The sequence below is a fragment of the Pseudarthrobacter sp. AB1 genome (genome assembly GCF_014926485.1).
In the GTDB taxonomy this organism is placed as follows: Bacteria; Actinomycetota; Actinomycetes; order Actinomycetales; family Micrococcaceae; genus Arthrobacter.
The window spans coordinates 1-57,671 of sequence record NZ_PZKO01000066.1; the positions used below are offsets into that span (position 1 = coordinate 1).

Here is a 57,671-nt window from a genome sequence, read left to right on the forward strand (position 1 = left end):
CACCACATCGATAAGTGGAACTTCACGGTACCGTTCGTCTGTGGCGCTACCAACCTCGGTGAGGCGCTGCGCCGCATCAACGAGGGCGCGGCCATGATCCGCTCCAAGGGTGAGGCCGGTACCGGCGATGTTTCCAACGCGACCGGGCACATGCGCCAGATCCGCGCCGAGATCGCCAAGCTCGCCGCGCTGCCCGAGGACGAGCTCTACGTCGCGGCCAAGGAACTGCAGGCCCCGTATGAACTGGTCAAGGAGGTTGCCGCCGCCGGCAAGCTCCCCGTGGTGCTGTTCACCGCCGGCGGCATTGCCACCCCGGCCGACGCTGCGATGATGATGCAGCTCGGCGCTGACGGTGTGTTTGTCGGTTCCGGTATCTTCAAGTCCGGCAACCCGGCCCAGCGTGCCGCTGCCGTGGTCAAGGCCACCACGTTCTTCGATGACCCCGACGTCATCGCCAAGGCCTCCCGCGGCCTCGGCGAGGCCATGGTGGGCATCAACGTCGCTGACATCCCGCAGCCACACCGCCTCGCCGAGCGCGGCTGGTAACAGCTCTAAAGCAGTACGACGGCGGCGGGTCACCTTATGCAGGTGGCCCGCCGCCGTCGTCGGTGGTTAGCCCAGGCCGCGGCGTTTCAGCAGGGGTTCGAGTTCGGCGTTGCGGCCGCGGAGTGCGTGGAAGGATTCCAGCGGGTCCCTGCTGTTGCCGCGGGAGAGCAACTCCTGGCGGAAGCGTTCGCCGTTGGCGCGCGTTATGCCGCCGTTCCCGGTGAACCAGTCCACGGTTTCGGCGTCCAGCACCTCACTCCAGATGTACGAGTAGTAACCGGCCGCATAGCCGTCTCCCGCGAAGATGTGCTGGAAATAGCCGGTTCGGTAACGCGGCGGGATCAGGGCATGCGCCACGCCCGCGGCCGCGAGGGACTTCGCCTCAAACGCGGGCACATCATCGGGGATTCCGGTTTCGTCCAGCACATGCCAGGCCAGATCCAGCAAGGCAGCGCCGAGGTATTCCGTCGTCCCGAAGCCTTCGCCCCAGAGCCGAGCGTCGTTCAGCTTGTCCACAACCTGCTGCGGAAGAGGTTCGCCGGTGGCGTGGTGCCGGGCATAATGTGCAAGCACCTCCGGCCACAGGATCCACATCTCGTTGACCTGCGACGGGTACTCCACAAAGTCGCGGGGTACAGCAGTCCCGGCGAACCGGGGATACGCCACGTCCGATAACAGGCCGTGGAGCGCGTGTCCGAACTCGTGGAAAGTGGTGCGCAGCTCGTCCAGCGTCAGTAGGGTGGGCTCGCCTGCCGGCGGCTTGGAGATATTGAGGTTGTTGATCACCACGGGCCGGGTGCCGAGCAGGCCCGACTGTTCCACCAGCGAGTTCATCCAGGCGCCGCCCCGTTTGGATTCGCGGGTGTAGTAGTCGCCCAGGAACAACCCCAGCCCGCTGCCGTCCTGGTCCCGCACTTCCCAGACGCGGACGTCCGGGTGGTAACCTGCGAGGTCCTTCCGTTCGTGGAAGGTGATGCCGTACAGGGATGTGGCGGCGAAGAAGACGCCGTCCCGGAGAACGCGGTCCAGCTCGAAGTAGGGGCGGAGCGCCTGCTCGTCCACTGCGTACTTATCCCGCCGCACCTTGGCTGAGTAAAACGCCCAGTCCCAGGCCTCCAGCGGATGCCCTGCCGCCTCGGCCAGCGCCGCAGCCTCGGCGTCGGCATTAAGTACGGCGGCGGGGGCCAGCCTGTTCAGCATGGACCGGACCGCCTCAAAGTCGCGGGCCGTCTGGCGGTCCACCACGAGTTCGGCATAGTTGGCGAAACCCAAAAGGGCTGCCTTTTCAGCGCGCAGGCGGGCCGTCGACCTGACCAGTTCCAGGACGTCGAGGCCACCGCCGTCACTGCCCCGGCCGGTGGAGGCCTCAAACAGCCGACGGCGGACGTCCCGGTTTTCCAGGGCAGCCAGGGCGGGCTGGTTGCTGGGCTGGATCAGCGTCAGCAGGAATTTTCCGTCGTGGCCAACGGCGCGGGCCGCCTCGGCGGCGCTGGCGACATCGTCGGCCGGCAAGCCGGCCAACTCTTCTGCCGTGTCCAGCAGCAGTGCGGCCGATTTCATGGCCGCCTTGACCCGTTGGCCATACTCCGTGCCCAGTGTGGACAGCTCCGCGTTGATTTCCTTCAGCCGTTCCTGGCCCGGCTTGTCGAGCCGGATCCCGGACTGGCGGAACTCCTTCACATACTCCTCCACGAGCCGGACGGACTCAGGGTCAAGCCCGGAGGTGTCAATCGCCGCGAACCTGTCGAACAGTGCCCGCTGGAGGTAGATCTCGTCCTGATGGGCCGAAATGCGGGGTGAGAGTTCGGTCTCCAGGTCACGGATCTCGTCTGTCGCGTCGGCTGAGGCGAGGGTGAAGAAGGAGGCCGTGGCCCGCTCGAGCAGTTGGCCGGCCTTTTCCATGGCCACAGCCGTATTCTCGAAGTTCGCCGGCGCCGGGTTCTCCACGACCGTCTGGATTTCCATCAGATGTTCCGCCAGGCCAGCGTCGATGGCCTCGGCGTAATCGGATGCTCTGATGTGGGCAAAAGGCGGCAACCCATAAGGCAGGGTGCTGGCACTAAGGAAGGGATTCGTCATCTCGCTAACCTTTCATACTGCCGTATCCTTCTCAACGCGCGCCTTTGCGGCATTTGTCCGACGGCCAGACCTACAATGACGCATGGGGAAAACGTTGGGCGCTGCTTCGGTGCGCGCTGTTGCTGTTCGTTCCACTGCTGCGGTTTCCGCCGGCATCCTGGCCGCTGCCCTGCTGGCTGGATGCGGCCTGGTCGCCGAACAGACCGCTCCGTCCTCCGGTGCAGCCGCGACTACCGGCGCCGGGACAAGGCAGCCAAGCCCGACGGCGACCCCCACCCCGAGGCCCACTCCCACCTCCGGCGCGGGGCCGGTCTGCCCCACCCTGCGCTGCACGTCCGTGCTGGTGACCGGCGACATGCTGATCCATACCCAGCTCTGGCAGCAGGCCCGCGACGACGCTGCCGCGGCAGGGAAAACAGGCCTGGACTTCACCCCACTCCTCGAAGGCCAGCGCAAGTACATCCACGCCAGCGACCTCGCCATCTGCCATCAGGAAACCCCTGTGGCCGGGCCCGACGGACCGTTCTCGGCGTATCCGTCGTTCAACGTCCCGCCGCAAATCATTACAGCGTCCAAAGCGGTGGGGTACGCGGCGTGCACCACCGCGAGTAACCACACGATCGACCGGAGCACGGATGGAGTGCTGCGCACCCTGGATGCACTGGATGCCGCGGGGCTGAAGCACACCGGTTCCTACCGCACGCAGACCGAATCGCAGGGAATCCTGATCCTGCAGACCAACGCCGCCAAGATCGCCATCATTCAGGGGACTTACGGGCTCAACGGCCAATACCCTGAATATGACTGGCAGGTGGACATGCTGGATGCTCCCACCATGATCGCCAAGGCCGTCAAGGCACGGGCTCTCGGTGCGGACATTGTGCTCGGGGCCATGCATGCCGGTGAGGAGTATGCCAGCGAAGCCAACGCCCAACAGCAGGAAGTGGCGCATGCCCTGGTGGACAGCGGCCAGTTCACCATGATCTACGGCCACCACACCCATTCGGTGCTGCCCATCGAAAACTACAAGGGAACCTGGATCGTTTACGGGCTGGGCAACGGCGTCACTGAACTGTCGCCCTGGTATGTGGTGAACAACGAGGGCCTGCTGGTGCGGGCGCAGTTCAGCCAGGACGCGGCCGGGAAGTGGACGGCATCGGACCTCGCCTGGGCCCCTTCAGTGATTGTCCGCGACCCGTACCGCTGGTGTTCGGTGGCAACCGACGCGCCGCAGGGCGTCTGCGCGACTCCCGAGGCCGACGCCGCTACCCGGCTGAGGACCGCCACCGTGGTGGACTCGATGGGCGCGGCTGCTGCGGGAGCGCACGAACTGCTGATCACCAAGGACCCCTGAGGCCTTTCGCCGGGGAAACCGTCAGCGTGGTGCTACCCGTCGCAATGCCACTCAGCGCGGACGGCGCGTCGCATGCTCCCGGGCCAGCACTGCGTAGCGGTCGTCCGGGGCGCCGGCCGTGAAGGTGCCGTATTTACGCTCGGCGGCGGTACTGATGAGGAAGTCGGCGATGGCAGGGTTCTTGGGCAGCAGGGAACCGTGCAGGTAGCTGGCCACCACATTTTTGTAGCGGGCACCCTCGTGGCCGTCGCTGCTGTTGTTGCCGGTGCCCTTGGCCACGGTGCCGAGCGGCCGGACGCCGGCACCCAGGGTGGTCTGCCCGCTGTGGTTCTCGTAGCCCAGGACCTCGCCGAACTCCGGTGTGGCCACCTTGACGTTGCCGATCAGGCGTTCGTCGGTGCCGTGTGTTTCCACGTCCAGGATGCCGATCCCAGGGATGACCGTACCCAAGCGGGTCTTGAAGAAGCGTCCGAACAGCTGATACAGGCCGCAGATCACCAGCATGGGCGCGCCGTCCTCCGCCAGCCCGGTCAGGACGCCGGCGCGTGAGTGCAGGTCATCCTGAATGACCAGCTGGCCGCTGTCTTGCCCGCCGCCGCCCACGATGAGGTCCACATCGGCCGGAAATTCGTCGCCGACGTTGTACTCCAGCAGCTCCGGGGTATAGCCGTGCCAGCCGATCCGCTGCTTGATCACCAGGGCGTTGCCCCAGTCGCCGTAGATGTTCATGTCCCGCGGGTAGAGCTGCAGGACGCGGATGGTGCCCTTGGAATTCTGATCGACGCCGTCCGGCCCGATGCCGGTTGATTCAGCGGTCATGAGACCACCTCCACTGTGGTGATTTTGGACAGCTCGCGGCGGATGGCCAGCATGGCTGTGTAGGTGCAGAAGATCCGCTTCGGTTTGCCCTTGGCCTCACGGATGAACTCGGCCAGTGCGGGCGCGATCTCCGGCTGGACCCCGCCGATCCGGACGTCGTCATACTGCAGCCGCAGCGCCATGTCGTAGGCACGGGAACCGGTCAGCTGGTCCACGCCGCCGTCGCGGAGCGAATCGAATTCCACGTCCCACAGCCAGGACATGTCCCGGCCGTCGGCGTAGTTGTCATTGATGGCGATCATGGTGGCGTAGCCGGCCGCGGGGAAGGACTTCAGTCCGAGCCGGAAACCGCTGGGGTTCTTGACGAGCACGAGGTCCAGTGGCTGGCCGTCCACCGTGAGGCTTTCGCCGCGGCCAAACGCCGGTTCCACCTGGGACAGTGCGGTGAGCAGGGTGGCGTGGTCGGCTGTGGCGGCACCCCCGCCACAGATACTGCGGGCCAGGGTCAGCGCCGCGGCCGCATTAAAGATGTTGTAGACGCCGCGGAGCTTCATCGCGGTGGTGACCGTGACGCCGTCGTACTCAAAATCGGCAGTGTCCGGCCCCACTTTGCGGAGTACGACGTCGGCGGGCGGCTTGTGGGGGAGCACCGTGGGGGCGGAACTGCCGGGCGCTGCCCGCATGTCGTCGTCGTTGGGAAAGGTGCTGAGGAGGGAATCGTCCAGGCCGAAGTACTGGACGTCCTGGCCCGTGAGGGTGTCCGCGATGCGGGCCACCCGGGGATCTTCCCGGTTGAGGACCACTGTTCCGGAGGTTTTGTCGGCGATGTGCTGCAGCAGCTGGGCCGTCTTGTCGATCTCGCCGAACCGGTCCAGCTGGTCACGCAGGACGTTGAGCAGGAGGCTGTACCGGGGTGGAACACGGTTCACAAAATGCACGGCGTGGGCTTCGTCGAGTTCCAGGACGGCGACGTCGGCGGTGAGCCTGCCGCGCCAGTCCACTTCGCCCAGCAGGGCAGCCGCCACACCACGGGTGAAATTGCTGCCGGTGCGGTTGGTGAAGACCTTCAGGCCCTGGCTCTCCAGCAGTTCCACCACCATTTTTGTGGTGGTGGTCTTGCCGTTGGTTCCGCTCACCACGGCAACGCCGTGGGGAAGCGTGGCGAGCGTCCGCTGCATAAAGCCGGGATCGATTTTCTCGACCACCAGCCCGGGCAGGGCGGACCCGCCGCCCCTGAGCCGGGAGACCCGGCGGACGAGCTTGCCGAGCGGAACACTGATGTAAAGCATGCTCTGTAATATATCCCAGCCACGGCATGGAACCCTTCCCGGGAAGCGCTTCCGGCGATGCCCAGGGAGCCGCGCACATTATGCTGATTGGATGACAAACCCCCTTTCGGCTGCTTCTGCACGCGTGGGCTCGGGCCTGCGGATCGGCGTCCTGGCGCTCCAAGGCGACTTCCGCGAGCACCTCCGGGCCGTGGAAGCTGCCGGTGCCGCCGGCGTCGGAATCCGCAGGCCTTCGGAACTGGATGGCCTGGACGGCCTCATCATTCCCGGCGGCGAATCAACAGCCATCGACAAGCTGGCCCGCGCCTTTGAGCTGGCCGGACCGTTGAAGGACCGGATCCGCGACGGACTGCCGGTCTACGGTTCCTGCGCCGGCATGATCCTCCTCGCCGATCGGATCGCCGATCCGGCCACGGACCTGGCCGGCAACCCGCAGCAGACCTTCGGCGGCCTGGACATCACGGTGCGGCGCAACGCCTTCGGCCGCCAGCGCGAGTCGTTCGAAACGGACCTGGACTTCAAGGGCCTGGACTTCAGCGCCACGGAATCCGGCGTTGCCCCAGTGCATGCTGTGTTCATCCGCGGCCCTTGGGTGGAACGCGTCGGAGCCGGCGTGCAGATCCTGGCGCAGGTTGAGCCTGCTGACCCGGAGCACGCCTCCCATGTGGCCAGCCTGCCGGGGACAGCTAGAATTGTCGCAGTGCGTTCCGGCCACCTGTTGGCCACCTCCTTCCACCCGGAAGTGACTGGGGAGAAACGCGTACATGAACTTTTTATCCGCATGATCAGAGGAGACGCGTAAGCATGTCAGGACACTCCAAATGGGCAACGACCAAGCACAAGAAGGCCATCCTCGATAGCCGCCGCGCAAAATCGTTCGCCAAACTGATCAAGAACATTGAAGTCGCGGCACGTATGGGCGGACCGGACCTCGCCGGCAACCCGGGCCTGGAACTCGCCGTCACCAAGGCCAAGAAGACGTCGGTGCCCGCCGACAACATCGACCGCGCCATCAAGCGAGGCGCCGGCCTCACCGGTGAAGTGGTTGACTACACGGAGATCATGTACGAATGCCGCGGCCCGCAGGGTTCGGCGCTGCTGATCGAGTGCCTGACGGACAACAAGAACCGCGCAGCTTCCGAGGTCCGCCTGGCCATTTCCCGCAACGGCGGCACCATCGCCGACCCGGGTTCGGTGAGCTACCTCTTCAGCCGCAAAGGCGTCGTTTCGATGCCGAAGAACGGCCTGAGTGAGGACGACGTCCTGATGGCCGTCCTCGACGCCGGAGCCGAAGAAGTCAAGGACAACGGCGACAGCTTCGAGATCCACTCCGAGCCGACCGACCTCCAGGCCATCCGGGATGCCCTCAAGGAGGCCGGCATGGAGTACGAGACCGACGAAGCCGAGTTTGTGCCGTCCATGCAGGTTCCGCTGGACCTCGACGCCGCCAAGAAGTTCATGAAGCTGGTTGACGCCCTGGAAGAACTCGACGACGTCCAGAACGTCTACAGCAACGCCGACCTCAGCGACGAAGTCCAGGCCGCCCTGGAAGCTGAGTGACCTTCCGCTTTGTGGCCTAGGGCGGATGTCCCAGGGTGACCCTGCGCGTATTGGGCGTTGACCCGGGCCTCACCCGCTGCGGCATCGGCGTTGTCGACGTCGAACGGAACCGGCGGGCCACGATGGTGGCCGTAGGGGTGGTGGGTACCTCTCCCGAGGAGACCCTGGACCAGCGCCTGCTGGTGATTGCGTTGGCCATCGACGAGTGGCTGGACCGCTACGAACCCCACGTGCTCGCCGTCGAACGCGTTTTTTCCCAGCTCAACGTCAGCACGGTGATGGGCGTCGCGCAGGCCTCCGGTGTGGTGATTGCCGCCGCGGCCCGGCGCGGGATCCCGGTGGCTCTGCACACGCCGTCGGAAGTGAAAGCAGCCGTGACCGGCAGCGGCACCTCCAACAAGGAAGCCGTGACCAAACTTGTCACGAAAATCCTCCGGCTGGACGCGCCGCCGCGGCCGGCGGACGCCGCAGATGCCCTGGCACTTGCCATCACCCACGCCTGGCGGGCCGGCAGCGGCGCCGCCGTGGCCACCACCGGCCCCGGCAGCCTGGCGCTGACGCCGGCCCAGCGCGCCTGGGCCGACGCCGAGGCGAAAGCGCGCCGTGGGCGCTGAATGTCTGCGGCGCTTGCTAGGGTATTCGTAGATATGTTCGGATAGCCGGTCCTGCTCCCAGGGGTCCGGCAGTACACCAGGAGCCCGGCTTTGATCAGTTTCCTTCGCGGGACAGTAGCGCACGTTGGCCTTTCCTCTGCCGTAATCGACCTGAACGGTGCCGGTATGAGTGTCAACGCCACACCGCAGACCCTCAGCCGCCTCCGCACCGGCGAGGAAGGCAAGCTCTTCACCTCGCTGATCGTGCGCGAGGATTCGCTTACCCTGTTCGGTTTTGCCTCCGACGACGAACGCGAAGTCTTTGACGTCCTGCTGAGTGTGAGCGGCGTGGGCCCGCGGCTCGCACTGGCGGTGCTCGCCGTGCACGAGCCTGAAGCGATCCGGGTTGCTGCCCACACGGGGGACAGCAAAACGTTCACGAAGGTGCCAGGCATCGGTCCCAAGGTGGCCGGGCGGATCGTGCTGGAACTGGCCGGCAAGCTGGTGCCGCACGGTACGGCTGGTGTCGCCGGTGTGTCCACTCCGGCCGAAGCGGCCTGGAAGCCCCAGGTGGTGGCGGCCATGACCAGCCTCGGCTGGTCGGAAAAAGATGCCGCAGCCAGCATCGAGAAGGCCCTTGCGGACGATCCCGAGGTTGAATTCCGTGGCAATGTGGCCGAAATCCTTCGGACCACACTGCGCTGGCTGGGCCAGGACGGCGCGCGGGCCGGCAACCGCGTAGGCAGCCGTGGCTGAGCCTTCGGTGGTGGCGGCCGGGGAGGAACCCGAGGAACGGGTGATCGAAGCTGCCCTCCGGCCGAAGAACCTGGATGACTTCGTGGGCCAGCACCGGGTCCGCAGGCAACTCTCCCTGGTCCTGCAGGCCTCCCGGATGCGGGGACGCAGCGCGGACCACGTACTGTTTTCCGGCCCTCCCGGCCTGGGCAAAACCACACTGGCCATGATCGTGGCTGCTGAAATGAACGCGCCTCTGCGGATCAGCAGCGGTCCGGCCATCCAGCACGCCGGGGACCTCGCCGCCATCCTTTCCTCGCTTTCCGAAGGGGAGGTCCTCTTCCTGGACGAGATCCACCGGATGTCACGGCCGGCAGAGGAAATGCTCTACATGGCCATGGAGGATTTCCGTGTGGACATCGTGGTGGGCAAGGGCGCCGGGGCCACCGCTATCCCGTTGGAGCTTCCGCCTTTCACTCTGGTAGGTGCCACCACACGCGCCGGTCTGCTGCCCGGCCCGCTCAGGGACAGGTTCGGGTTCACCGGGCACCTGGAGTTTTACAGCGTGGCCGAGCTGGAACTGGTGCTCAGGCGCTCCGCCGGCCTGCTGGACCTCAAGGTCAACTCCGCGGGTTTCAGCGAGATAGCCGGCCGGTCCCGCGGTACCCCGCGTATTGCCAACCGCCTGCTCCGCCGCGTCCGGGACTGGGCTCTTGTGCATGGGATTGAGCAGATTGACGCCCGCGCTGCTTCTGCGGCCCTGGACATGTACGAAGTGGACAAGCGGGGCCTGGACCGGCTGGACCGGGCCGTCCTGGAAGCACTCATTACGAAGTTCGGCGGCGGACCCGTGGGACTTTCCACCCTGGCCATTGCGGTGGGGGAGGAGACCGAGACCGTTGAAACGGTGGCGGAACCGTTCCTTGTGCGCGAAGGCTTGCTGGGTCGGACGCCCCGGGGCCGCATTGCCATGGCTCCGGCCTGGACCCACTTGGGCTTTGCCATACCGGCCGGTGTTTTCGGGCAGGAGCCGCTGGATTTGTTCGAACCGGACCCGGACAGCGCCGAGTCCGCGGCCGATTGGGCGCCGAACGGTCAATAGCACTGTCCTCCCAGCTTTTCCCTTTAGACTGGTATGACACCCGGCACGTTCGGGTCTGTGTTCCCGCGGCGGCTCCGAGGAGCCGTTGCCTGCCAGGCGCGATTTTCTGCAATGGGGAACGACGCGGACGCTGCCAAACACCCGATACGCCAGTACAGAACGGAATCTTCCCTGTGGATCCAATGAACATCGTCTTGTTCGCAATGCTCGGAATCTTTATCTTCATGATGTTCCGCCGCAACAAGAAGACCAAGGAACAGCAGGCAACGCTGCAGTCCCGGTTCGAGCCCGGTGTCGAGGTCATGACGAGCTTCGGACTCTTCGGCCGGATTGTCTCCATGGACGACGCCGAGAACAAGGTTGTCCTGGAACTCTCGCCCGGGAACCTGGCCACCGTGCACCGCCAGGCCGTGACCAAGATTGTGGAACCGGCTGTCGAAGCAGATGCTCCGGCCGTCCCGGATGACGCTTCGTCGCTGACCAGCGAATCATCCCTGACCAGCGAAGAAGCCGGTACCCCGGCTGTGTCCGCCGAAACTCCGGATGAGACCCTGAAGCGCCTTAACGACGAGGGCAAGAAGGACATCTAGTCCTCGCCGCACGGCAGCCCGCGTTACAACACCTCTACGGCTGGGGACAACCGCCGGTGGGACTGATAGCTCCCGCCGGTGGTTCCTCCGTAAATAAGAGAAAGATTCACAATGGCACGAACTGGCCCCAACAACTCAGGCCTGAGGGTACTGGTGTGGCTCGGTGTAGTCCTCGCCGTGCTGACCGCCGTCCTGGCCGGCGGCACCCTTGCCGGACAGGCGAGCTGGGCACCCAAGCTGGCACTGGACCTCGAGGGTGGCACCCAGATGATCCTGGCGCCCAAGGTTGAGGGCGGTTCGGACATCAATGAAGAGCAGCTCAACCAGGCCGTAGCCATCATCCGCCAGCGCGTGGATGGTTCAGGTGTTGCCGAAGCGGAAATCAGCACGCAGTCCGGCCGCAACGTCGTGGTGAGCCTTCCGGGCACACCTACGAAGGAAACCCGCGACCTGATCCAGGCCTCCGCGGACATGAACTTCCGCCCCGTACTGCTCAACGGAGACGGCGCGCCCGTTCCCACGGAATCCCTGACCCCCGAAGACCAGCTTCCGAAGCCCACGGCGGAACCCGCCAACGGCAGCGACATCAACTGGATCACCGCGGACATCTACCGCCAGTTTGAAACCATGGACTGCAACAATCCTGCGCCGGAGAGCCCCGAAGCCTCCGATCCCGCGAGGCCCCTCGTCACCTGTGAACCGGCAACGGACACCAGACCTGCCATTAAATACATCCTGGGGCCGGTGGAGGTCAAGGGCGGCAATATTGTCACGTCTTCCTTCCAGCTGCAACAGGGTGCCCAGGGCGCTGTGACGAACGACTGGGCCGTCAATATCCAGTTCGACAACGAAGGCACCGCCAAGTTCAAGACGGTCACCGAACGGCTGAACCAGTTCTACGTCGCAGCAGGCGGCGAGACCGGCAGCGACCCCAAGTCGCAGTTCGCCATCGTTCTGGACGACCAGGTCATTTCGGCCCCGCGTTCGCAGGCCGTCATCACTGACGGTCGTCCGCAGATCACCGGCGGGTTCACTGAAAAGTCAGCCAAGGCGCTCTCGGACCAGCTCCGCTTCGGCGCGCTTCCGATCAGCTTCGAAATCCAGAGCGACCAGCAGATCTCCGCAACTCTGGGTGCCGAACAGCTACGCATGGGCCTCCTCGCGGGCATCATCGGGTTGCTCCTCGTGGTGGTCTACTCACTCTTCCAGTACCGGGCCCTGGGCCTGGTGACCATTGCATCGCTGGTGGTGGCCGGCGCCCTCACCTATCTGGCCATTGCCATCTTGGGATGGACTGAAAACTACCGGCTTTCCCTCGCCGGTGTGGCCGGCCTCATCGTCGCCATCGGCCAGACGGCAGACTCGTTCATCGTTTACTTTGAACGTATCCGCGATGAACTCCGCGAAGGCCGTGGACTTGTCTCCGCGGTGGAGAACGGCTGGAAGCGGGCCAAGCGCACTGTCCTGGCATCCAAGGCCGTGAACCTGCTGGCCGCGCTGGTGCTTTACTTCGTGGCTGTCGGCAACGTCCGCGGGTTCGCATTCACGCTGGGTCTGACGGCCATTGCCGACCTCATCGTGGTCTTTATGTTCACGCACCCCACCCTGCAGCTCCTGGCGCGCACCAAGTTCTTCGGGGAGGGCCACCGGCTCTCCGGCCTTGACCCCAAGCGACTCGGTGTTTTGCCGCTCTACCGTGGCGCCGGCCGCCTGCGCACGCCTGAGGCCAAGCCTTCTGTAGTCCGGGCCAAGAACACCGGAGCGGCCGCCGAGGCTGAACGACGCATGACCATCGCAGAACGCCGCCTTGCGGAAAAGCAGGAGCAGCTCACCAGCTCCTCCAAGAGCGCAGCCAAGGAGAACAAGTAATGTCCAGCAGCTTCGCCAATTTCGGCAACGAGCTCTACAGCGGGAAGCGCTCCTACAACTTCGTCAGTGCCAAGAAACTGTGGTTCATCATCGCGGCGGTGGCGGTTGCACTGTCAATCCTCATTCCGGTTGCCAAGGGCGGGTTTAACCTTGGCATCGAATTCCGCGGCGGATCAGAGTTCACTGTCTCCAACGTGCAGAGCACCGACTCGGCCCTTGGCGAACAGGTTGTGGAAGACGTTGTGGCCGGCAGCGTTCCGCGTGTGGCCAATGTGGCCGGTACCACCATGCGGATCCAGACGGACAAGCTCACGGACGACGAGACGCTCAGGATCAAGGAAGGCCTCACTTCGGCCTACGGCGTCACTGACAACGAGGTGACCTCAACCTTTATCGGACCCACCTGGGGTGCGGATGTCACCAAGCAGGCGCTGATCGGCCTGATCGTCTTTGTGGCGCTGGCCGCGGTGCTGATGGCGCTCTACTTCCGGACCTGGAAGATGTCGCTGTCCGCGATGGCTGGAATGCTGGTGACGATGTTCGTCACCGCAGGCGTGTATGCCCTCAGCGACTTCGAGGTAACGCCGTCTGCCATCATCGGGTTCCTGACGGTGCTCAGCTACTCGCTGTATGACACGGTGGTGGTCTTCGACAAGATCCGTGAAAACACCGCTGATATTGATGCGTCCACCCGCCGCACTTTTGGTGAGGAAGTCAACCTCGCCGTCAACCAGACCCTGGTGCGTTCCATCAACACCATGATGGTGGCCATCCTGCCAGTCGGCGCCATCCTGTTCATCGGTGCCGGCCTTTTGGGGGCAGGCACGTTGCGGGACCTGTCGCTGGCACTGTTCGTCGGAATCCTGATCGGTACGGCTGCGACCATATTTATCGCTGCCCCGATGTATGCCTGGCTGCGCCAGAACGAACCTGACCTGGTGAAGCAGGCGAAACGCGTGGAACAACGCAGGTCCGCTAACAACGCCAAGACCGAAGGATCGGCTGCGCCCGCAGGGGCCTGACCCATCGCACCACAACGGGCCGGGCGGCGTCGGAATACCGACGGCGCCCGGCCCGTTTCGCATTTCAGCGCCGGTTACATAAGTGAACTGGCAGGGGAATAGACTGAGGTAATTAAACAGTCGTGAGGGGTGCTTCATTGGAAGAACGTTCGGCGTCGGCGCCAACGGCAGACGGGGATAACAGCCCGGGCCACGGAATTCAGACCGGGCTGACCGCTTCCGCACGCCCGGCGCCGGGTGTTCCTGTAGACAATTCGGGCGCACGCCCTACATTTCCCGGCCGACGTGAGCGGACGCGCTCCCGGCTGGCCCGGCTGACCGGGCGCGGCACGGCACCCTATTCGCCCATTCTTGAGCCGCTGCTGCGTACCGTCCGCGCGAACAACCCCAAAGAAGACTTTGATCTTATCCAGCGCGCTTTTGAGGTGGCCGAGCAGAGCCACCGCGGGCAGAAGCGCAAGAGCGGTGACCCGTACATCACCCACCCCGTCGCCGTAGCCACCATCCTCGCTGAGCTGGGCCTTAGCGGAACCACGTTGGCCGCGGCCCTGCTGCACGACACGGTGGAGGACACTCCTTACACGCTGGCTGACCTCAAGAAGGACTTCGGTCCTGAGGTTGCCATGCTGGTGGACGGCGTCACCAAGCTGGACAAAGTCAGCTTTGGTGAGGCCGCGCAGTCCGAGACCGTCCGCAAGATGGTTGTGGCCATGGCCAAGGACATCCGGGTCCTTATGATCAAGCTCGCGGACAGGCTCCACAACGCCCGGACCTGGCGGTTTGTTTCCGCGGAGTCATCGGCACGAAAAGCCCGCGAAACCCTGGAAATATTCGCGCCACTGGCCCACCGGCTGGGCATGAACACCATCAAGTGGGAGTTGGAGGATCTGTCCTTCGCGGCCCTCTACCCCAAGGTCTATGAAGAAATCGTCCGGATGGTCGGCGACCGCACCCCGGAACGGGAGAAGAGCCTGGGCGTCATCCGGGATCAGATCACCGACGACCTCCGTACCGCCCGGATCAAGGCCACCATTACGGGCAGGCCGAAACACTATTACTCGATTTACCAGAAGATGATCGTTCGGGACAAGGATTTCGACGACATCAACGACCTCATGGGCGTCCGGGTGCTCGTTGATTCGGTCCGGGACTGCTACGCCGCCCTGGGCACCATGCATTCGCGCTGGAACCCGTTGCCGGGGCGTTTCAAAGACTATATCGCCATGCCCAAGTTCAACATGTACCAGTCACTGCACACCACGGTGATCGGCCCCGGCGGCAAGCCCGTGGAGATCCAAATCAGGACCCACGAAATGCACCGCCGGGCCGAGTACGGTGTGGCAGCCCATTGGAAGTACAAGGATCAGCCCAACCGTACCGCAGTGGGGCCGGGCAGCCCCCGCGACGGGGACATGGGCTGGCTGCGGTCCCTGGTTGACTGGCAGCAGGAGACCTCCGATCCGGGGGAGTTCCTGGACTCGCTGCGGTTTGAGATCAACGCCAGGGAAGTCTTTGTCTTTACCCCCAAGGGCGAGGTCATGGCCCTGCCTGCCGGATCGACGCCGGTGGATTTTGCCTACTCGGTCCACACCGAAGTCGGTCACCGCACCATCGGCGCGCGGGTCAACGGCAAGCTCGTTCCCTTGAACAGCGAGCTGAACCACGGCGACTGGGTTGAGATCTTCACCTCGAAGGCCGAAGGCGCCGGGCCGAGCCAGGATTGGCAGCACTTCGTCAAGAGCGCCCGTGCCCGGAACAAGATCCGTCAGTGGTTCAGCAAGGAACGGCGCGAAGAAGCAATCGACCGCGGCAAGGAACTGCTGACACGGGCCATGCGGAAGCAGAACCTGCCCCTGCAGCGACTGATGACGCACGAGGCTTTGGCGGCGGTGGCCGCAGAGTTCAAGTACGTTGACATCTCCGGCCTCTACGCCGGCGTAGGCGACGGCCATACGTCAGCGCAGTCGGTCATGGAGAAACTCGTTGAAAGCCTGGGCGGCAACGAGAGCACCGACGACGACATCACTGAAGTCAGCATCCCTACGCAGGTGGCCAAAACCAAGTTCTCCGATTCGGGCGTGGTGGTGCGCGGCGTCGGCGATGTCTGGGTGAAGCTCGCGCGCTGTTGCACGCCCGTTCCGCCGGACCCGATTCTCGGCTTTGTCACCCGCGGTTCCGGTGTTTCGGTGCACCGTACGGACTGCACCAACATTTCGGATCTCCGGGACCAGCCCGACAGGATCGTCGAAGTGGACTGGGCACCCACCCAGTCAAGTGTTTTCCTGGTGGAGATCCAGGTTGAGGCGCTGGACCGGAAGTCCCTGCTCTCGGACGTCACCCGCATCCTGTCCGAGAACCACGTCAACATTCTGGCGGCCAGCGTGAACACCTCCACCGACAGGGTGGCCATCTCCAGGTTCGCCTTCGAGATGGGCGACCCCAAGTACCTCAGCCACGTCCTCAGTGCCGTGCGGCGCATCGATGGCGTGTTCGACGTCTACCGGACCACCGGCAACAAGCGCCGGAGCTAGCAGGGCCAGCTTTTCCAATGCAGCCCGTTTATGCGGGACCCGGGGGCTGGCTTCGATGGCCAGGATCAGCAAGCGCAACCGCACGTCCTGCTCCGGGCGGGCCAGCAACCCCGCCAGCGCGGGCAAGGCCCGGTGGGCGTCGACGTGCAGCGCAATATCCACGGCGGTACGCAGCGGACTGGATACCATCAGCCCGCCCATGCTTACAACGTCGAACGGGCCCAGCCGGACTTCATGGAGCGTGCACCCCCGGGTGTTGCGGAGGCTCGAAATCCGCCGCTTCGCATCCACAAGTAACGCGAGGCGGTCCGGTTCAGCAGCACAGCCATAGATCCACGCCGCCGTCATCCGCCCGGCCACCACGCGTTGCCTGACCGCCGCCGGCACCGCGCCGGCCACCGTTCTGGCCCGAATCTGGGGAGACGCGGCAGCGTCCGGCAACGTGAATCCGTGCTGGTGGAACTGCGCCAGGACGCCGTCCGCTGCCAGCGACTGGAGTTCGGGCCACGCGAAGGGCTTCCCCGGCGAATACAGGTCAGGGTATTGGGGCGGTGAGGAAGTGGCCATCCCTCCATCTTGCCGCGTCGTCCTTAACCCGCACAGGCCCGGTCCCGGTTATGTGGATAACCGGGGCCGGGCCTGTGGGTCCTGCGAGAGCCGCCTAACGAAAGGCGTCCTACAAACTACTGACTAGGAGAGTTCGCTGGCCGAGCGCTGGATCTGGTCCAACCAGGCCTGCCTCGCCTCGAGGGCCTCGCGGGCCCCCTTGATCTTGCGCTGGTCGCCGGCTTTTTCGGCCCTGGCGAGATCGTCCTGCAGACCGGAAATGGCTGCTTCCAGCTGGGACAGGGCGCTGTTGGTGCGGGCCTTCGTCTCGGGGTTGGAACGCTGCCAGTTTTCCTCTTCGGCGTGGCGGACAGCGTCCTCCACTTTGCGGAGGCCGGCTTCGATGCGTCCCATGTCGGCGCGGGGGACCTTGCCGGCTTCTTCCCAGCGGTCGCGGACAGACTGAAGCGCCTTTTTGGCAGCGGCCAGGTCCTTGACCGGCAGGATGGTGTTCGCTTCGATGAGGAGCGCTTCCTTCACCGTGAGGTTGGCGGCGTATTCCTGGTCGATCTCCTCGTTGGCAGCCTGCCTGTGTGTGAAGAACACGTCCTGGGCGGCACGGAAACGTGCCCAGAGGGCGTCGTCGTCCTTGCGGCTGGCGCGAGGTGAGGCTTTCCACTCATCCATGAGCCGGCGGTATTCGCCCGCGGCGAAGCCCCAGTCGGTGGACGAAGACAAGGCCTCGGCTTCGGTGATGAGCTTTTCCTTGGCCGATTTGGCGGCCGAGTTGGTGCTGTCCAGCTGGGAGAAGTAGGCGCGGCGGTGACGGTCGAAGATGGTACGGGCGGCACGGAACCGCTTCCACAAGGCGTCCTCGTTGCTGCGGCCGAGCCGGATACCGCCCTTCTGGGCTGTTTTCCAGCTTTCAAAAAGATCGTTCATCCGGGCGCTGGAGGTCTTCCACTGGATCTGTGCAGGATCCTGGCCCGAGATCTCTTCGGCTTCCGCCACGATGGCCTCACGGGCCGCGAGCTCGGCGGAGCGAACGGCGTCGTGTTCCGCCTTCTCTGCCTTTTCGAGTTCGGCGATCTGCACGGAGACAGCATCCAGCCGTGCTTCGGTGGAACGAATGTCTCCCACCATGTTCCGCTCCGCGAGCTGCTCGCGCAGGTGTGTGACGGTCTTCTGCATATCCGTGCTGGGCGCCTTGGAGCTGATGCGCTGCTCCAGGAGCAGGACCTGCGCAACAATGTCGTCATGCTTCCGTGCGAAGTAGGCAAGGGCTTCGTCGTTGCTGACTCCGGGGTACTGGCCCACCGGGTGCTCATCGCCGTCGATCGTCAGGAATACGTGGCCGTCACCCTCGACACGGCCCCACTTTGCGGCTTCCGCCAGGGAGGTCGCGGAGGCACCGGGTGCCGGTGCTGCCACAGGTGCGGCTGCTGCCGGCTTGGGCCGGGCGGCGAAGGCTGCCGGTGACGGAGCGGGTCGAGCTGCCGGAGCAGGCGCCGGTGCCGGTGCCGGGGCTTCCTCAGCGGGAGCCTGAACAGCCGCGCTGTCGTCGACGGCCGCAGGCTCTTCAGCGGGGGCCGTGCCGGCCTCGTCACCTTCAAACGGGGCGGCCACGCCGTCTTGATCCACGTCCGCTGGAGCCTCGGTTTCAACCGTGGCCTGCTCGGCGGTTGCCTGGACAGCGCCTGCCTGGTCAGCCGCGGGGGCTGCTACCTCGGTCAGGTCTGCTGTTGTTTCGTCGGATTTCTGACTGTCTGTCACCGCTAAAAGTCTTTCGCTTGGAGGGAAATACTCACGTACTGCACCGCGGCCATAAGGCCTGGCTTCCTACTTCAGAGAAACCGAGTCTATCGTGACTGGTTGCACAGGTGCTCCGTCTGATGCGCTGGAGCCGGGGGTGATTCCGGCGGCGGCAATGGCGTTCACTGCTTCCATTCCGGAGGTCACCTTGCCCACCACCGTATAGCCCCCGGCCGAGTCGGCGGGAATCACTGTGTCTTTGTAAACCACAAAGAACTGTTTGCCGTTGCCGTAGGCGTTGTCGCCGGAGCGGGCTATTGCAATCGTGCCGGCAGGGTAGGCGTTGTCTGCCGGAGTGTTTTCGAGAGGTCCCCAGGTGTACCCGGGGTCGGCGGCAGCGGTGGCCCCACCGCACTGCAGGAGTCCGAAGGTTTCACCCGTAGTCAGCCGGTGGCACGCGCTGCCGTTGTAGAAGCCCTCGTCCGTCAGTGCTTTGAAGACCGCGGCAGCCTGGGGTGCCTTGGTGCCGTCGATTTCGACGCCGAGCACGTTTCCGTTCAGTGCCATTTCTCCAGTGAACACCTTGCCGGCGGCGGTGTCCGCGGCCGGGATGTTGGCGCCGTTCGTGGCGGGCGCGGAAGGCTCGGGGGAGTCCGTTGGGTTGGTCAGGCCGGCCACAATGGCGGCGTATTCGTCCTCCGTGGGGTTGCCGGCAAAGGCAGTCAGCTGGAGCACGACGGCGAGCAGGACGGCGGCGGTGCCGGCGCCGGCGGCGATGAGGTTGTCGCGCTTGCGCCGTTTTTCCTGGTCCCGCCGCAGCTCGCGCTTTGCCTCCATCTGCTGGATGCGCCGTTTGGCTTCGCGGGCGCTGCGTGAACTGGCCGCCACTGGTCCTCCTGTATGTCGGGCCGTGTCCGGTCAATACTGAATCCGAACGCGGGTGTCTGCCGGCCGCCCTCTGCGCTGCCGGCCGCCGTATTAGAGATGCCGGCGGATGACGCATAAACTGACTGCCGCACATAGTTTATGCATGAGTTGCCGGACTGCCGCCGTTCCCCGCCCGTTTCGGGTGGAATGCCGGGCAAAGTCCCAGGCACCCTTCATCAAGAGGAGAACATCCACCATGGCACGCACCGCCTCCCTGTCCGGATTCCCCGAGTGGCTTCCCGAGGAGCGGCTGGTGGAGCTGCACGTGTTGGACACCCTTCGCAGGGTTTTTGAGCTGCACGGCTTCGCGTCCATCGAGACGCGTGCCGTGGAAACCGTCGGCCAGCTCTTGCGAAAGGGTGAGATTGATAAGGAGGTCTACGGCCTCAGCCGCCTTCAGGACGACGACGCCGATACCTCCGACGCGGGGAAGGCCGGCAAATCGGACCCCAACGCCCTCGCGCTCCACTTCGACCTCACGGTGCCTTTTGCGCGGTACGTCGTCGAGAACGCAGGATACCTCGCGTTCCCGTTCCGGCGCTACCAGATCCAGAAAGTCTGGCGCGGGGAACGCCCGCAGGAAGGCCGGGCCCGCGAATTCACCCAGGCAGACATCGATGTTGTGGGCGACGGGGAGCTGCCGTTTCGCTATGACGTGGAGATTGCCCTGGTCATCGCGGAAGCCTTGAGCGCCCTGCCGATTCCGGACTTCCGCCTGCGGATCAACAACCGCAAGCTTGCCGAGGGCTTCTACCGGGGCATTGGCCTTGACGACACCGCCGGTGTGCTCCGCAGCATCGACAAGCTGGAAAAGGTTGGCGCAACCAAGGTCGCAGAGCTGCTCAGGACCGAACTGGGTGCCTCCGATGAGCAGGCGCAGGCGGCGCTGAAGCTGGCAGGAATCCGCACCGAGGACACCTCGTTTGTGGCCCGGGTCCGGGCGCTCGGCGTGTCGAATGACCTCCTCGAGGAGGGCCTCAATGAACTGGAACAGGTGATCGCGGCCGCCGTTCAGCGCGCGCCTGGCAAGGTCATTGCCGACCTCAGCATCGCCCGCGGCCTGGACTACTACACCGGCACGGTGGTGGAGACGGTCCTGGTGGGCCACGAACAGCTCGGTTCCATCTGCTCCGGTGGCCGCTACGACGCGTTGGCGAGCAAGGGCAACCGCAAGTTCCCAGGCGTCGGCCTCTCCATCGGTGTGACGCGGCTGGTGTCGCGCATCCTGAGCCAGGACCTGGCCAAGGCCTCACGGTCGGTCCCCACCGCCGTGCTGGTGGCGCTCAGCACTGACGACAGCTGGGATGCGGCGCAGGATGTTGCTGCCCAGCTCCGCAGCCGGGGCATTGCCACGGAAGTGGCTGCCAAGGCGGAGAAGTTCGGCAAGCAGATCAAATTCGCGGACCGCCGCGGCATCCCGTTCGTCTGGTTCACCGACGACGACGGCAAGCACCAGGTCAAGGACATCCGGTCCGGCCAGCAGGCCGACGCCGATCCCGCAACCTGGGCGCCGCCGTCGGAAGACCTCAAGGTCCAGGTCAGAACAGCACTCGAGGCAGCAGCCGGCCAGCCGGCCTGACCGGCGCAGTTTGGCGCCGGCTAGCGGCGCAGTCGAAGCACCCCGAAGCGGCCAGCCGCTCCTGCGGCCAGGACAGCGGCCATCCCCAGCACTGAGGCGGGCGGCAATGTGAAGGCCAGCAGCAGGCAGCTGATGAAGCCAGCCACATTGAGCCACCGTGGGCCGTGGGCCGGATGCTCCTCCAGGGTGTACGCCGCGGCGTTGGTCACCGCGTAGTAGACGAGCACGCCAAAGCTGGAGAACCCCACCACCGTCATCACGTCAGTGGTCAGGATCAGGAAAATCACGACGGCGGCCACCGCCAGTTCTGCCACGAACGGCACCGTATGCCTGCCGCCCACACGTGCCAGGGGCGCCGGCAGATCGCGTTCCCGCGCCATGGCCAGGGTGGTGCGGCCCACCCCGGTGATGAGGGCCAGCAACGCGCCCAGGCAGGCCGCTGCCGCGCCGGCCTGCACGACCGGTGCGCCGGCGGCCAGCTGCGAATTAGCCACTGCGTCCAGCAGCGGGGCCGAAGCGGCGGCCAACCGGCCTTCGGTTAAGTGGTTCTGGAGCAGTAGCGCCATCGCCAGGTAGATAACGAAGGCTCCGGCGAGGGCCGCCAGGATCGCGCGCGGAATGGTCCTGGCCGGGTCCTTGACTTCCTCGCCCAAGGTGGCGATGCGCGCATAGCCGGCGAAGGCGAAGAACATCAGGCCGGCGGCCGGCAGGACGCCGCTGAAGCCAGCGGCAGCTCCGCCGTCGGCCGTCCCGCCTGTCGAAAAGCCGGACGGATGCGGCCCCACGATCGCGGCAACGGCAACAAACACCAGCGTGGCCAGGACAACGCACAACAGGATCCTGGTCAGCAGCGCTGTGCGGGTAATCCCAAACAGGTTCACAGCGGTCAGCGCCACGACCGCAGCGATGGCCACCGGCACTGCGTAGCCCGGGGAGACATAGTGGCCGAAGGTGAGGGCCATGGCGGCGCAGGAGGCCGTCTTCCCGCTGACAAATCCCCAGCCGGCCAGGAAACCAGGCCATTCCCCCAAACGTTTGCGTCCGTATACGTACGTTCCGCCGCTCGCCGGATACCGTGCGGCCAACTCCGCGGAAGCCACCGCGTTGCAGTAGGCCACGGCACCCGCGATCAGGACGGAGAGGACCAGGAAATGTCCGGCCAGTCCCGCGGCCGGGGCGAAGACCACAAAAACGCCGGCCCCGAGCATGGAGCCGAGGCCGATGGACGTGGCGTCAAACACGCCAAGGCTCCGTTGCAGCTGCTGGTGTTCGGACATGGGGTAGGCGGGCCTTTCCAGCGGGTAAACTCAGACGGGATTGTTCCCGGAACGATCCTATGCAGTTTTTATCTTTTGTTTTCCTGCTGTCGTCTTCAGAAAGGCGTGCTGTGCTGCGCACACATGACCTCGGATCCCTTCGCTCCGAGCACATTGGACAAACCGTAACCCTGGCCGGCTGGGTGGGCCGTCGTCGTGATCACGGTGGTGTTGCATTCGTGGATCTGCGCGATGCGTCCGGCGTGGCCCAGGTTGTGGTCCGTGAGGAAGAGGTCTTCCACGGCCTGCGCAACGAGTACGTCCTGCAGATCACCGGCACTGTCTCCAAGCGCCCCGAGGGCAACGAAAACCCCAACCTTGCCAGCGGCGCCATCGAGGTTATCGCGGACAAGGTGGTTATCCTCAACACCTCCGATCCGCTTCCGTTCCAGATCGATGAGCACGTGGAAGTCGGTGAGGAAGCACGGCTGAAGCACCGCTACCTCGACCTGCGCCGCCCCGGCCCCGCCCGCAACCTCCGGCTGCGCTCCGAAGCCAACCGGATCGCGCGCGAACTGCTCCACCAGGACGGTTTTGTCGAGATCGAAACCCCCACGCTGACACGTTCGACGCCGGAAGGCGCCCGCGACTTTGTGGTGCCCGCCCGCCTGGCGCCGGGTTCCTGGTACGCGCTGCCGCAGTCCCCACAGCTTTTCAAGCAACTCCTGCAGGTGGGTGGCTTCGAGAAGTACTACCAGATCGCGCGCTGCTACCGCGACGAGGACTTCCGCGCCGACCGCCAGCCCGAATTCACCCAGCTGGACATCGAAGCAAGCTTCGTCGACCAGGACGACATCATTGCGCTGGGCGAAAACATAGTCAAGGCGCTGTGGAAGCTGATCGACGTCGAGATCCCCACCCCCATCCATCGCATCACCTACGCAGATGCGATGGCGCGCTATGGCTCGGACAAACCCGATCTCCGTTTCGGCGTGGAACTGACTGAGCTCACCGAATTCTTCAAGGACACCGGCTTCGGCGTCTTCAAGGCCCCGTATGTCGGCGCCGTGGTGATGCCCGGCGGCGCTTCCCAGCCGCGACGCACCCTGGACGGCTGGCAGGAATTCGCCAAGCAGCGCGGCCACAAGGGCCTGGCATACGTCCTCTTCAAGGAAGACGGCGAACTGGCTGGCCCGGTTGCCAAGAACCTGAACGAAACCGAGCGTGCAGGCCTCGCCGACGCCGTGGGCGCCAATCCGGGCGACTGCATCTTCTTCGCCGCCGGTGAGAAGTCAGCGGCCCGCGCCCTCCTGGGTGCTGCCCGCGTGGAGATCGGCCACCGCACCGGCCTGATCGATGCTGGCGCCTGGGCCTTCTGCTGGGTTGTTGACGCCCCCATGTTCGAACCGGCCGCCGCAGCGGTGGCGTCCGGCGATGTGGCTGTTGGTGCCGGAAAGTGGACGGCCGTCCACCACGCCTTCACCTCGCCCAAGCCCGAGTTCATGGACACGTTCGACAAGGATCCGGAATCGGCCCTGTCCTACGCGTACGACATTGTCTGCAACGGCAACGAAATCGGTGGCGGCTCCATCCGTATCCACGAGCGTGATGTCCAGGAGCGGGTCTTCGAACTGATGGGGCTGGACAAGGCAGATGCCCAGACTAAGTTCGGCTTCCTGCTCGAAGGCTTCAAGTTCGGCGCTCCTCCGCACGGCGGCATCGCGTTCGGCTGGGACCGTGTGGTGGCACTGCTGGCAGGGGTGGAGTCCATCCGCGACGTCATCGCCTTCCCGAAGACCGGCAACGGCTACGACCCGCTGACGCAGGCACCCGCGCCAATCACGGCGCAGCAGCGCAAGGAAGCGGGCGTGGACTTCAAGCCCCAAACGAGGCCGGAAGAGCCCAAAAAGGCCGAGTAATCTGAACACCGCAGTCGAGAGGCTCCCCGGGAAACCGGGGGGTCTTTCGCATTCTGAAGGGTGGTATGCCATGACAATTTCAGTCCCAGCACCGTCCATGCCGGGGCTTGAGGCGATGATGGATGCGGCCTGGCCGGCCCCGGAGCGCGAGGAGTCCGACGGCTGGGTGCTTCGCGCGGCCTCCGGCGTGACCCAACGCGCGAATTCGGTCTGGCCGCGCGAGCCGGAAGGCGAGACCCACGAGCAGCACGAGGCTCTGCGTGCGGCGCGGCTGTGGTACCGCAGCCGGCGCCTGCCCCTGATTTTGCAGGTCTTTGATGATCCCCGCTCCACCGGACTGAATACCGTCCTCGACGGGGAAGGCTTCACCCGGCAAGCCGAAACACTGGTGATGTGCCGGAGCAGCGGCGCCAACTGGGCGGACCAACCTGCGGCTCGACCAGCGGTGACCTACCCCGCGGTGGCCGATCCCGGCGTCGAAATCTCCCCGGACGCCAGCGATGAGTGGCTTGCGCTGTGGTGGAGCGTCGATGGCCGCGGCGGCCCGGGCCAGCGGGAGACAGCACGCCGCATCCTGGCAGGCTGCCCGTCGGTGTATGCCCTGGTGAGGTCCGACGACGGCGCCCCCGCCGCCGTCGGACGGCTGGCTGTTCCTGACGCGGAGGCGACAGGGGATTGGGGCGGGCTTTACTGCATGGCCACCCGCCCGGACGCCCGGCGGCGCGGCCATGCCCTGCGGATTATGCGGGCACTCCTGCACGAAGGCGCCGCCCGGAACTTAGCCGGCTACTGGCTGCTGGTCACTGTAGCGAATTCCGGCGCCCAGCAGCTCTACGCCAAGGCGGGATTCCGGGAAACCGGCCGCTACCTCTACCGGCAGGAACGGCCCAAGCGCCATCTGACCGGCTGCTAAGCGGCCGGGAAATTCGGGTTGTTTGCCGGGTTGGTCGCCGGCGCGTCGGCGACCTGGATCCTGACCGCGCAGACATCCGCGGCGGCCTTCCGCAGCACCGAGCCGTTGGGATCGGGCACATCCAGGAAGTCCAGCCGGGGGAGTGAGGCATAGGGCCTCAGGGCAGGGTGGCCCATGACCAGCCCAGCAAGGGTCCGGTCCCCGCCGGGAGCAAGATACTCCAAAGGCTGGCCGCCGAAGGCTGCTGCTGCATATGCTGCCACTTTCTCCACCAGCTCATCCGCCTGGTTGGCCCGGCGGCGTGCGAACCGCTGCTGGGACTGGCCACCGGCCGCAGTGCGGGACTGTACGTAGCGGGTGCCCGTTTTGGACGCGAGCAGGATGCCTTCCCTGGCCACGGCCGCCGCGTAGCCGCCGCGCCGCACCAGGACCAGTCCGGCCGTCCGGGGCTGGGCGGCGACGGAGGCCAGGCGCGCCAGCGGATCGGCTCCCCGTCCAGGGCGTCCGTCCGGTGGCCAAGGCGCCTGGAGCAGTGCTGTGGTGCCGTCGGCCGCCAGAAGCCGCACGCCGGCGTCGTCATCGCTGATCCGGAAGCCGCCGTGCGCGGCCCCGAAACGCTCCGCCCATCCGGGCAGGCGTTCGCCGGACACAAACGCGGTCCTGACGGACCCCGGACGGCCGGCGCCGGTGGTGCTGCGTGCGCTCATGGCGGGATCCCTTAGGTGGCGGGCGGAAAATGGAGGGCGGAAGTGGGGCGGTGAACTAATGAGTAGCCTATCTATGTGGATGATCTCTTCGCCCAAGGGCATGGCAATGACGACGACGACAGTGACGAACCGCCGTCGTCCGGCCGTACCGCCGCGCCGCGCAGCCCCTTGGCCGTCCGGATGCGGCCACGCACGCTCGATGATGTGGTGGGCCAGCAGCACCTGCTGGGGCAAGGATCGCCATTGCGGCAGCTGGCGGCCGGCACCGACGCCCTGGGTCCGGCGGGCCCCAGCTCCCTGATCCTCTGGGGACCGCCCGGGACCGGAAAAACCACGCTCGCCCACGTGATCGCCAAGGGCAAGGGGCGGAAGTTCGTGGAGCTGTCGGCCATCACCGCGGGCGTCAAGGACGTTCGTCGGGTCATGGACGAAGCCCTCACAGCGCGGGATCTCTACAAAACCACCACGGTGCTTTTCCTCGACGAGATCCACCGCTTCAACAAGGCACAGCAGGATGCCCTGCTGCCCGGCGTGGAGAACCGCTGGGTGGTGCTTGTGGCGGCAACCACCGAAAACCCGTCCTTTTCGGTGGTCTCGCCGCTGCTGTCCCGTTCCCTCCTGCTCACCCTGAAACCACTGACGGAGGCGGACATCGAAGGGCTCCTGCAGCGCGCCGTGTCCGACGATCGCGGCCTGAACGGGAAAGTGGAGCTCAGCCCTGAGGCCTTGGCCCACCTCGTCAGGCTCGCCGGCGGCGATGCGCGCCGTGCATTGACAGCCCTCGAAGCGGCGGCGGGAGTGGCATTCGGGGATGCGGACGACGCCGATGCCGACTCGCTGGTCACCGTCGAGCTCAAGCACACCGAACGTGCCCTGGATGTGGCCGCCGTGCGGTACGACCGCGCCGGGGACCAGCACTACGACGTCGCCAGCGCCTTCATCAAATCCGTCCGCGGGTCCGACGTGGACGCCGCACTGCACTACCTCGCCAGGATGCTGGAGGCTGGGGAGGACCCGAGGTTCATCGCCCGGCGCATCGTGATTTCGGCGGCGGAGGACGTGGGAATGGCGGACCCCACGGCGCTGCAGACGGCCGTTGCCGCCGCCCAGGCGGTGCAGCTGATCGGCATGCCCGAAGGGCGGATCGTCCTGGCCGAGGCTGTGGTGCACCTGGCCACCGCGCCGAAATCCAATGCCGCATACATGGGTATCAACAAGGCCATCGCGGATGTCCGTGCCGGCCTGGGCAACGGGATCCCGGCGCACCTGCGTGATGCGCACTACCCGGGCTCCAAACAGCTGGGCCACGGGCTCGGCTACAAGTACGCCCACGATGCGCCCCATTCCGTGGCAAGCCAGCAGTACCCGCCGGATGACCTGGTGGGCCGGGACTACTACGAGCCCACCGGCAACGGTGCGGAACGGGACATTGCCGTGCGCCTCGAACGGCTGCGGAAGATCATCCGCGGCACCTGACCGGCGTGCGTGGTGGAGTGACCCCGGCGGTGCTGCCACCGGAGTGACGCGGGGGAGAGGCGGCCGGAGTGTGGGATTGCAGGCGAATCCTGCTAAGATTGTTCGTTGTCTGGCAAGGCGCGGACGCAATCTCCCCATCCTTCAGTATTTTCTGCTGGTTCGTTGGGGTAGCCCTGTGCCCAGTAGCAAAAGGCAGCGGTTGGCCGATGCTCTCCATTATGGAGGCCAGTAACACTGACACACCGCAGATATTGGAAGGACACAAGTGGCTAACAACACTCGTGCTCGCCGTACAGCACGCCTCTCGCGTGCACTCGGCATTGCTCTGACCCCCAAGGCCGCCAAGTACATGGAGCGCCGCCCGTACGGCCCCGGTGAGCATGGCCGTGCCCGCAAGAAGCAGGACTCCGACTACGCCGTACGTCTGCGCGAAAAGCAGCGTCTGCGCGCCCAGTACGGCATCCGCGAAGCCCAGATGACCCGCGCCTTCGAAGAAGCCCGCCGGACCAAGGGCCTGACCGGTGAAAACCTGATCGAACTGCTCGAAATGCGTCTTGACGCCCTCGTGCTGCGTGCCGGCTTCGCCCGCACCATCGCCCAGGCCCGCCAGCTCGTTGTGCACCGCCACATCATGGTTGACGGCATCCGTGTTGACCGCCCGTCCTTCCGCGTCAGCGAAGGCCAGCTTGTCCACGTCCACACCCGCAGCGAAACCATGGTTCCGCTCCAGGTTGCAGCAGCCGGCGCACACCGCGACGTCCTGCCCCAGGTTCCGGCCTACCTGGACGTCAAGCTTGACGCCCTGCAGGCCCGCCTGGTCCGTCGCCCGAAGCGCTCCGAGGTTCCCGTAACCTGCGAAGAGCAGCTCGTCGTCGAATTCTACGCACGCTAAATCCCAGCAGCGTATCCAAAGAAGCCCGTGGCAAGCGCCACGGGCTTCTTTGTATGTAAGGTACTTGGGGGACATCTGCGGAACGCATCAAGGCAGCGTACGCGGAGATAAAAGATCCACGTCAGTTTCAAGGAGTTGAACGTCTATGTCTGGTGGCGATATTGCCGGCCTGATCGCGGCCGGAGTGTTCGCACTCCTGGTGCTGCTGCTCGCCGTGCCCATCCTGAAGCTCGGCAGTGTGCTGGAAGAAATTCGGACGTCCATCCGGTCCCTCAGCGATGGCGCCACGCCCCTGATGGACGAAGTCACGGCGACCGTCTCCACCACGAACCAGCAGCTCAAGAAAGTGGATGGCATCGCCTCCAACGTTTCGGATGCGTCGGCAAACCTTTCGGCGCTGTCATCACTCGTTGCAGCGACCGTGGGTTCACCGCTGATCAAGGTGGCGGCCTTCAGCTACGGCGTGCGCTCGGCCCTCGCCAACCGCAAGAAGCCCGCCCCCGGCCGTCGTAGCCGCTAAGCCACCGGAGAACTGAAATGAAGCGATTTGTCTGGATGGGAATCGGCGTGGCCATTGGTGTCATCGCTTTCCGCAAGATCAGCGAAGCCCAGTCCAACCTGGGGCCCGAGGGCCTGAACCGCGCCGTGGGCCGGCTGGCCGACGGCGTGTACGACTTTGCCGATGCCGTGCGTGCCGGAATGCATGAGCGCGAGACGGACCTCCGGGCCGCCCTCGGGATCGATTCCCCGGCCGTCCCATCGCGGGATCCAGCCCACCGCTGAACGCACGGGAAAATCGCGCGGGAATTAAACCAGCAGCCGCCGCTTGCCGGCGCTGCCGTCTGAATCAATAAGTCATGCGTGGCACAACGCGTGAACCGAGAAGGGTATGTAATCAGCTCATGAAGTCGCAGGAGATCACAAAGCGCTGGGTGGACTTTTTTGTCAGCAAAGGGCACACCGCGGTTCCCTCCGCCTCGCTGGTCTCCAGCGACCCCTCCCTCCTGTTCACCGTGGCCGGAATGGTCCCGTTCATCCCTTACCTGACTGCCCGTGAAGAGGCACCATTCGACCGGGCCACCAGCGTTCAAAAGTGCATCCGAACGGGTGACATCGAAGAGGTGGGCAAAACCGCCCGCCACGGCACGTTCTTCCAGATGTGCGGCAACTTCTCCTTCGGCGATTACTTCAAGGAAGACGCCATCAAGTACGCCTGGGAGCTGCTCACCAAGAGCGTGGACGACGGCGGCTACGGCCTTCCGCCGGAACTGCTGTGGGTGACGGTTTACGAAGAGGACGACGAAGCCAAGGAGCTGTGGCTGACAAACACCGGCGTTCCGTCCGAGCGTATCCAGCGTATGGGTAAGGCCGACAACTACTGGCACACCGGCCAGCCGGGCCCAGCAGGCCCCTGCTCGGAGATCTACTACGACCGGGGTCCCGCCTACGGCGTCGAGGGCGGACCCATTGCGGACGAAAACCGCTACGTTGAAATCTGGAACCTGGTGTTCATGCAGTACCAGATCGATAACGTGCGCTCCAAAGACGACTTCGACGTCGTCGGGGAGCTGCCCAAAAAGAACATCGACACCGGCCTCGGCATGGAGCGCCTCGCGATGATCCTGCAGGGCGTCGAGAACATGTACGAGACCGACCAGGTCCGGCCTGTGATCGACAAGGCAGCCGAACTGTCGGGCCGGGAATACACGTCGGCCGAAACACCCGAGGATCCGCACCACACGGACGACGTCCGCATGCGGGTGGTGGGCGACCACATCCGTTCGGCCCTCATGCTGATCGCCGACGGCGTGACCCCGTCCAACGAGGGCCGCGGCTACGTCCTGCGCCGCCTGATCCGCCGCGCCGTGCGTTCCATGCGCCTGCTCGGCGTCGAAAAGGCCTGCCTGCCGGACCTGCTCCCCGCCTCACGTGATGCCATGAAGGGCGTCTACCCCATCGTGGCAACCGACTTTGACCGCATCAGCCGGATCGCCTATGCCGAAGAGCGGGCCTTCCTTCGCACCATCGCTTCAGGTACCGCCCGCCTCGAAGACGCCGTGACGGAGTCCAAAGCCGCCGGCACGGCGCTGTCCGGCGCCGATGCCTTCGCCCTGCACGACACCTACGGATTCCCGATCGACCTCACGCTGGAGATGGCTGAGGAAGCCGGCCTCAAGGTCGATGAGCCGGAATTCCGCCGCCTGATGCTCGAACAGCGCCACCGTGCGCAGGCCGACGCGAAGGGCAAGAAGGGCGGCCACGCCGATCTCAGCGCCTTCCAGGAGCTGCTGGCGCAGGGCGAGACTGTCTTCACCGGGTACACCGAGCTGGATGGTGAGTCCCGGGTCCGGGGCATCCTGAGCCGCGGACAGAACGTGGGGCACGCCGCCACAGGCGACGAAATTGAACTCGTCCTGGCGGAGACCCCGTTCTACGCTGAGGCAGGCGGCCAATCGGCCGACACCGGCCTCATCACCGGTGACGGATTCGTCGTCGAGGTTCTGGACGTCCAACGGCCCCTCAAAGGCCTGAGCGTCCACAAGGCAATCGTCCGCGAAGGCGAGATCGGCACCGACTCGCTGGTCCGCGCAGCCGTGGACCGCGAGCGGCGCCACGCGGCCGAGCAGGCCCACACCGGCACGCACATTGTGCACGCCGCCCTGCACCAGATCCTCGGCCCCGAAGCAACCCAGCGCGGTTCCTACAACAAGGCCGGCTACCTGCGCTTCGACTTCGCCTGGGGCGAAGGCCTCAGCACCGCCACGCGTTCGGAAATAGAGGAAGTTTCCAACCTCACCATCCGCAACAACTTCCGCGTGGAGACCAAGGTCATGGGCCTGGCAGAGGCCAAGGCGCTGGGCGCCATGGCGCTCTTCGGCGAAAACTACGGCAGCGAAGTCCGTGTTGTGGAGATCGACGGCGCGTGGTCCCGGGAACTCTGCGGCGGCACGCACGTGGCAAACACGTCCCTGATCGGCAGCCTGTCGTTGCTCGGCGAGCAGTCAGTCGGTTCAGGCAACCGCCGGGTTGAGGCTTTCGTGGGCATGGATGCTTTCCGCCATCTGGCCGCCGAGCGCGCCCTGGTGACTGAACTGACCGAGATGCTCAAAGTACCTTCCGGCCAGCTCGCCGACAGGATCGCCAGCACGCTGAACAAGCTCAAGGCCACGGAGAAGGAACTCGACCGCCTGCGGAAGGAACAAATCGCCGCGGCGGCCGGAAACCTCGTGGGCACAGCACGGGACGCGGCCGGCATCCAGGTCATCGCACACGACGCCGGCCAGATCGGCGGGGCAGACGACATCCGCAACCTCGCCCTCGACCTGCGCAACCGCCTCGGTTCGGGAGCATCCACCGTGGCAGTGGCCGGTGTCAGCAATGACCGGCCCATGATTCTTGTGGCCACCAACGAAGCAGCCCGGGAAGCCGGGGTGAAAGCCGGTGCCCTGGTCCGGATCGCGGCCGGAATCCTCGGCGGCGGCGGCGGCGGCAAGGACGACGTTGCCCAGGGTGGCGGCACGGACGCCGCCAACATCGCACCGGCGCTGGCCGCCGTTGTGGACGCCATCTCCCGGCGCTAGGGAAGCTGTGACAGAATCCGTTGGCGCCGCCGTCTATCCGCAGGGCATTAAACTGGGGGTAGACGTCGGCACCGTGCGCGTGGGTGTCGCCATCTGCGACCGGGACGAAATCCTCGCCACCCCCCACAAGACCCTGGACCGCAACGTCAAGAGGAATTCCGACGTGCGTGTCATCGTGTCGCTCGCTGCGGAGCTCGGCGCCGTCCAGGTCTTCGTCGGGCTGCCACGCACCATGAAGGGCGAGGAACACGCCTCTGCCAGGATGGCCACCGTCTACGCCGAACTGCTGGTTGCGGAGTTCGTTGCCCGCGAAATGGATGTTTCCGTCAACCTGGTGGACGAGCGCCTGAGCAGTGTTACGGCGCACCGTAACCTGCACGAAGCTGGCTTGAGCAGCCGGAACCACCGTAAAGTGGTGGATCAGGTCGCGGCGGCAGGCATCCTCCAGCACGCCATCGACATGCAGAAAGCCAGGGGAACGGACGTTGGCAGCCGCGTGACTGCGCCGCCGCGTACTCGGCCATCCGGAGCAGGTTCGGCGGTTCAGCCCGAACATGCGGCCCCTGAAGGCACGACCCGATCCCAGAACACGGAAGGCTACAGTGAGCCCGTCCAATAATGACGACGCCTCAGGCGCCACGAGCAACGATGGCGCCAGGCCGCTGACCCGAAAAGAGCTGCGCGCCCTGGAGAAGCACACGGGAAGCAGCGATGTGGTTCCCGAACAGGCCTACGAAACGGGGCAGGATGCGCCTGGACCTGCCACGGCTCCCGGTCCCGAAGCTGCACCCGCTCCTGAGCCCCAGCCGGACCCGGTCCACGCACCCGAACCGGTCCACGCACCCGAACCGGTCCATGCGCCCGAGACTGAGCTGCAGCCGATTATTCCCACAGCTCCGGATGTGCCGCCCTCCATCCAGGACGCCGGACCCATCGCAGACCACCATCCGGATGACGCCCAGGATCAGGAATACCACCCTGAAGACCAGCACTTTCATGAAGCCCACGACGCCGGGCACCACAACCCTGGCGAAGCGCTCCATGACGCCGGGCACCACAACCCTGGCGAAGCGCTCCATGACGCCGGACACCAGTATCCGGACGGGCAACACCATGATGCAGGCCACCTTGATGATCACCTTGTGGATGACCACTATCCAGATGATGATCATGCCGACTCCGGCCTGTTCGCCGGCGCAGCCGCGGGTTCCGTAGTGGCAAAGCCCTCCAAGAAGGTGCGGCGCCGGCGCCGCCTCCTGGCACTGTTCCTGACTCTCGTGGTCTTCGTGGCAGCGATCGCCGTGGGCGCGCAGTTCCTGAAGCCCCTGCTGGGAAACGATAAGGCGGCCGACTACCCCGGCCCCGGTACAGGCGAAGTCATAGTTTCGGTCCAGCCAGGTGAAGGTACGCGCTCCGTGGCCACCAAACTGGAAAGCGGAAAAGTCGTGGCCAACGCTGACACTTTCCTGCAGGCATTTGCTTCCTCGGGCGGAACCCTGTCGCCGGGGGACTACACATTCAAGATGGAAATGAAGAACTCCGACGCCGTCAGCCTCCTGCTCGGCACCGACAAGAGCAAGGTCATCTACTTCGCCTTGAGTGCCGGTCTCAGGGTCGGGGAGTCGCTTCAGGCCATCTCCGAGGGCTCCGGTGTGTCGCTGCAGCAACTGAAGGAGCTCAGCAACGCTCCCGCACAGTTTGGGCTCCCAGCCAACGCCAAAAACCTTGAGGGTTTCCTCGCCCCGGGGGAGTACCGCTTCCCGCTTGGCACACCGGCCAAGGAAATCCTCCAGTCGCTGGTGAAAGTAACCACGGACGAACTTGTGGCACAGGGCATCACTGATCCGGCGAAGCAGTATGAAGCTGTGATCGTGGCGAGCATTGTCCAGGCCGAAGGCGGACAGGCTGAGTACGGCGACGTTGCCGGGGCCATCTACAACCGCCTCAAGCCGAATGACCAGACCTCCGGATTTTTGCAGGTGGATTCTGCTGTGACGTACGGGCTCGGCACTAAGAGCTTCAACTTCACCGATGAAGAACGCCGGGACAAATCCAACGTGTACAACACATACGCCAACCCGGGCCTGCCGCCGGGGCCCATCGGCTCCCCGGGCAGGACCGCCATCGATGCGGCGGCGAAGCCCAAAACGAACGACTACCTGTACTGGGTAACCATCAACCTGGACACGAAGGAGACCAAGTTCTCCAAGACGCTCGACGAACACAACATCTACGTCAACCAGTACAACACCTGGTGCCAGGCCAACGTGGGCCGCTGCGCATGAGTCTCCGGGCCGCCGTCCTGGGCCATCCGATCAGCCACTCCAAGTCCCCGGCCCTGCACCTTGCGGCCTACGGCAAACTCGGGATGGACATCGGCTACACGGCCCTGGACCTGACCGAGCAGTCGCTGCCGGCGTTTATGGAACAGATCAGGACGCAGCAGGGCTGGCGTGGACTGTCCGTGACCATGCCCCTGAAATCAGGCATGTTTGCCGAAGTGGACGAAGTCCGCGGCGTGGCAAGGACACTGGGCGTGGTCAACACCGTCGCCTTCGAGGAAAACCTCGGCTCCGTCAGGCGCATCGGCTACAACACCGACGTGGCCGGCATCGTCAACGCTGTCCTTAACGCCGGGGTGGCAGCCAGCCCCGCTGCCGTGGTCCTGGGCGGAGGCGGTACCGCCGCAGCCGCAGTGGCCGCGCTCAAGGACCTGGGCACGCAGCACGCGCAGGTGTTCGTCCGGGATATCTCCCGGGCAGGGGAAGCGCGCGCCGCCGCGGCCGGAGTGGGTCTTTCCATCGTCGTCCGGCCGCTGACCGAAGCCGCCGTTCCGACCGCAAGTGCCGACGTCGTAATTTCCACGCTCCCGCCGCGCGCAGCGGACGGGCTGGCGGCGGAAATCGCCGCCTTGGGAACCGGAACACCCGGGGTTCTCCTGGACGTGGCCTATGATCCGTGGCCCAGCCAGATTGCGTCGGCGTGGCAGTCCGGCGGGGGTGCGGTGGTGCCCGGACTCGAGATGTTGATGTACCAGGCGGTGGAACAGGTACGCTTGTTCACCGGCCGCGGCGATGACGTGAATGCAGCTGTCATAGATGTGATGTGTGACGCAGTCGGCCTTCCCCGACGGGCGTTCTGACCGCCATACGTGGCAGGATGGAAATTATGTTGCGTTGGTTGACTGCCGGTGAATCCCATGGTCCGGCCCTGATGGGAATTATTGAAGGCGTCCCCGCCGGTGTTGAAATCACCAGCGGGCAGATTGCCGACTCACTGGCTCGCCGCCGCCTTGGCTATGGCCGGGGCGCACGAATGAAGTTCGAGCAGGACGTCGTCACCATTCTCGGCGGCGTCCGCCATGGCCTGACCCAGGGCGGTCCGGTGGCCGTCCAGGTAGCCAACACCGAATGGCCCAAGTGGGAGCAGATCATGGCTGCCGATCCGGTGGATCCGGAAATCCTGGCGGACCAGGCCCGCAACGCGCCCCTGACCCGGCCCCGTCCGGGACACGCAGATTTCACGGGCATGCAGAAGTACGGGTTCTCCGAAGCCCGACCAGTCCTGGAGCGCGCCAGCGCCCGGGAGACCGCCACCCGTGTTGCCATGGGCACGGTCGCGTCCCAGTTCCTTAAGGCGCTCGGCATCGAACTGGTCAGTCATACAGTCTCGATCGCCAGCGTGACGGTGCCCGAGGGCCGCCCGCTGCCCGTTCCCGCGAACGTGATCGCACTCGACGCTGATCCCTTGCGCTGCTTTGACCGCGAGACGTCCAACGCCATGGTGGCCGAGGTTGACGCCGCACACAAAGAAGGCGAAACCCTGGGCGGCGTAGTGGAAGTCCTCGCGTATGGGCTGCCGCCGGGACTGGGCAGCTACGTTCACTGGGACCGGAGGCTCGACTCCCGGCTCGCCGCCGCCCTGATGGGCATCCAGGCCATCAAGGGCGTGGAAGTCGGCGACGGCTTCCTGACAGCTGCGCGCCGCGGTTCCGCAGCCCACGACGAAATCGTCAAGGACGCGGACGGCAAGATCATCCGTACCAGCAACCGGGCAGGTGGCATTGAAGGTGGCATGAGCATCGGCGACGTCCTGCGCGTGCGTGCAGCAATGAAGCCCATCGCCACGGTGCCCCGCGCCCTCCGCACGGTCGACGTCAGCACGGGCGAGCCTGCAAAGGCGCACCACCAGCGCTCGGACGTCTGTGCCGTGCCAGCCGCCGGTGTTGTAGCTGAGGCGATGGTGGCGCTGGTGCTGGCCGAAGCCGTAACCGAAAAGTTTGGCGGTGACTCCGTGGCGGAGACCGCCCGCAACATCAAGGGTTACCTGGACAACATTCCGGCATCCCTGGACTCGATCGGCCACTAGTGCCCGGGAGCCGTAAGGCCGGTGTGCCTGGCAACCGGCCCATTGTCCTCATCGGACCCATGGCGGTGGGAAAGTCCGCGATCGGCCACGAGCTGGCCAAGCTGCTGGACGTGCCGTTTGTCGATACTGACAATCTGATCGTGGACGCCCATGGCAGTATCGCCTCCATTTTTGCAGGCCGCGGCGAGCACGCGTTCCGGGAGATTGAGGCCCGGACCGTGGCCAGCGCTGTGGAACATGCAGAAGGCTCAGCCAGCGTGATTTCGCTGGGTGGCGGTGCAGTGCTGGATTCCGGCACGCAGCAGCTCCTGGGGCGCTGCACAGTGGTGTACCTCGAATGTGATGAGGAAACTGTGGCCGTCCGCATTGCCCGGAACTCGGGCCGGCCGCTGCTCGCCGGCGATGCCATGGCCCGATGGTCCGCACTCTTTCTTACCAGGAAACCCGTTTACGAACGGCTGGCCGACCTCGTGGTGGATGTCCGCCATGGCTCGGTCAGCGAGCTGGGACACCGGCTCGAAGTTGCGCTGCGTGACTACGCGGCCGCCAAACAGGAAGTTGAAAATTGAGCGTTGATTCAACAGTCATCAAGGTCACCGGCGAATCCGCCGGGCAGAATTACGACGTCGTAGTTGGCCGCGGTCTGCTGGGGAACCTTCCGGCGTTGCTGGGGGAGCGGGTCCGGCGTGTGCTGGTCATCCATCCCCGTGCTCTGCGGCTCACGGGTGACACTGTCCGCGACGAACTCGCTGCAGCTGGTTTCACCTCGCTGACGGCGGAAATCCCGGACGCCGAGGAGGGCAAGCACGTCCAGGTTGCTGCTTTCTGTTGGCAGGTCCTGGGCCAAAACGACTTCACGCGCTCCGACGCCATCGTGGCAGTGGGCGGTGGGGCGGTCACCGACCTGGCGGGTTTTGTGGCGGCTACCTGGCTCCGCGGCGTCAAGGTCATCCACATGCCCACCAGCCTGCTGGGCATGGTGGATGCTTCCGTGGGTGGCAAGACCGGCATCAACACCGCAGAGGGCAAGAACCTCGTGGGCTCCTTCCACCCGCCGGCCGGCGTGCTGGTGGACCTGGACACGCTGAACACGTTGCCCAGGAACGAAATCATTTCCGGTATGGCTGAAGTCATTAAATGCGGCTTCATCGCAGATCCGACCATCCTTGACCTGATCGAAAAGGACCCCGCGGCGGCCACCGACCCCGGCTCGGACGCCCTGCGGGAACTCATTGAACGCGCCATTGCGGTCAAGGCCAAAGTCGTCTCGGAAGACCTCAAGGAATCCGGGCTGCGCGAAATCCTGAACTACGGCCACACGCTGGCCCACGCCATTGAACTCGTGGAGCGGTACTCCTGGCGCCACGGCGCGGCAGTATCGGTGGGCATGATGTTCGCCGCTGAACTTGCCCGCAGCGTCGGCCGGCTCAGCGACGCCGACGCCGATCGCCACCGCAGCATCCTGGAAACCCTGGGCCTCCCCGTCACGTACCGCCGCGACCGCTGGCAGGGACTGCTGGACGGCATGCGGCGGGACAAGAAATCACGCGGGGACCTCCTGCGCTTTGTGGTTCTGGACGGGATCGCCAAGCCGGGCATCCTGGATGTCCCGGACACATCCCTGCTCTTCGCGGCCTACCAGGAAATCGCGTCCTGATGCAGGGCAACGTGGAGGGCACCAGCGACTGGCCCGAGGCTGGCTTCCCCGGAATCAGGATCAGCCCGGAGTCCCTGCTGCCGGAGATCGTCAACGAGGATGCCTGCCGCGAGGCCCTGGCGGCATCCACGGACCCGTCGGACCAGATCTTCGTCCTGATCGTGGAGGGACATGCGGCGGAGGCGGCCGAGCTGCTTGCGGAGGCCCGCTTCAAAGACCCAGAGTCCTTCCGCCTTCGCACGTTCGAAGCCGAGGTGCTGCGCGTCACTCACCGCACGGACCGCGCCCTTGACCTGTTCCGCCAGCTGCTCGCGGAGTTCCACGGAACTGACCGTGAAGCCGCGGTCCTGCAACATCTGGGCAAGACCCAGTACGCCGCCGGACACACGTCCGCAGCGGTGGAAGCCTTTTCCCGTGCACTGGATCTTCGGGTCGCGCAATCGGCTGATGCGGCACAGATTTACTCGTCCACCGTGGCGCTTCAGCGGGCGCGCGATGTGCTGGATCTTGCCTGCTGAGAGACCTGTCACGTTCCGGGGGCAGGTGGCCGGGAAAGACCGGACACGAGCCGCCCTGGTTTTACCGGTAGAATGGTTCTTGGATTTTTGATAAACACGCGCTGGCGGGCCGTTCGGCATGCCTGGCCGGCATAGAACGTCTGACAACTGACCAGACAGATAGAAACCAGAGGATACCAGTGGCAACCACTAACGACATCAAGAACGGAACGGTCCTTAAGCTCGAGGGCCAGCTCTGGAACATCATCGAATTCCAGCACGTCAAGCCCGGCAAAGGTGGCGCGTTTGTGCGGACCAAGATGCGGAACGTGATGTCCGGCAAAGTTGTAGACAAGACGTTCAACGCCGGCCTTAAGATCGAGACCGCCACGGTTGACCGCCGCGACTACCAGTACCTGTACCAGGACGGCGCCGACTTCGTGTTTATGGACACCTCGGACTTCGACCAGCTCACGGTCTCCGGCGCCACTGTTGGCGACGCCACGAACTTCATGCTGGAGAACCAGATGGTGAACATCGCCATCCACGAAGGCAACCCGCTGTACATTGAGCTTCCGCCCAGCGTTGTCCTGGAAATCACGTACACCGAGCCTGGCCTGCAGGGCGACCGCTCGTCCGCCGGCACCAAGCCCGCAACGCTGGAAACGGGCTACGAGATCCAGGTTCCGCTGTTCGTCGAGAACAACACCAAGGTCAAGGTCGATACTCGCGACGGCAGCTACCTTGGCCGGGTCAGCGAGTAGTGAGCGCACGCGGTAAGGCCCGTAACAGGGCGCTGGACGTTCTCTTCGAAGCTGAGCAGCGCTCGGTTTCCGCTTTTGATGTACTCAGGTCCCGGCGCGAACTGACTGACCAGATCGTGAACCCGTACACCCTGGAAATCGTGGAGGGCGTCGTCTCACAGCAGACCGCCATCGACGAATTCCTCGAGACCTATTCCCAGGGTTGGACGTTGGAACGTATGCCTTCGGTGGACCGCATTATCCTGCGGATCGGCACCTGGGAACTGTTGTACAACGATGACGTTCCCGACGGCGTCGCCGTCAGTGAGGCAGTGGCGTTGTCCAAGACGCTCTCAACGGATGAATCGCCGTCGTTCATTAACGGCCTCCTCGGCCGGTTGCAGCAGCTGAAGCCCTCCCTGCTCGCCTGAGCTGCTTCGGCCCGGGCCACGAGTCCGTGCACAGCGTCATAAAGAGCCCCGACCAGGTCCGCCTGGCCGGGGCTCTTGGCGTCCCGGAAGCGATCGATGGCCGACGCTTCCTATAGGATCTGAATATGCAGAAAGCGTCCAAAGGCCCCCGCGCCGGCAGCAGGCCAGATGACCAGACCGGCCCCCGCAGGACTGGCCGGGCGGTGAGCCGCGAGGTGCTGGCGGACCACGTTTATGCGGAGCTCCTGGCCTCCCTTATGGATGGCCGGCTGACGCCCGGTGCCGTGGTCAGCATTGACGGGACGGCCCGTGAGTTGGACGTTTCGCCCACCCCGGTCCGCGAGGCCCTGGCGCGGCTTGAGCACACCGGGATGGTGCGGAGGGTGGCGCTGAAAGGCTACCGCGTGGCTCCCGTTTTCACCCGGGAGGATTTTGCAGAGCTGATGGAGGCCCGGCTGGCAATCGAGCCTGTCAACGCCCGGCTGGCCTGTGAACGCATCAACCAGCGTGGCCTCGCCGAGCTCGAGCAGGCCGTCGAGGACTTGAAGTCCGCACCGCGGGGGCCTTCGTTTGCCGAGTTCAAGGACTACCTCGAAGCGGACGAGCGGTTCCACCAGCTGATTGCACAGCAGACCGGAAACCAGTTTATGGAGGCCGCATACTCGGCCCTCGGGGGACAGGTCCAACGGTTCCGGCTTTTCGGCGGCGTGGGCATTACGGATGCCGAGCACGCCATCGCGGAACACCAGGCAGTCCTGGACGCCGTTACCACCGGGAACCCGGACAAGGCGGCGGCAGCCATGGCGGACCATATCCGCAGGGTTCGTTCCCGGGCCATTGCCGACGCCCCGGAAGGCTAATCCGGCCCAATGTAGGTAGCGGCAGGGGGATGTGATCTTGACAACTTCTTTTTGATAGTAGATCCTATAGGAAAGAGGATTATGAAGGAGTGAAGCATCGTGGCTTACACAGCTGAGAATTGGCCCATCACCGCAGCACTGCTGCAGTTTCCGGGAACAGACGCCAAGGGCACGCAGATCAACGACGCCGACGCGGCCAGCTGGGCGGAAGTCCTGACTGAGGTCAAGGAAGCCGGGTTTGGCAACGCCGACCTGACGGACAGCTGGGTCCGTCCCGGCGATCTGAGCAAGGAGCGGCTCGCCGAGTTCAAGCAGACCGCCGAGAACGTGGGCATCGGGATCCCGGTCATTTCCGCCATCCGCCGCAGCGTGATCCACGGGACAGAATGGGCAGACAACCTCGCGTACAGCCACCGGACCATCGACGCCGCCGCCGAACTCGGCTGCGAAGTGGTCTCCTTCGGACTGCACCAGGCCCTTACCCCGGAGCAGCAGAAGCAGCTGTGGTTCTGGACCGTTGAGGGCCATAAGGACCCGATGGGGGACAAGGAAGTGTGGGGCAAAGCAGTCTCCCGCATCCGTGAACTGGGCAAGCACGCAGCAGACGCCGGCGTCCTGCTGTCCCTGGAGATGTACGAGGACACCTACCTCGGCACGGCGGACTCCTCCGTACAGCTGGTGCAGGACATCGGCCTGGCCAATGTTGGGCTCAACCCGGACCTCGGCAACCTGATCCGGCTGCACCGGCCCATCGAGGACTGGCGCGAAATGGTAGCCAAGACCGTGCCGTACTCCAACTACTGGCACATGAAGAACTACATCCGGGATGAGGATGTGGCCCGCGACAGCTACATCACCATGCCCGCCCCGATGGAGAGCGGCCTCATCAACTACCGCGAAGCCTTCAAGGTTGCACTCGCCGCCGGCTACCAAGGCATCATCTGTGCCGAGCACTACGGTGGAGACGGCCTCAGCGTCACGGCCCGCAACCAGGAATACCTCCGCCGGCATGTCCTGCCAAAGAAGGACGGCTACGCCCTGGGCCAGAGCCAGGTGTCCCAGGGGCGGCAACAGCCCGCCGCGGAACTCGCAGGAGTGTAGGTACAGCCATGACCCGGATCTTCGACAATCCCGCTGATTTTGCAGATGAGGCCCTGGACGGCTTTGTCGCTGCCAACCGCGGCTACGTTGCCCGCGTTAACGGCGGTGTAGTCCGCTCGACTGAGGTGCCCGCCGGCCAGGTCGCACTCGTCGTCGGCGGTGGCTCCGGACACTACCCGGCCTTCGCCGGGCTGGTAGGGCCGGGGCTGGCAACCGCCTCCGCCTGCGGAAACATGTTCGCTTCACCGGCCGCCGGGCAGATCTACCGCGTGGCCAAAGAGGCAAACGCCGGCGGGGGAGTGCTGCTGAGCTATGGAAACTACGCGGGCGACGTCCTTCACTTCGGCCAGGCGCAGCTGCGCTTGAACGCCGAGGGCATCGAAACCCGCACCGTGGTGGTCACCGACGACATCGCCAGTGCACCGGCGGACCAGCTCGGGAAGCGCCGCGGGATCGCCGGCGACCTCACAGTGTTCAAGATCGCCGGTGCCGCGGCCGAGGCAGGCCTGAGCCTGGACGAGGTGGAACGGCTCGCCCTCAAGGCCAATGACCGCACACGCTCCCTGGGCGTGGCGTTCGACGGCTGCACCCTGCCGGGCGCCGGCGAACCGCTCTTCCACGTGCCAGCCGGCCAGATGTCCCTGGGCCTGGGCATCCACGGGGAACCGGGCATCTCGGAACACCCGATGCCCACCGCCTCGGAACTCGCCGAACTGCTGGTCTCCCGGCTCCTCGCGGACACCCCGGGTTACCGGGGGAGCCGCGTGGTGGCCATCGTCAACGGCCTCGGTACCGTCAAGTACGACGAACTTTTCCTCCTGTTCGGCAAGATCGAGAAACTCCTCGTCAACGCCGGGCTGACCGTGGTTGAACCGGAGTGCGGCGAGTTGGTCACGAGCCTGGACATGTCCGGTCTTTCCCTCACCCTGCTTTGCCTGGATGAGGAACTCGAACACTACTGGGCCGCCCCCGCAGACTCGCCGGCCTACCGCAAGGGCAACCTGGCAACGCGTGCCCGCCGCGAGATAACCGGACCGGAGGCCGCCGTGGCCAGTTCGTCGGAGGAAACGACGGCGTCAGCAGCTGACCTGGGCCGTAAGTCGGCCGCCGTCCTCGCGCAGGTTCGGGACGTCGTCGTCGAACACGAAGAGGAACTGGGCAACCTGGACGCCATAGCTGGCGACGGCGACCACGGCATCGGCATGCGCAGGGGCGTGGAGGCGGCAGTCGACGCCGCCGCGCAGGCCGCAGCGGCCGGCGCGTCGGCGGGGCGGGTACTTGAAGCGGCCGGGGAAGCCTGGAGCGAACGGGCCGGCGGAACCTCAGGCGCACTGTGGGGATCTGCGGTCTTCGCATCCGGACTGGCACTGGGCAACCGGGAAACCTACGGCGACGACGACGCGGCCGCCACCGTGACCGCGTTTGTGGGCGCCATTACGGAGCTCGGCAAGGCCGAGCCGGGCGACAAGACCATGGTGGACGCGCTCCTGCCGTTCAGGGATGCCTTCCTCCGGGAGTTCGACGGCGGCACCTCCCTGGCAGGGGCCCTCACCGTTGGCGCCTCCGCTGCCCGGGCGGCGGCCGCGAAAACAGCGGAACTGCGCCCGCTGAAGGGCCGCGCCCGTCCGCTGGCCGAAAAAAGCCTGGGGCACCCCGACCCCGGCGCGGTCTCCTTTGGACTGATCGCCGAACGGATTGCCGAATACATCCACACCGGGCTTGCGGAGTCCCGCTCCACAGGGCTGGCACATTCTGAACTGGCCGCCGCGGCCGGAAAAGGAGCAACGACATGAACAGCCACGCAGGTTGGCGCATCGTCATCGGCAACGATGAGGCCGGCGTCGAATACAAGGACGCCCTGAAGACGCTGCTCACGGCAGACAGCCGTGTCGCTTCGGTACTGGACATCGGTGTTGGGGCCAACGATGCCACCGCTTACCCGCACGTCGCGGTCAAGGCCGCCCGAAAGGTGGCGGATGGGGAAGCGGACCGCGCACTCCTGATCTGTGGAACGGGATTGGGTGTGGCCATCGCGGCCAACAAGGTCCCCGGAATCCGGGCGGTGACGGCTCACGACGGCTATTCCGTGGAGCGCTCTGTCCTCAGCAACAACGCCCAGGTCCTCACTCTTGGCCAGCGGGTCATCGGCCTGGAGCTCGCCAAGAAGCTTGTGGCCGAGTGGCTCGAGTACCGCTTTGATGAAAACTCCGCGTCCGCCGGCAAGGTTGACGCCATCTGCTCCTATGAGCCCGAATACACGAAGGCAGTCTGATCATGACCACAACTTCCAACAGCTCACGCAAGATCGCCGTCGTCGGATCAGGCTACATGGGCGGCGGTATCGCCCAGGTCCTGGCACTGGGCGGTGCCCGCGTTGCCCTGGCCGATGTCTCCGCCGAGGTGGCGCAGAACAACTATGAGCGGCTGCTGTCCGAATCGGACCAGTTCGTGGCCGACGGACTGTTCCCCGCCGGTTCCACGGAAATCCTGAAGCAGAATCTGTGGGCGGCCAAGGACATCGAGGAAGCTGTGGCGGATGCCGACTTCATCGAGGAAGCCGTGCCCGAAGTCATCGCCATCAAGCACCAGACGCTGGCACGGATCAGTGCCGCTGCCAGGGCCGATGCCATCATCGGCTCCAACACGTCAACGATCTCCATCGCGGAGCTGTCCGGGCCGGTCGCCCACCCGGGGCGGTTCCTGGGCGTGCACTTCTCGAACCCGTCCCCTTTTATCCCTGGCGTGGAGATCATCCCGCATGCAGGCACTTCGGCTGCCACCATCGGTGCCGTCCGTGACCTGGTCCATGCCGCCAACAAGCAGACCGCGGTGGTCAAGGACGTCACCGGGTTCGTCCTGAACCGCCTGCAGTACGCCCTCTTCCACGAGGCCGCACAGCTCGTGGAGCAGGGAATCGCCACCGCCGAGGACGTGGACACCCTGGTCCGCACCACCTTCGGCTTCCGCCTGCCGTTCTTCGGTCCCTTTGCCATCGCAGACATGGCCGGCCTGGACGTCTACAACTTCTGCTACAAGTCCCTGCAGACCGAATTCCCGGAACGCTTCGCCACGCCCAAGATCCTGAGTGACCTGGTGGAGGCAGGCAAACTCGGCACCAAGTCCGGCGCGGGCTTCCTCAACGTCCCGGCCGAACGCACGCCGGAACTCATCGCCTACCGCAACAGGGCCTACGTGGCCATGCAGAAGCTCATCGACGAGCTCGGCCCGGCCCCCATCAACTAGGGAGCATTTCCATGACTTTTCCCACCGAACGCACCGCCATCATCACCGGGGCCGTCTCCGAGCGCGGTATCGGCCGCGCGACGGCAGGCTACCTTGCCGCCCAGGGCTGGAACATCGGCATCATCGATCTGGATGACGCCCAGTCCCAGGCCACCGCCAAGGAAATCGCCACCCAATACGGCGTAAAAACCCACGGCGTCGGTGCCAACATCGGCGACGAAGCCTCAGTCCGTGCAGCCATCGACTCGATCGAAGCACAGTTGCCGCAGGTCGTCGCACTGGCCAACGTGGCCGGTGTCAGCTCACCTGTTCCGTACCTTGAACTGGACGCCGCGGAATGGGACCGCGTCATGAGCATCAACCTCAACGGAGTCCATTACGCCACCCGCCGCGTCGCCGAATCCATGGCGAAGAACCGGATTGGACGCATCGTGAACATCTCATCCGTCTCCGCGCAGCGTGGCGGCGGCACTTTCTCCAAGACGCCGTACTCCGCGGCGAAGGCAGGGGTCATCGGCCTGACCCGTGCCACCGCCCGCGAACTGGGGGAGTACGACATCACGGTCAACGCGATTTCCCCCGGCCCCATCGACACGGACATCATGGGCGGCACCCTCAGCCAGGAACGCAAGGACGAACTCACCAAGGACCTCGTGGTCAACCGCGTCGGTTCCACCCGCGATATCGCAGCAGCCATCGCCTTCCTCATCAGCGAGGACGCCGGATACATCTCCGGCCAGACGCTGAACGTGGATGGCGGGCTCTACATGCACTAGGAAGGACCACCATGGGCCCCTGGACCAAGGAACGCCGAATCTACCTGGCTGTGGGCGTGTTCGCCTGCCTGGTCGGCGCAATGCTCATCGCATTCCCGCTCTAATCGCTCCACCTTCCCCTGATTTGCTCACCTGCTTACTCAACGAGGAGTTTGAATGACTGTCACCACTGGAACAAACGCCACCAAGGAGTTACTGGATTCGCCAGTCCTCAAATTGGCGATCTCCAAAGCATCCTTCCGGCTGATGCCGATGCTCGTCATCCTGTACGTCGTGGCATTCCTGGACCGCACCAACGTGGGCTTCGCCGAGGCAGCGCTGGAAGTGGACAGGGGCATCACCGCCGGCGCATATGCCCTCGGTGCGGGTATCTTCTTCATCGGCTACGCACTGTTCGAGATCCCCTCGAACCTGCTGCTGACCAAGTTCGGCGCCAAGATGTGGCTGGCCCGCATCGCCATCACGTGGGGCATCGTCTCCGCCTGCTTCGCTTTCGTCCAGGGCGAAACGTCCTTCATCATCCTGCGTTTCCTGCTCGGCGTGACCGAGGCCGGCCTGTTCCCGGGCGTCATCATGTTCCTGGCCGCCTGGTTCCCCAACAAGGTCCGCGTCAAGATGTTCGCCATCTTCTACCTGGCACAGCCGTTCTCCCAGATGATGGGCGCCCCGCTGTCCGGGTGGCTCATCAACATCGGCGACCAGGTTCCCGGCGTTGCCGGCTGGCAGGCTATGTTCTTCATCGAAGGCATGCTGGCGGTACTCGCCGGTGTTGCCGCCTACTTCTTCCTCATCAACTCCCCGCAGGACGCGAAATTCCTGGACAAGGACGAGAAGAAGGCGCTCCAGGACGTTATGGCCCTGGAAGACAGCGTCAAGGAAAAGGACGGCCCCCGCGGTGTCCTCGCCGCCATGAAGAACCGCAAGGTCTGGTACTTCACCGCCATCTACTTCTGCCTCCAGATCGCCGTGTACGGCGTGACGTTCTACCTGCCGCAGCAGGTGGCGCAGCTCACCGGGCAGAAGGTGGGCATCGAAGTGGGCCTGCTGGCGGCCATCCCATGGTTCTTCGGCATCTTCGCGTGCTACTTTATCGGCAAAGCGGCCAACACCATCGTCCGCCGCCGCGTTTGGGGCACAGGCCTCTTTATCTCCACCGGCCTGTGCATCTTCGGCTCGGCGTGGGCGGGCTCCAACCACCTCCCGGTGCTGGGCATCATCTTCATCACCCTCGCGGTGTGCAGTTTCCTCTCGATCGGTCCCATCGCCTGGTCGTACCCGACGGCGTTCCTCACCGGAACTGCGGCCGCAGCGGGCATCGGCCTGATCAACTCGCTGGGCAACCTGGGCGGCTTCGTGGCCCCCATCCTGCGGACCACGGTCAACCAGGCCACCGCGTCGGACACCGGCACCATGGGCGTGTACGCCCTGGGTGTGCTTCCGTTCGTGGCGGCCATCATGATGTACGCCACGAAGAGGTTCCGCAACAAGGCGGACGATCTGCTCGACAACAAGTGACCGGACACCATGTCTGAACGCAGCAGCGCCGACCAAGGCGGCATCCCGGAGATCCGCTACGTCGGCGTCAGCACCAAAATGTATATGGGCTACCGGGACTGCCTGGACTGGTTGGACCGCATACTGCACGAAGTGGACTCCCGTCCGGCCCTTGCGGCCGGGCGGGTAGTCCCGTTTGTGATCCCATCGTTCCCGGTGATTCCGGCCGCCGGCAGCGTCCTCGCAGGATCACCGCTGCTGCTGGGCGCCCAGAACTGCGGCTGGGCGGACGGGCCGTGGACGGGTGAGGTGTCGCCGTCACAACTGGCGGAGCTGGGGGTAGCCATCGTGGAGATCGGCCACGCCGAACGGCGGCGGCATTTCGGCGAGGACAGCGCCATGATCGCCCGGAAGGTCAGGGCAGCCGACGACGCCGGCATCACCCCGCTGCTGTGCGTGGGTGAGGACACACGCCATGGAACAACCGGGAACGGAGCCGATCAGGCGGCTGCGTTTGTCCATCAGCAGATCAGCGACGCCGTCGGCGGTGACTGGGCCCTGGCGACCCGTCTGGTGATTGCCTACGAACCGGTCTGGGCCATTGGCGAAGCCGAGCCCGCCGGCGCAGGCTATGTCGCCGCCGTCGTGCGTTCACTCCGAACGCTGCTGGCTGCCCATTCGCACGAGGCAGGCAGCGCATTGGGGGCGCTGCCGGTCATCTATGGCGGGTCGGCCAAGCCAGGGCTGCTGCCCGCGCTCGACGGCGTCTCCGGACTTTTCCTGGGCCGGTTCGCCCACGATGCAGCGAACTTCGGCAAAGTCCTCGATGAGGCACTGTCCATGACCGCACTGTCGAAGGCACACCAGGGGACATGGCCGGCCTAACCGCGTTGCGCCAGGGTCAGCCGGCGACGGCGCCGCGCAGGGCCAGAATCCGTTGCAGCTGCTGCTGTTCCTCCAGCTGGTGAAGCCGGACATCGCGGCCACTGAGGATACGCTGTCTGGTGAAGGCGAGCCGGGTGGTGGAGTGCAGGAAGGCCTTCATCTGTGGACGGCGGTTGTAGCCGGCGGCCCACTGCAGCGCGGTACGCCTGCCGCGTGGTGTGGCCAACAGTTCCACCTCGGCGGGGCTGAACCATCCGGCCGCTGAATATTCCATCAGCCGTTGGCGCGTCAGCCGGTTCTCGGCCACACGGAGCAGGATGATCCCCACAACGGCCAGCACAAAGATGGGCACCTGGATCAGGATGTACTCCGCCAGGAACCCCGCGCCCATGCTGTTCCACCGGTTGTGCAGCAGCATGGCCGGGATCAGTCCGATGACAAAGGCCAGCACGGAGGCTCCGGAGTGCCAGCGGCGGGCGGCGAAACCCATGATGAGCCCGGTGGTTCCGGTGAAGATGGCATGCGCGAACGGGGACATCACCCCACGGAGCAGGAAGACCTGGGCCAGGTCCGTTCCGGGGTTGGCGGATTCGGCGATGGCCCGGCCGCGCACCAGGTAAACGCGAAGAGCAGGAGCCGCTTGGGTTCAGGTTCCCACCGGTCGATCAGGTAGACAGCCAGGAGCACTGCGGACAGCGGAATCAGTGACAGCACAAGCCCCACCATGAATCCGCCCACGGTGGTGTTGGCGAGAAGGAAGGGCACCACCAGGAACAGGCTGAGAAAGACGAGGGCGGCGCCCCCCACAGTCAGTGCCAGGAGGCCGGTGGACCGCCTGCCCGCCAGACCTGCCGGCGGAGGCCCCAGGGGCGGCAGGGGAGCTGCGTTGGCGCCGGGCGCCGGGCGGTAGTATTCCGGTTCCACCCGGCCCATCCAACTGGGGTTGGCCTGACTGGGGAAGGGATCCCGTGGACCGGCCGGCCCGCCGGCCTGGCCGGAACCCGGCTGATGAGGGTGCATGGACATATTGGAAGCCTATGATGCCCCTGCCGATGTGGTAATTTTGAAGCGCAAATGATCCTTTTTTAATTCCGTCCCGTGAGGCGGGGAAAGGGGAGACGAGAGTTTGACTTCTGTCACAAACGCACCGGTTCCAGCCAGGGTTGTCCTCAACCAGGCGGACATTGACCGTGCACTCACTCGAATCGCCCATGAGATCCTTGAGGCCAACAAAGGGTCCAAGGACCTGGTCCTGCTGGGCATCCCGCGCCGCGGTTACCCGCTGGCCGTCCGCCTTGCACACAAGATTGCCGCCGCCGATCCCACCGTGGACGCCACCGCCATTGTCGGGCAGCTGGACGTCACCATGTTCCGCGATGACCTCTCCCACCAGCCCACCAGGCCGCCGTACCCCACCCAGCTCCCGCGGACCGGAATCGATAACAAGGTTGTGGTGCTCATCGATGATGTCCTGTACTCCGGCCGCACCATCCGTGCCGCCCTTGACGCCATCATCGACCTCGGCCGTCCCCGGATCGTCCGGCTCGCTGTCCTGATTGACCGCGGGCACCGTGAGCTGCCCATCAGGGCGGACCACGTGGGCAAGAACCTGCCCACGTCGTCCGCCGAGAAGGTCCGGGTCCGCCTTGAGGAAACCGACACCGCCGCCGACGGCTCCGTAGTCAACGAAGTGGTTATCGAGGGTGGCGCGTGAAACACCTCCTCTCCACTGAAGACCTCAGCCTGGCCAACGCCATCCGTATCCTCGACACCGCAGAAGAAATGGCTGCCGTCGGGGACCGCGAAGTAAAAAAGCTCCCGGCCCTCCGCGGCCGCACCGTGGTGAACCTCTTCTTCGAAGACTCAACCCGCACGCGGATCTCTTTCGAAGCGGCCGCCAAGAGGCTGTCCGCCGACGTCATCAACTTCGCCGCGAAGGGCTCCTCAGTCTCCAAGGGCGAATCACTCAAGGACACAGCCCAGACGCTGGCAGCCATGGGTGCGGACGCCGTCGTGATCCGGCACTGGGCCTCGGGCGCGCCGCATCGTCTCGCCGCGACCGACTGGATTGATGCCGCCGTCATCAATGCCGGCGACGGCACCCACGAACACCCCACGCAGGCCCTCCTGGACGCCTTCACCATGCGCCGGCACTGGTCAAAACTGGCGGGCTCCTCGTCCATCGGGGCAGACCTCAAAGGCATGCGGGTAGCCATCGCCGGGGATGTCCTGCACTCCCGCGTGGCCCGCTCCAACGTTTGGCTGCTCCGCACCCTCGGCGCCGACGTCACCCTCGTGGCACCACCCACCCTGCTGCCCATCGGCGTCGAACACTGGCCGTGCAAGGTCAGCTACAACATGGATGACACCCTGGCGCAGGGTGTGGACGCCGTGATGATGCTGCGTGTGCAGGGCGAGCGGATGAATGCCTCGTTCTTCCCCTCCACCCGCGAATACTCGCGCCGCTGGGGCTTTGACGACAACCGGCTCCGGGCCCTGGACAGCCTGGGACTGAAGGACACCATCATCATGCATCCCGGACCCATGAACCGTGGCCTGGAGATTTCTTCCGCTGCCGCCGACTCGCCCCGTTCCACTGTGCTTGCACAGGTGCGCAACGGCGTCTCGGTCCGGATGGCCACCCTCTATCTGCTGCTCTCCGGGGATACCCGCGAACCAGCCGTCTCAGCTGGCGCAGCCCACACCAATGCAGCGCGTTCAAACGCCGCCCATTCCACCAAGGAGAGCAACTGATGGCAGAGAACAACGGAACTTACCTGATCCGCGGTGCATCGATCCTGGGCGCCGGGGCCGAGGACCTGCTCATCAGTGACGGCGTCATCGCCGCCCGGGGCGCAGCCGCTGGCACCCACAAGGACGCGGACGGTGCCACCGTCATCGAAGCCGCCGGCCTGGTGGCACTGCCCGGCATGGTGGACGTGCACACACACCTGCGCGAACCCGGCCGCGAAGATGCCGAAACCGTAGAGACCGGCACCCGCGCCGCCGCCCTGGGCGGCTTCACAGCGGTCCATGCCATGGCCAACAGCAACCCGGTGGCAGATACCGCCGGTGTGGTGGAACAGGTCCACAGCCTGGGCCGCGCAGCCGGCTGGGTGGACGTCCGTCCCGTCGGCGCCGTGACCGTCGGCCTGGCCGGCGAGCAGCTGGCCGAACTCGGCGCCATGGCAGATTCCCGCGCCCAGGTCCGCATGTTCTCCGACGACGGCATCTGCGTCCACGACCCCGTGCTGATGCGCCGCGCCCTTGAGTATGTCAAAGCGTTCGACGGCGTGGTGGCCCAGCACGCGCAGGAACCCCGCCTTACCGCCGGAGCCCAGATGAACGAGGGCGCCGTCTCCGCCGTCCTGGGGCTCACCGGCTGGCCGGCGGTGGCCGAGGAGAGCATCATCGCCCGTGACGTCCTGCTGGCGCAGCACGTGGACTCCCGTCTGCACGTCTGCCACGTCTCCACCGCCGGCTCCGTGGAGATCATCCGCTGGGCCAAGGAACGCGGAATCAACGTCACCGCCGAAGTCACCCCGCACCACCTCCTGCTCACCGACGACCTGGTCCGCAGCTACAACCCTGTGTACAAGGTCAACCCGCCGCTGCGGACGGATGCTGATGTCCAGGCACTGCGCGCCGGCCTGGCGGACGGCACCATTGACGTGGTGGGCACCGACCACGCACCGCACCCGAGCGAGCACAAGGAATGCGAGTGGGCGCAGGCCGCGATGGGCATGACCGGGCTGGAAACCGCCCTGTCCGTGGTCCAGCACACCATGATCGAAACCGGCCTCATGACCTGGGCCGATTTCGCCCGCGTGACCTCCACCGCAGCGGCGCAGATCGGCCGGATGACGGACCAGGGCCGCCCATTGGACGTCGGCGAACCCGCCAACATTGTTTTGGTGGACCCGGCTGCCCGTTGGACCGTTGACCCAGCCAAGATGGCAACCATGGGACGCAACTCCCCGTTCGCCGGCCTGGAGCTGCCGGGCAAGGTAGTGGCCACCTTCTACAAGGGCCACCCCACCGTCCTGGACGGCAAGCTCAACACGCCGTACCGCGAATCGGCGGCGTCCGCGGCAGGCGCCTCCTGATGGACACCAAACTACTCACCGGCCTCATCACAACGGTGCTCATCGCCGTCGTCCTGCTGATGATCTGGGCAGGCTGGCGTAACCGACTCAGGCGGCAGGCCGACGTCGGCCGGTTGCCCGACGTGCCAGAGGCGCCGGGCGTGCCGCTCGCCGGGGCCGACGGCCAGTACGTTGCGTCCACCACCGCTGGAGACTGGCTGGACCGGATCGCGGTGCACAGGCTTGGCATCCGGACCAATGCTGTGCTCAGCGTGTACCCGCACGGCGTCCTCTTCGACAGAACCGGTGCCCCGGCGCTCTACATCCCGGCGGGAAGCCTCACCGCCATCCGGCAGGAGAGCGGAATGGCCGGCAAGTTCGTGGAAAAGGACGGCCTCCTGGTCCTCACCTGGGACCTCGGAGCGCACGAACTCGACACCGGCTTCCGGACCCGCCGGGCCGTCGACAAAGACGCCCTCTATGACTCCCTTCAGCAATTGATCGCAGCGGCCCCGCAGGAACATTCCCAGGATCCCCAGAGTGGAAAGTAAGACAGTGACAGAAACAGCTACAGCACAAGCAGAGACTGCGGCATCAGCAGCCCTTTCCACCGCAGTTCCCACCCCGGCAGTATTCGTCCTGGAGGACGGCCGCATGTTCCGTGGCACCAGCTACGGCGCGCAGGGCACTGCCCTGGGCGAGGCTGTGTTTGCCACGGGCATGACCGGCTACCAGGAAACCATCACCGACCCCTCCTACGCCCGCCAGCTGGTGGTGCAGACCGCGCCGCACATCGGCAACACCGGTGTGAACAGCGAGGACGCCGAATCCCGGCGCATCTGGGTGGCCGGCTACATCGTCCGCGACGCCGCCCGCCGCCCCTCCAACTGGCGCTCCGAACGATCCCTGGACGAGGAACTCATCGAGCAGGGGATCGTGGGCATCCAGGGCGTGGACACCCGCGCCATCACCCGCCACCTGCGCGAGCACAAGACCATGCGCGCCGGCATCTTCTCGGGTGCGGCCGCGAAGGCTACGGACAAGGAATTCCTTGACGCGGTCCTGGCCAGCGCCCCGATGGAAGGCGCCCGCCTGGCCGAGGAAGTCAGCGTCAGCGAGGCTTACGTGGTGGACCCCCAGGACCACGGCTGGGACGGCGAGCCGCGCTTCAGCATTGCCGCGATAGACCTCGGCATCAAGGCCATGACCCCCATCCGCTTCGCCGAGCGCGGCGTCCGGGTGCATGTCCTGCCGGCAACCTCCACCCTCGCGGACGTCAAAGCCGTCAATCCGGACGGCTTTTTTATGTCCAACGGCCCGGGCGACCCCGCCACAGCCGACGTCCAGGTCAAGCTGCTCCGCTCCGTCCTGGACGAGAAGCTGCCGTACTTCGGCATCTGCTTCGGCAACCAGATCCTGGGCCGCGCCCTGGGCTTCGGCACCTACAAGCTCCGTTACGGCCACCGCGGCATCAACCAGCCCGTACTGGACCGCCGTACCGGCAAGGTGGAGATCACCTCGCAGAACCACGGCTTCGCCGTGGACGCACCGCTCGACGGCGCCACCCAGGCTCCCGAGGAGCGCTACGGCCGGGTCGAGGTCAGCCACATCAGCCTCAACGACGACGTCGTCGAAGGCCTCGCGTGCCTGGACATCCCCGCCTTCTCGGTGCAGTACCACCCGGAAGCCGCAGCCGGCCCGCACGACGCCGCTTACCTGTTTGACCGTTTCATCGATCTGATGGCGGACACCAAGGCAGCCGGCACCAAGAACACCACCGATTCCAAGACTGAGGACAAGAAGTAATGCCCAAGAGAACTGACCTTAAGAGCGTCCTGGTCATCGGTTCCGGCCCGATCGTCATCGGCCAGGCCGCGGAGTTCGATTACTCCGGCACCCAGGCACTGCGTGTCCTCAAGGAGGAGGGCCTGCGGGTCATCCTGGTGAACTCGAACCCGGCCACCATCATGACGGACCCCGAGTTCGCCGATGCCACCTACATCGAGCCCATCACCCCCGAGGTGGTGGAGAAGATCATCGCCAAGGAGCGCCCGGACGCCATCCTGCCCACCCTTGGCGGGCAGACCGCGCTGAACACGGCCATCGCGCTGGACAAGAACGGCGTGCTGGCAAAGTACAACGTGGAGCTCATCGGCGCGAACATCGCCGCCATCGAGCTCGGCGAGGACCGCGAAAAGTTCAAGGGCGTCGTGGCACGCTGCGGCGCCGAATCGGCCCGCAGCCACATCATCCACTCCTTGGACGAGGCGTTCACAGCCGCCGAGGATCTCGGTTACCCCATGGTGGTCAGGCCCTCCTTCACCATGGGCGGCCTGGGCTCCGGCCTCGCGTACAACGAAAATGACCTGCGCCGCATCGTCGGCCAGGGCCTGCAGTACAGCCCCACCACCGAAGTGCTGCTCGAAGAAAGCATCCTCGGCTGGAAGGAATACGAGCTTGAGATGATGCGCGACAAAAACGACAACGTCGTGGTGGTCTGCTCCATTGAGAACTTCGACCCCGTGGGCGTGCACACCGGCGACTCCATCACCGTGGCACCGGCACTGACCCTGACCGACCGCGAATACCAGCGGCTGCGGGATATCTCCATCGCCGTCATCCGTGAGGTGGGCGTGGACACCGGCGGCTGCAACATCCAGTTCGCCATCGAGCCGGACACCGGCCGGGTAGTGGTCATCGAGATGAACCCGCGTGTGTCCCGGTCCTCCGCCCTGGCGTCCAAGGCCACGGGCTTCGCCATCGCCAAGATCGCCACCAAGCTCTCCCTCGGCTACACCCTGGACGAGATCCCGAACGACATCACGCAGAAGACGCCGGCGTCGTTCGAACCCACCCTGGACTACGTGGTGGTCAAGGTTCCGCGCTTCGCCTTCGAGAAGTTCCCGGCCGCTGACGACACCCTGACCACCACCATGAAGTCCGTGGGCGAAGCCATGGCCATGGGCCGCAACTTCACCGAAGCGCTGCAGAAGGCCCTCCGCTCCCTGGAGCAGAAGGGCTCGCAGCTGGACTTCACCTCCGTCCCCGAATGGGAAGTCCCGGAGCTGATCGAAAAGGCCAAGCGGCCTACCACGGAACGCCTGCACCAGGTCCAGCGCGCCCTGCTCGGCGGCGCCACCGTGGAACAGCTGTTCGAAGCCACCAAGATCGATCCCTGGTACCTGGACCAGCTCCAGCTGCTCAACGAGATCTCCCACGAGATTCGCCAGGCCGGATCCCTGACCGTGGAGATGCTCAAGCGCGCCAAGCGCCACGGCTTCTCGGACGAGCAGATCGGTTCTCTGACGCACAACTCCGAAGCCGTGGTCCGCGGTGTCCGGCAGGCCCTCGGGATCCGACCGGTCTACAAGACCGTGGACACCTGCGCCGCCGAGTTCGCCGCCTACACCCCGTACCACTACTCGTCCTACGACGAGGAGGACGAGATTGCGCTGCACTCCAAGCCGTCCATCCTGATCCTCGGCTCCGGCCCCAACCGCATCGGCCAGGGCATCGAATTCGACTACTCCTGCGTCCACGCGTCCATGGCGCTGCGCAAGGCCGGCTACGAGACCGTGATGGTCAACTGCAACCCTGAGACGGTCTCCACCGACTACGACGTCTCCACCCGCCTGTACTTCGAGCCGCTGACCCTTGAGGACGTCCTCGAGGTCATCGCCGCTGAGGAACGCACCGGCGGCGTGATGGGCGTCTTTGTGCAGCTGGGTGGCCAGACTCCGCTGAAGCTGGCACAGCAGCTGGCCGACGCCGGTGTCCCCATCCTTGGCACATCCCCGGAAGCGATCGACCTTGCCGAGCACCGCGGCGAGTTCTCCCGCGTGCTCGACAACGCCGGGCTGATCGCCCCGAAGAACGGCACCGCGGTGTCCTTCGACGACGCCAAGAAGATCGCCGACGAGATCGGCTATCCCGTCCTGGTCCGCCCGTCCTACGTGCTCGGCGGCCGTGGCATGGAAATCGTCTATGACGAGCCGAACCTCTCCCGGTACATCGCCAACGCCACGGAAATCACCCCGGACCACCCGGTGCTGATCGACCGGTTCCTGGAGGATGCCGTCGAAATCGACGTCGATGCGCTCTTCGACGGCACCGACATGTACCTCGGCGGCATCATGGAACACATCGAGGAGGCCGGAATCCACTCCGGCGACTCCGCGTGTGTCCTGCCTCCCATCACGCTGGGCAACAACGTGATTGAACGTGTCCGCACAGCAACCCGAGCCATCGCCGAGGGTGTGGGCGTCCGCGGCTTGATCAACATCCAGTTCGCGCTGGCTTCAGATGTTCTCTACGTGCTCGAAGCGAACCCGCGTGCGTCGCGCACCGTGCCGTTCGTCTCCAAGGCCACTGGAGTCCAGATGGCCAAGGCCGCCGCGCTGATCGGCACTGGCGTGACCATCCACCAGCTCCGGACCGCCTACAAGATACTGCCGGAAACCGGCGACGGCTCCACGCTGCCGCTCGACGCTCCCGTATCGGTCAAGGAAGCCGTGCTTCCGTTCAGCCGCTTCCGTACCCCCGAAGGCAAGGTTGTGGACTCGCTGCTCGGCCCGGAGATGCGCTCCACCGGCGAAGTCATGGGCATCGACAAGCACTTCGACACCGCCTTCGCCAAGAGCCAGGCAGCCGCGAACAACGCCCTGCCCACGGAAGGCAAGATCTTCGTTTCCGTGGCCAACCGGGACAAGCGTGCGGTCATCATGGCTGTCAAGCGCCTTTCGGACCTCGGCTTTGAGATCGTCTCCACGGGTGGCACCGCCGACGTCCTGCGCCGCAACGGCATCCAGGCGAGCACGGTCCGCAAGGTCGCCGAGGGCAGCAGCGCCGAAGGTGAGGGCACCATCGCAGACCTCGTCATCGCCGGCGAGATCGACATGGTCTTCAACACGCCCTCCGGCGGCGAAGCCCGCAGCGACGGCTACGCCCTGCGTGCCGCCGCGACCTCCATCGGCATCCCCTGCATCACCACGGTGGCCGAGTTCAACGCCGCGGTGCAGGCCATCGAAGCCATGCGCACCTACGAGTGGTCGGTGACCAGCCTGCAGGAGCACGCAGCGGCCCTGGTGGCGTCCCAGAAGGCAGCCGCGGAGAATGCGGCGGCCGAGTCTGCGGTTTCGCAGCATGCCTGAGGCCGGTTCCACCTCGGCCAGCCCCGCCGGCCGGGAGTCCTTCGGCTCCCGGCTCGGAGCGGTCATGGCGTCACGCGGGCCGCTGTGCGTGGGCATTGACCCGCACCCGGCACTCCTGAAGGACTGGGGACTGGCCGACGACGCCGCAGGGCTGCGGCGGTTCTCGCTGACTGTCCTGGAGGCCGTCAGTTCCCTCGCTGCCGCGGTGAAGCCGCAGGTGGCGCTTTACGAGCGCCACGGTTCGGCCGGGATGGCAGTCCTTGAAGACGTCCTGGCCGCGGCAGCGCAGGCGCAGGTCCTCACAATTGCCGACGCCAAGCGGGGGGATATCGGCTCCACGATGGCTGCCTACGCGGACGCCTGGCTGCGGGACGGATCGTCCCTGGCGGCCGACTCCGTGACCCTCAGCCCGTACCTGGGGTTTGAGTCGCTCCGCCCGGCCCTTGACCTGGCAGCGGACAACGGTCGCGGCGTTTTTGTCCTGGCGCTGACCTCCAATCCGGAGGGGGCATCCGTGCAGCATGTGGGCGGAGCCGACTCCGTGGCCCGGCGGATCGTCGAGGCGGCAGCGGCGGAAAACAGCCGGTACGCCGGCAGCCTGGGGTCCGTTGGACTCGTCGTCGGCGCCACCGTTGGGTCCGCGTTGACTGACCTGCACCTGGACCTGCCGTCGGTCCGCGGGCCGATCCTCGCCCCGGGACTGGGCGCGCAGGGGGCCACCCCTGGGGACCTGCGCCGGACGTT

General features: G+C 65.4%; 49 protein-coding genes and 2 pseudogenes (1 of these 51 running past the window's edge). 43 read left to right on the top strand and 8 right to left on the bottom strand.

Features of this window, described 5'->3' with window-relative positions; all coding sequences use genetic code 11:
* Positions 1-546: pseudogene (locus tag DAD99_RS17710) on the top strand (pyridoxal 5'-phosphate synthase lyase subunit PdxS); the annotation flags it as partial.
* 66 nt (positions 547-612) lie between these two features.
* Here DAD99_RS17710 and DAD99_RS17715 read toward each other — a convergent pair.
* On the bottom strand, positions 613-2,625 hold the full coding sequence (locus tag DAD99_RS17715; protein ID WP_193342561.1) for a M3 family metallopeptidase: 2,013 nt from the start codon (positions 2,623-2,625) through the stop codon (positions 613-615).
* A gap of 82 nt (positions 2,626-2,707) precedes the next feature.
* Between DAD99_RS17715 and DAD99_RS17720 the strand changes: the two genes are divergently transcribed.
* On the top strand, positions 2,708-3,979 hold the full coding sequence (locus DAD99_RS17720) for a CapA family protein (RefSeq protein ID WP_193342562.1): 1,272 nt from the start codon (positions 2,708-2,710) through the stop codon (positions 3,977-3,979).
* A 51-nt stretch (positions 3,980-4,030) separates the two neighbouring features.
* Here the strand turns inward: DAD99_RS17720 and DAD99_RS17725 are convergent, their stop codons facing one another.
* Positions 4,031-4,798: a type 1 glutamine amidotransferase gene (locus DAD99_RS17725; RefSeq protein WP_193342563.1), complete on the bottom strand. Its 768-nt coding sequence runs from the start codon at positions 4,796-4,798 to the stop codon at positions 4,031-4,033.
* Positions 4,795-6,087 (bottom strand): Mur ligase family protein, encoded by a 1,293-nt coding sequence (locus tag DAD99_RS17730; protein ID WP_193342564.1) that lies wholly within the window; start codon positions 6,085-6,087, stop codon positions 4,795-4,797. The genes DAD99_RS17725 and DAD99_RS17730 overlap by 4 nt, the downstream gene beginning before the upstream one ends.
* Before the next feature lie 91 nt (positions 6,088-6,178).
* Between DAD99_RS17730 and pdxT the strand changes: the two genes are divergently transcribed.
* From pdxT to DAD99_RS17775, 9 genes are all read left to right on the top strand, one after another.
* Positions 6,179-6,889 (top strand): pyridoxal 5'-phosphate synthase glutaminase subunit PdxT, encoded by a 711-nt coding sequence (gene pdxT / locus DAD99_RS17735; protein WP_193342565.1) that lies wholly within the window; start codon positions 6,179-6,181, stop codon positions 6,887-6,889.
* Positions 6,890-6,891: 2 nt separating this feature from the next.
* Complete coding sequence (locus DAD99_RS17740; RefSeq protein WP_160671298.1) at positions 6,892-7,647, top strand: YebC/PmpR family DNA-binding transcriptional regulator; 756 nt, start codon at positions 6,892-6,894, stop codon at positions 7,645-7,647.
* 35 nt (positions 7,648-7,682) lie between these two features.
* The gene (gene ruvC / locus DAD99_RS17745) at positions 7,683-8,261 is read left to right on the top strand and encodes a crossover junction endodeoxyribonuclease RuvC (protein WP_193342566.1); all 579 of its coding nucleotides are present in this window, start codon (positions 7,683-7,685) and stop codon (positions 8,259-8,261) included.
* 90 nt (positions 8,262-8,351) lie between these two features.
* A complete protein-coding gene (gene ruvA / locus DAD99_RS17750; protein WP_193342567.1) occupies positions 8,352-8,996 on the top strand; it encodes a Holliday junction branch migration protein RuvA in 645 nt (214 codons plus the stop codon).
* The gene (gene ruvB, locus DAD99_RS17755) at positions 8,989-10,077 is read left to right on the top strand and encodes a Holliday junction branch migration DNA helicase RuvB (RefSeq protein WP_193342568.1); all 1,089 of its coding nucleotides are present in this window, start codon (positions 8,989-8,991) and stop codon (positions 10,075-10,077) included. Before ruvA ends, ruvB begins: the two co-directional genes overlap by 8 nt.
* 182 nt (positions 10,078-10,259) lie before the next feature.
* Positions 10,260-10,667: a preprotein translocase subunit YajC gene (gene yajC, locus DAD99_RS17760; RefSeq protein WP_185260673.1), complete on the top strand. Its 408-nt coding sequence runs from the start codon at positions 10,260-10,262 to the stop codon at positions 10,665-10,667.
* Positions 10,668-10,778: 111 nt separating this feature from the next.
* Positions 10,779-12,536: a protein translocase subunit SecD gene (gene secD / locus DAD99_RS17765; RefSeq protein WP_193342569.1), complete on the top strand. Its 1,758-nt coding sequence runs from the start codon at positions 10,779-10,781 to the stop codon at positions 12,534-12,536.
* Complete coding sequence (secF, locus tag DAD99_RS17770; protein ID WP_193342570.1) at positions 12,536-13,558, top strand: protein translocase subunit SecF; 1,023 nt, start codon at positions 12,536-12,538, stop codon at positions 13,556-13,558. Before secD ends, secF begins: the two co-directional genes overlap by 1 nt.
* 137 nt (positions 13,559-13,695) lie before the next feature.
* Entirely contained in the window at positions 13,696-16,089 is a 2,394-nt protein-coding gene (locus DAD99_RS17775; RefSeq protein ID WP_193342571.1) for a bifunctional (p)ppGpp synthetase/guanosine-3',5'-bis(diphosphate) 3'-pyrophosphohydrolase, read from the top strand.
* A 690-nt stretch (positions 16,090-16,779) separates the two neighbouring features.
* Here the strand turns inward: DAD99_RS17775 and DAD99_RS17785 are convergent.
* Together DAD99_RS17785 and DAD99_RS17790 are read right to left on the bottom strand one after the other, a co-directional pair.
* Positions 16,780-18,408 carry a DUF349 domain-containing protein gene (locus DAD99_RS17785; RefSeq protein WP_193342572.1) on the bottom strand — a complete coding sequence of 543 codons (1,629 nt, stop codon included), beginning with the start codon at positions 18,406-18,408 and terminating at the stop codon, positions 16,780-16,782.
* Between the two features lie 66 nt (positions 18,409-18,474).
* Positions 18,475-19,275: a peptidylprolyl isomerase gene (locus tag DAD99_RS17790; protein ID WP_193342573.1), complete on the bottom strand. Its 801-nt coding sequence runs from the start codon at positions 19,273-19,275 to the stop codon at positions 18,475-18,477.
* Positions 19,276-19,510: 235 nt separating this feature from the next.
* Here DAD99_RS17790 and hisS point away from each other — a divergent pair, with 235 nt between their 5' ends.
* Positions 19,511-20,893, top strand: a complete 1,383-nt coding sequence (gene hisS, locus DAD99_RS17795) for a histidine--tRNA ligase (protein ID WP_193342574.1) — start codon at positions 19,511-19,513, stop codon at positions 20,891-20,893.
* Between the two features lie 20 nt (positions 20,894-20,913).
* Here the strand turns inward: hisS and DAD99_RS17800 are convergent, their stop codons facing one another.
* Positions 20,914-22,170, bottom strand: a complete 1,257-nt coding sequence (locus tag DAD99_RS17800; protein ID WP_193342575.1) for an APC family permease — start codon at positions 22,168-22,170, stop codon at positions 20,914-20,916.
* Between the two features lie 110 nt (positions 22,171-22,280).
* Between DAD99_RS17800 and aspS the strand changes: the two genes are divergently transcribed.
* Positions 22,281-24,068: an aspartate--tRNA ligase gene (gene aspS / locus DAD99_RS17805; RefSeq protein WP_193342576.1), complete on the top strand. Its 1,788-nt coding sequence runs from the start codon at positions 22,281-22,283 to the stop codon at positions 24,066-24,068.
* A 70-nt stretch (positions 24,069-24,138) separates the two neighbouring features.
* A complete protein-coding gene (locus DAD99_RS17810; RefSeq protein ID WP_193342577.1) occupies positions 24,139-24,981 on the top strand; it encodes an N-acetyltransferase in 843 nt (280 codons plus the stop codon).
* Here DAD99_RS17810 and DAD99_RS17815 read toward each other — a convergent pair.
* Complete coding sequence (locus DAD99_RS17815) at positions 24,978-25,688, bottom strand: acVLRF1 family peptidyl-tRNA hydrolase (RefSeq protein WP_193342578.1); 711 nt, start codon at positions 25,686-25,688, stop codon at positions 24,978-24,980. The genes DAD99_RS17810 and DAD99_RS17815 overlap by 4 nt on opposite strands.
* A 75-nt stretch (positions 25,689-25,763) precedes the next feature.
* On the opposite strand from DAD99_RS17815, the gene DAD99_RS17820 reads away from it, so the two are divergent.
* The 22 genes from DAD99_RS17820 to DAD99_RS17925 all read left to right on the top strand — a co-directional run bounded on the left by DAD99_RS17820 (position 25,764) and on the right by DAD99_RS17925 (position 47,692).
* The gene (locus tag DAD99_RS17820; protein ID WP_193342579.1) at positions 25,764-27,164 is read left to right on the top strand and encodes a replication-associated recombination protein A; all 1,401 of its coding nucleotides are present in this window, start codon (positions 25,764-25,766) and stop codon (positions 27,162-27,164) included.
* A 265-nt stretch (positions 27,165-27,429) separates the two neighbouring features.
* Complete coding sequence (gene rpsD / locus DAD99_RS17825; protein WP_058932352.1) at positions 27,430-28,056, top strand: 30S ribosomal protein S4; 627 nt, start codon at positions 27,430-27,432, stop codon at positions 28,054-28,056.
* Positions 28,057-28,201: 145 nt separating this feature from the next.
* Positions 28,202-28,576 (top strand): DUF948 domain-containing protein, encoded by a 375-nt coding sequence (locus tag DAD99_RS17830; protein ID WP_111907697.1) that lies wholly within the window; start codon positions 28,202-28,204, stop codon positions 28,574-28,576.
* 17 nt (positions 28,577-28,593) lie between these two features.
* On the top strand, positions 28,594-28,839 hold the full coding sequence (locus tag DAD99_RS17835) for a DUF6167 family protein (protein ID WP_227008205.1): 246 nt from the start codon (positions 28,594-28,596) through the stop codon (positions 28,837-28,839).
* A gap of 119 nt (positions 28,840-28,958) precedes the next feature.
* Positions 28,959-31,637, top strand: a complete 2,679-nt coding sequence (gene alaS / locus DAD99_RS17840) for an alanine--tRNA ligase (protein ID WP_193342580.1) — start codon at positions 28,959-28,961, stop codon at positions 31,635-31,637.
* 7 nt (positions 31,638-31,644) lie between these two features.
* Complete coding sequence (gene ruvX / locus DAD99_RS17845) at positions 31,645-32,256, top strand: Holliday junction resolvase RuvX (RefSeq protein ID WP_193342581.1); 612 nt, start codon at positions 31,645-31,647, stop codon at positions 32,254-32,256.
* Positions 32,240-33,922, top strand: coding sequence for an endolytic transglycosylase MltG (mltG, locus tag DAD99_RS17850; RefSeq protein ID WP_193342582.1), 1,683 nt, complete (start codon positions 32,240-32,242; stop codon positions 33,920-33,922). The genes ruvX and mltG overlap by 17 nt, the downstream gene beginning before the upstream one ends.
* A complete protein-coding gene (locus DAD99_RS17855) occupies positions 33,919-34,779 on the top strand; it encodes a shikimate dehydrogenase (RefSeq protein ID WP_193342583.1) in 861 nt (286 codons plus the stop codon). Before mltG ends, DAD99_RS17855 begins: the two co-directional genes overlap by 4 nt.
* 26 nt (positions 34,780-34,805) lie before the next feature.
* Positions 34,806-36,005, top strand: coding sequence for a chorismate synthase (gene aroC / locus DAD99_RS17860; protein ID WP_193342584.1), 1,200 nt, complete (start codon positions 34,806-34,808; stop codon positions 36,003-36,005).
* Between the two features lie 23 nt (positions 36,006-36,028).
* Positions 36,029-36,574, top strand: coding sequence for a shikimate kinase (locus DAD99_RS17865; protein WP_309233372.1), 546 nt, complete (start codon positions 36,029-36,031; stop codon positions 36,572-36,574).
* Positions 36,571-37,662 (top strand): 3-dehydroquinate synthase, encoded by a 1,092-nt coding sequence (gene aroB / locus DAD99_RS17870; RefSeq protein WP_185260654.1) that lies wholly within the window; start codon positions 36,571-36,573, stop codon positions 37,660-37,662. The genes DAD99_RS17865 and aroB overlap by 4 nt, the downstream gene beginning before the upstream one ends.
* Complete coding sequence (locus tag DAD99_RS17875) at positions 37,662-38,180, top strand: tetratricopeptide repeat protein (RefSeq protein WP_185260653.1); 519 nt, start codon at positions 37,662-37,664, stop codon at positions 38,178-38,180. Before aroB ends, DAD99_RS17875 begins: the two co-directional genes overlap by 1 nt.
* A gap of 179 nt (positions 38,181-38,359) precedes the next feature.
* Positions 38,360-38,923 (top strand): elongation factor P, encoded by a 564-nt coding sequence (efp, locus tag DAD99_RS17880; RefSeq protein WP_056340266.1) that lies wholly within the window; start codon positions 38,360-38,362, stop codon positions 38,921-38,923.
* The gene (gene nusB / locus DAD99_RS17885; protein WP_056340263.1) at positions 38,923-39,333 is read left to right on the top strand and encodes a transcription antitermination factor NusB; all 411 of its coding nucleotides are present in this window, start codon (positions 38,923-38,925) and stop codon (positions 39,331-39,333) included. Before efp ends, nusB begins: the two co-directional genes overlap by 1 nt.
* Positions 39,334-39,458: 125 nt before the next feature.
* A complete protein-coding gene (locus DAD99_RS17890; protein ID WP_193342585.1) occupies positions 39,459-40,193 on the top strand; it encodes a GntR family transcriptional regulator in 735 nt (244 codons plus the stop codon).
* 99 nt (positions 40,194-40,292) lie between these two features.
* On the top strand, positions 40,293-41,294 hold the full coding sequence (locus DAD99_RS17895) for a sugar phosphate isomerase/epimerase (RefSeq protein WP_193342586.1): 1,002 nt from the start codon (positions 40,293-40,295) through the stop codon (positions 41,292-41,294).
* 8 nt (positions 41,295-41,302) lie between these two features.
* Positions 41,303-43,087 (top strand): dihydroxyacetone kinase family protein, encoded by a 1,785-nt coding sequence (locus DAD99_RS17900; protein WP_193342587.1) that lies wholly within the window; start codon positions 41,303-41,305, stop codon positions 43,085-43,087.
* A complete protein-coding gene (locus DAD99_RS17905) occupies positions 43,084-43,566 on the top strand; it encodes a ribose-5-phosphate isomerase (protein ID WP_193342588.1) in 483 nt (160 codons plus the stop codon). Before DAD99_RS17900 ends, DAD99_RS17905 begins: the two co-directional genes overlap by 4 nt.
* Before the next feature lie 2 nt (positions 43,567-43,568).
* Positions 43,569-44,537, top strand: a complete 969-nt coding sequence (locus DAD99_RS17910; protein ID WP_185260647.1) for a 3-hydroxyacyl-CoA dehydrogenase family protein — start codon at positions 43,569-43,571, stop codon at positions 44,535-44,537.
* 11 nt (positions 44,538-44,548) lie between these two features.
* A complete protein-coding gene (locus tag DAD99_RS17915; protein WP_193342589.1) occupies positions 44,549-45,313 on the top strand; it encodes an SDR family NAD(P)-dependent oxidoreductase in 765 nt (254 codons plus the stop codon).
* 156 nt (positions 45,314-45,469) lie between these two features.
* On the top strand, positions 45,470-46,828 hold the full coding sequence (locus tag DAD99_RS17920) for an MFS transporter (protein ID WP_193342590.1): 1,359 nt from the start codon (positions 45,470-45,472) through the stop codon (positions 46,826-46,828).
* Positions 46,829-46,837: 9 nt separating this feature from the next.
* Positions 46,838-47,692: a triose-phosphate isomerase family protein gene (locus DAD99_RS17925; RefSeq protein WP_193342591.1), complete on the top strand. Its 855-nt coding sequence runs from the start codon at positions 46,838-46,840 to the stop codon at positions 47,690-47,692.
* Positions 47,693-47,708: 16 nt separating this feature from the next.
* On the opposite strand, the pseudogene DAD99_RS17930 reads toward DAD99_RS17925, so the two are convergent.
* Positions 47,709-48,718, bottom strand: a pseudogene (locus DAD99_RS17930) (PrsW family intramembrane metalloprotease).
* 100 nt (positions 48,719-48,818) lie between these two features.
* Between DAD99_RS17930 and pyrR the strand changes: the two are divergent.
* The 7 genes in view from pyrR to pyrF are tightly spaced (each overlapping or abutting the next) and all read left to right on the top strand, a layout consistent with a single transcriptional unit that may run on beyond the window.
* Positions 48,819-49,406 (top strand): bifunctional pyr operon transcriptional regulator/uracil phosphoribosyltransferase PyrR, encoded by a 588-nt coding sequence (gene pyrR, locus DAD99_RS17935; protein ID WP_056340241.1) that lies wholly within the window; start codon positions 48,819-48,821, stop codon positions 49,404-49,406.
* Entirely contained in the window at positions 49,403-50,446 is a 1,044-nt protein-coding gene (locus DAD99_RS17940; RefSeq protein ID WP_193342592.1) for an aspartate carbamoyltransferase catalytic subunit, read from the top strand. The genes pyrR and DAD99_RS17940 overlap by 4 nt, the downstream gene beginning before the upstream one ends.
* On the top strand, positions 50,446-51,798 hold the full coding sequence (locus DAD99_RS17945; RefSeq protein WP_193342593.1) for a dihydroorotase: 1,353 nt from the start codon (positions 50,446-50,448) through the stop codon (positions 51,796-51,798). The genes DAD99_RS17940 and DAD99_RS17945 overlap by 1 nt, the downstream gene beginning before the upstream one ends.
* Entirely contained in the window at positions 51,798-52,328 is a 531-nt protein-coding gene (locus tag DAD99_RS17950; RefSeq protein WP_193342594.1) for a hypothetical protein, read from the top strand. The genes DAD99_RS17945 and DAD99_RS17950 overlap by 1 nt, the downstream gene beginning before the upstream one ends.
* Complete coding sequence (gene carA / locus DAD99_RS17955) at positions 52,309-53,583, top strand: glutamine-hydrolyzing carbamoyl-phosphate synthase small subunit (protein ID WP_193342625.1); 1,275 nt, start codon at positions 52,309-52,311, stop codon at positions 53,581-53,583. Before DAD99_RS17950 ends, carA begins: the two co-directional genes overlap by 20 nt.
* Positions 53,583-56,927, top strand: a complete 3,345-nt coding sequence (carB, locus tag DAD99_RS17960; protein ID WP_193342595.1) for a carbamoyl-phosphate synthase large subunit — start codon at positions 53,583-53,585, stop codon at positions 56,925-56,927. Before carA ends, carB begins: the two co-directional genes overlap by 1 nt.
* Positions 56,920-57,671: the 5' portion of an orotidine-5'-phosphate decarboxylase gene (pyrF, locus tag DAD99_RS17965; RefSeq protein ID WP_193342596.1), read on the top strand. The gene runs 121 nt beyond the window's last position; 752 of the gene's 873 nt are visible here — the first part of the coding sequence; it begins with the start codon at positions 56,920-56,922; its stop codon lies off the right edge, out of view. Before carB ends, pyrF begins: the two co-directional genes overlap by 8 nt.

Bases quoted from the DNA above. Each gene is read 5' to 3' on its own strand.
- DAD99_RS17715 (WP_193342561.1), bottom strand. From the start codon at position 2,625: ATGACGAATCCCTTCCTTAGTGCCAGCACCCTGCCTTATGGGTTGCCG.
- DAD99_RS17720 (WP_193342562.1), top strand. From the start codon at position 2,708: ATGGGGAAAACGTTGGGCGCTGCTTCGGTGCGCGCTGTTGCTGTTCGT.
- DAD99_RS17725 (WP_193342563.1), bottom strand. From the start codon at position 4,798: ATGACCGCTGAATCAACCGGCATCGGGCCGGACGGCGTCGATCAGAAT.
- DAD99_RS17730 (WP_193342564.1), bottom strand. From the start codon at position 6,087: ATGCTTTACATCAGTGTTCCGCTCGGCAAGCTCGTCCGCCGGGTCTCC.
- pdxT (WP_193342565.1), top strand. From the start codon at position 6,179: ATGACAAACCCCCTTTCGGCTGCTTCTGCACGCGTGGGCTCGGGCCTG.
- DAD99_RS17740 (WP_160671298.1), top strand. From the start codon at position 6,892: ATGTCAGGACACTCCAAATGGGCAACGACCAAGCACAAGAAGGCCATC.
- yajC (WP_185260673.1), top strand. From the start codon at position 10,260: ATGAACATCGTCTTGTTCGCAATGCTCGGAATCTTTATCTTCATGATG.
- secD (WP_193342569.1), top strand. From the start codon at position 10,779: ATGGCACGAACTGGCCCCAACAACTCAGGCCTGAGGGTACTGGTGTGG.
- secF (WP_193342570.1), top strand. From the start codon at position 12,536: ATGTCCAGCAGCTTCGCCAATTTCGGCAACGAGCTCTACAGCGGGAAG.
- hisS (WP_193342574.1), top strand. From the start codon at position 19,511: ATGGCACGCACCGCCTCCCTGTCCGGATTCCCCGAGTGGCTTCCCGAG.
- DAD99_RS17800 (WP_193342575.1), bottom strand. From the start codon at position 22,170: ATGTCCGAACACCAGCAGCTGCAACGGAGCCTTGGCGTGTTTGACGCC.
- DAD99_RS17810 (WP_193342577.1), top strand. From the start codon at position 24,139: ATGACAATTTCAGTCCCAGCACCGTCCATGCCGGGGCTTGAGGCGATG.
- DAD99_RS17815 (WP_193342578.1), bottom strand. From the start codon at position 25,688: ATGAGCGCACGCAGCACCACCGGCGCCGGCCGTCCGGGGTCCGTCAGG.
- DAD99_RS17830 (WP_111907697.1), top strand. From the start codon at position 28,202: ATGTCTGGTGGCGATATTGCCGGCCTGATCGCGGCCGGAGTGTTCGCA.
- DAD99_RS17835 (WP_227008205.1), top strand. From the start codon at position 28,594: ATGAAGCGATTTGTCTGGATGGGAATCGGCGTGGCCATTGGTGTCATC.
- alaS (WP_193342580.1), top strand. From the start codon at position 28,959: ATGAAGTCGCAGGAGATCACAAAGCGCTGGGTGGACTTTTTTGTCAGC.
- DAD99_RS17855 (WP_193342583.1), top strand. From the start codon at position 33,919: ATGAGTCTCCGGGCCGCCGTCCTGGGCCATCCGATCAGCCACTCCAAG.
- aroC (WP_193342584.1), top strand. From the start codon at position 34,806: ATGTTGCGTTGGTTGACTGCCGGTGAATCCCATGGTCCGGCCCTGATG.
- DAD99_RS17875 (WP_185260653.1), top strand. From the start codon at position 37,662: ATGCAGGGCAACGTGGAGGGCACCAGCGACTGGCCCGAGGCTGGCTTC.
- DAD99_RS17890 (WP_193342585.1), top strand. From the start codon at position 39,459: ATGCAGAAAGCGTCCAAAGGCCCCCGCGCCGGCAGCAGGCCAGATGAC.
- DAD99_RS17900 (WP_193342587.1), top strand. From the start codon at position 41,303: ATGACCCGGATCTTCGACAATCCCGCTGATTTTGCAGATGAGGCCCTG.
- DAD99_RS17905 (WP_193342588.1), top strand. From the start codon at position 43,084: ATGAACAGCCACGCAGGTTGGCGCATCGTCATCGGCAACGATGAGGCC.
- DAD99_RS17910 (WP_185260647.1), top strand. From the start codon at position 43,569: ATGACCACAACTTCCAACAGCTCACGCAAGATCGCCGTCGTCGGATCA.
- DAD99_RS17915 (WP_193342589.1), top strand. From the start codon at position 44,549: ATGACTTTTCCCACCGAACGCACCGCCATCATCACCGGGGCCGTCTCC.
- DAD99_RS17920 (WP_193342590.1), top strand. From the start codon at position 45,470: ATGACTGTCACCACTGGAACAAACGCCACCAAGGAGTTACTGGATTCG.
- DAD99_RS17925 (WP_193342591.1), top strand. From the start codon at position 46,838: ATGTCTGAACGCAGCAGCGCCGACCAAGGCGGCATCCCGGAGATCCGC.
- DAD99_RS17945 (WP_193342593.1), top strand. From the start codon at position 50,446: ATGGCAGAGAACAACGGAACTTACCTGATCCGCGGTGCATCGATCCTG.
- DAD99_RS17950 (WP_193342594.1), top strand. From the start codon at position 51,798: ATGGACACCAAACTACTCACCGGCCTCATCACAACGGTGCTCATCGCC.
- carB (WP_193342595.1), top strand. From the start codon at position 53,583: ATGCCCAAGAGAACTGACCTTAAGAGCGTCCTGGTCATCGGTTCCGGC.